Below are 55,312 nucleotides of genomic sequence, written 5' to 3'. Positions count from 1 at the left end.
TCGGCGAGAAAGGCCGGCGGCAGTTGCCAGAACATCGGTAGCGCTGCGCTGGCGCCCATCCCGGTGAGCACCAGCCCGCTGAGTACCAGCGTGGTGTTGCTGGGCAGCAGGCCGGTGAGGGTCAGGCCGGCGGCAGCCATCAACAACGGCACGGCAAGATGCCAGCGCCGCTCGCGGCGGCGATCCGAGGAGCGCCCGAGGCCGATCATGAACACGCAGCCAGCCAGGTAAGGCAGGGCGCTGAGCAGTCCGACGCGACCATCGGATGCGATGCCGGTACCGTGGATCAGGCTGGGCATCCAGAACGCCAGGGTGTTCACCGCGAGCATCACCGCGAAGTAGATGGCCACCAGCAGCCAGACATGGCGATCACGGAAGATGCCGCTGAAGGAGGTGATCTGCTTGCGTTGTTCCTCGCTGTCGAGTTGCTCGCGCAACTCTGCCTTCTGCACCTCGCTCAGCCAGCCCACGCGCTCGAAGCTTTCCGGCAGGCAATGCCAGACCACCATGCCCAGCAGCACGACTGGCAGGCCTTCGATGAGGAACATCCATTGCCAGCCGCGTAATCCGAGGAAGTCATGGAAGCCTTCGAGAATCCCGCCGGACAGCGGTCCTCCGATGACCCCCGCCATGGGCACGGCGATGGCGAACAGGGCGGTGACCTGGGCGCGGCGGTTGGCCGGGAACCAGCGGTTGAGAAACACCAGGATGCCAGGGAAGAAGCCCGCCTCGGCCACCCCCAGCAGCAGGCGCAGGGCGTAGAATCCGGAGGCGCTCTGTACCAGCAGCATGGCGCTGGAGAGCAGGCCCCAGGTCACCATCAGGAAAGCAATCCAGCGGCGTGGGCCGACGCGTTCTAGCATCAGGTTGCTGGGCACGCCGAATAGCGCATAGGCGACGAAGAACAACCCGGCACCGAGGCCGTAGACGGTGTCGCTGAAGTGCAGGTCGGTACTCATCTGCAGCTTGGCGAAACCGATGTTGATGCGGTCCAGATGGGCGAAGACGTAGCACACCAGCAGCAGCGGCATCAGTCGCCAGAGCACTTTCTGGTGAGTGGCAGTGGCGCGGGAGGATGGGGCAGTGGTGGTAACGGGAGTGGCTGTGCTCATGATGTTGTCTTTATTGTGTGAGTGGCCGATAAGGGCAACGAGCGTCAGCTCGTCTGCCCCGAGAGAAAGGCGTGGACGTTGTTCTGCTTGTAGTTGAGCTCGGCGTTCAGCTCGCTCATTTCGAACGACAAGGCCAGTAGCCGACGCTGCTGGAGCGTCGCGAAGTGCGCGGTGATGACCTGAAAGAGCGCCTCCGCGACGTGTCGGCGAGTTTCCAGGTCGCGTCCCGCTCCCACTTTCAGGCTCATGTGAGCGAAGGCGTAGTCCTGTTGGCCGTCGGCCATGCGCCAGGTATCCAGGCGTATGGCGCGGCTGCGGATTCCGCCGAGAGGGAAGATACCGCTCGCACCAAGGGACGCGTGGACCTTCTCGAACAGACTGGGTAGGTTCGCCTCGGCTTCGATGTTGTGCGTGTACTCGACGATGAAGTGCGGCATCCAGAGGGCCCTCAGAGTCGGCTGGCGGAAGGGCCGCCGGCAGGATTGCCGGCTTGTGCGGCGGGAATCGCCGAGCCGTCCTGTGCGGTCACCGGGAGCACCACGTTGATCTGCCCGGTACCGGAGGAGCCGAAGTAGGGCGTCACCACTTCGGCACGGCCGTCGTAGGCCGACCAGCCCAGCGCGCCGAGGAGCATCGCGGTGTCGTGCATGAAGCCTTCGCCATGGCCCTTGGCCGCGTATTCCGGAAGCATGTCGCAGAAGGTTGACCAATCACCCTGCTGCCACATCTCTACCACCCGGTGGTCGAGGGTTTCGAGGAACGGGCTCCAGATCTTGTCGGCGAATTCCGGGGCTTGGCCGTTCTGGGCGAAGCGATGGCTCAGTGAGCCGCTGGCGAGGAAGGCCACTGTGCCGTCGTAGTGCTCCTCGACCGCCTTGCGCATGGCCCAGCCCAGTCGCGCACTGTCGTTGAGGTAGTGCACGGTGCATAGCGCTGAGACCGAGATCACCTTGAAGTGGCGGTCTTGGTTCATATAACGCATCGGCACCAAAGTGCCGTACTCCGGCCCGAGGGTGGTGGCGTCGTGGGCCAGTACGTTGACACCCAGGGCATTGCAGCTCTGCGCGAGGATGCGCCCGAGTTCAGGGTTGCCGGGGAACTCGTACGCCATGTTGGCGATGAAGTGCGGCAGTTCGTTGCTGGTGTAGAGCCCCTGGAAGTGTGGCGCGCAGTTGATGTGGTAACCGGCGTTGACCAGCCAGTGGGTATCGAACACGACGATGGTATCGACACCCAACTCGCGGCAGCGGCGACCGATCTCGTGGAGTCCGTCGATCGCCGGCTGGCGGCTTCCCTGGCGTGGGCCGGGCAGTTCGGAGAGGTATAGCGACGGGACGTGGGTGATCTTGGCAGCCAGCGCGACTGTGCCCATGGTGGTTCTCCTGGTGCGGGGTGCCGCCTGTAGGGCACCCGGATTCTTGTGATTGTTCTCTGCACGCCGGCGATGCTGGCGGCCTTGGGTGGCCGCTCTATCGTCGAGCCGTTTCCTAGACGCCCCAGCGGGGAATGGGATGGCTACCCATGGAAATGCAGACGTTCTTGATCTCGGCGAAGACCTCGAAGCTGTATTGCCCGCCTTCACGGCCAGTGCCCGAACCCTTCACGCCGCCGAATGGCTGGCGCAGGTCGCGGACGTTCTGGCTGTTGATGAACACCATGCCGGCTTCGATGCCGCGTGCCAGGCGATGTGCCTTGCCGATGTCCTGGGTCCAGATGTAGGAGGCCAGGCCGTACTCGGTTTCGTTGGCCAGCTTTAGCGCTTCGGCCTCGTCCTTGAACTTCATCAGGCAGACCACTGGGCCGAAGATTTCTTCCTGCGCGATGCGCATGCGGTTGTCCACGTCGGCGAACACCGTGGGCTGGATGAACTGTCCTCTGGCCAAGTGCGCTGGCAGGTTGGCCGGGCGTTCCAGTCCGCCGGCCAGCAGGCTGGCGCCTTCCTCGATGCCGAGGCGGATGTAGCCGGTGACCTTGTCATAGTGGGCCTGGGTGATCATCGAGCCGACCTGGGTCTTCGGATCCTGCGGGTCGCCGACGATCAGGCGCTTGGCACGGGCGGCGAATTCGGCGACGAACCGGTCGTAGACCGTTTCCTGGATGAAGATGCGGCTGCCGGCAGTACAGCGTTCGCCGTTCAGCGAGAAGATGGTGAACAGCGCGGCGTCAAGGGCCCGGTCGAGGTCGGCATCATCGAAGATCAGCACCGGCGACTTACCGCCCAGTTCCATCGAGTACTTCTTCAGGCCGGCGGTCTGCATGATTTTCTTGCCGGTGGCGGTACCGCCGGTGAAGGAGATGGCCCGTACGTCCGGGTGGCGCACCAGGGCGTCACCCGCGCTGGCGCCGTAACCCTGCACTACGTTGAGCACGCCGGGCGGGATGCCGGCCTCCAGGGCCAGACGGCCCAGTTCGTTGGCGGTCAGGGGCGAGAGCTCGCTCATCTTCAGTACTGCGGTATTACCCAACGCCAGGCACGGCGCGGTCTTCCAGGTGGCGGTCATGAATGGCACGTTCCACGGCGATACCAGGGCGCAGACACCCACCGGCTGGTACAGCGTGTAGTTGAGCATCTGATCGTCCACCGGGTAGCTGTGGCCGTCCATGCGCGTGCAGACCTCGGCGAAGAACTCGAAGTTGTGCGAGGCGCGGGGGATTAGCACGTTTCGGGTCTGGTGGATCGGCAGGCCGGTGTCGAGGGTTTCCAGTTCGGCGAGGTTGGGCACATTCGCTTCGATCAGTTCGCCCAGCTTGCGCATCAGCCTGGCGCGCTCCTTGGTCGGGGTGTTGGCCCATTTCGGGAAGGCTTGCTTGGCCGCTGCCACGGCTTGGGCGATTTCCTCGGCGCCGCCGCTGGCGACTTCGCCTATGGCTTCGCCGGTAGCCGGGTTGTAGTTGGTGAAGGCTTCTTTGCTCTCGACCTCGCGGCCGTTGATCCAGTGCTTGATCATGCGGGTATCTCTGTCTCGATTAGGCGCGGGCGCGGTTCGCGAAGAACTCGGCCTCACTGACGATGTGGTTGACCAGGCGGCCGACGCCTTCTACTTCCACCACCACTTCATCGCCCGGCATCACGTCGGCCAGGCCTTCGGGTGTGCCAGTGGCGATCATGTCGCCCGGCTGCAGGGTCATGAAGCTGGAGAAGTATTCGATCAGGTAGGGGATGTCGAAGATCATGTCGGCGGTGCTGCCTTCCTGCTTCAACTCGCCATTGACCCAGGTACGCAAGGTCAACCGCGAGGGATTGGGCACCTTGTCGGCGCTGATGATCCAGGGACCGACCGGGGTGGTGGCGTCGCGGTTCTTCACCCGCAGGTTGGGTCGGTAGTAGTTCTCCAGGTAGTCACGGATGGCGTAGTCGTTGCAGACGGTGTAGCCGGCCAGGTAGGCGAGGGCGTCCTCACGCTTGACGTTACGCGCCGGCTTGCCGATGACCGCCACCAGTTCGCACTCGTAGTGCATGTAGGCGACGCCATCCGGCCGCCAGGTAACCTGGTTGTGGCCGGTGTAGGTGCCACGCGACTTGATGAACGCCAGCGGCTCGGTGGGTGCCTTGAAGGCCAGCTCGGCGGCATGGTCGGCATAATTCAGGCCAAGGGCGAACATGCTGCCGGTGGCCGGTGGCAGCCACTCCACCTGGTGTTCGCCGAGCAGTTGGCCATCGGCCAGGCGCACGGCGTTGGCAGCTTCCACGGTGACTGCGTGGATGGCGCCCTGATAGCGGATACGTGCGTGTTTCATCTCAGGCTTCCTCCGCCACGATGTGATTGACCAGACGGCCCAGCCCTTCGATTTCCACTACTACCTCGTCACCGGGCTGCACATCGACGCGGCCCTCGGGGGTGCCGGTGAGGAGCACATCGCCGGCGTGAAGCGTCATGAACTCACTGATCTCGGCGATCAGCCGAGGAATGCTGCGCAGCAAATTGGCGGTGCTGTTGTGCTGGCGCTCCTTGCCGTTGACCAGCAGGCGGATCGGCAGGGCATGTGGGTCGGCGATCTCGTCGCGGCCGACCACCTCGCTGCCCAACGGGCAGAAGCCGTCGCGGCATTTGGCTTTGACCGCCGGGCGGTAGTAACTGTCTTCCGGCAGGCTGAACTCGTTGACGATCACATAGCCGGCCACATAGTCCATGGCCTGGTCTTCGCTGACGCGGCTGGCGTCACGAGCGAGCACGACACCCAGCGCTGGGCCCGGTTGCAGACGCTCGACTCCGGCGGGAAAGACCACCGCCTGGCCATCGCCGTTGCGGGTGTTGGGGGTCTTGATGAACAGCACCGGCTTGAGCGGCGGCCGTTGGTAGGGAGCTTGCTGGAACTCTTCCAGCCGGCTGTGCAACAGGCCCTGGTAGTTCAGCGCGACGCCGAACAGGGTGCCGTTGGCGACTTCACTTGCTGCGCGACGCATGGTGTTCGCTCCTGGGTTGCTTGTCGGGGCCGCAGATGTCGCGGTGCGATAGGAATGGCTATTTCGTTAATATGTGAATGTTATAATTAACATGTTAACAATGGTCAAGCCCTGAGCATCGATAGCTGCGTGAAAGGGCGCGGAGGTTTTTGCCGTTGCGAGTTACTGGCGTGACCTCGGGCTTTGCGATCCTTGGGATGGATGACAGCGTTGCGCGGGCTGACACCTTGTTGGTTAAATCCAGCCTTTATCGATTCGAACAGGCGCTATATGCCAAGTCCTCGTCCTTCTCTGACCCTCACGCTGCTTCAGGCCCGCGAAGCGGCCATGGCGTTTTTCCGTCCAATGCTCAATCAGCATGGATTGACGGAGCAGCAGTGGCGGGTGATCCGAATCCTGCGCCAGAACGGCGAGATGGAGAGTTACCAACTGGCCGACCAGGCCTGCATCCTCAAGCCGAGCATGACCGGTATGCTGGTGAGGCTGGAGCGTGACGGAATCGTCAAGCGCTGGAAGTCGCCGCAGGACCAGCGTCGCGTCTACGTCTGCCTGACCGAGCAGGGGCAGCAGGCGTTCGTGGCGATGAGCGAGGGTATGGAAAGCAACTACCAGAAAATCCAAGATCAGTTTGGGGCCGAGAAGCTGCAGCAGCTGTTGGCGCTACTGGATGATCTGAAGAAGATCGAGCCCTGACTGGGTCGCGTCTTACCGGCAGGAAGGTCCGAGATGGCACGACGCCCACCGATTCCCAATATCGATATCGGTCAGGTCTACGACCTGCGTTACGCCGACTCGGAGGTTCATTACGAAGAGTTGGGCAAGCTGGCGGATTTCTTCGGTCGCAACATGCCGGTGCATCGTCACGACCGCTACTTCCAGGTGCACTACGTCAAGAGTGGGGCTGTTCGGGTTTTTCTCGATGAGCAACAGTACCACCAGCAGGGCCCGCTGTTCTTCCTCACGCCGCCGACCGTTGCCCATGCGTTCGTCACCGAGCCTGGCAGTGATGGTCACGTCCTGACCGTGCGCCAGCAATTGATCTGGCCATTGCTCGAACCGGAGCAGGGGCTTGCCAGCGGGCCGCAGATTGCACCGCTTTGCGTTGCTTTCAGCGAATTGGAGGAAAGTTTCCAGGCCGAGGCACGGCGCCTGGATAGCTTGTTCGAATTGCTGCGTGACGAGTTTCGCGCCCAGCGCCCGGGCCGCGATGCCGGGCTGAGCCTGCTGACCCGCCTGATCTTCATCAGCCTGTTGCGTCTGTCGAGCCGCTCGCTACAGGCACAACCGACACGGCGCGACGACTTGCAGTTCTTCCAGCGCTTTAACGTGCTGATCGAGGAGCGCTACGCTGAACACTGCTCGTTGTCCGTCTATGCATCGCAGATCGGCGTCACCGAAGCGCGACTCAACGATATCTGTCGACGGGTGTCAGGGCTTCCGTCCAAGCGTCTGGTTCATGACCGATTGATGCAGGAGGCCAAGCGCCTGCTGTTGTTCACCGGGTTGTCGATCAATGAGATCTGCTACCAGCTCGGCTTCAAGGATCCTGGCTATTTCAGCCGCTTCTTCACCCGCAATGCGGGTCTGGCGCCAGGGGAATATCGCCAGCGTCGCCTCAATGACAAGGAAGACGCTTGGCGCTAGCCGACGCCATGCCGTGGTAGGCAGTGGCCGCCGCCAGAGGGTATCCGCAGATGGTCGGCCAGTTGGGTCAGAACAGTGGGAGTGTGTAGCCGAGGATGATGCGGTTTTCGTCGATATCCGTGCGCAGGCCGTCGCCGGAGCGGAAGGTGGCGTTGCGCAGGCGAACGTTGAAACCCTTCAGATAACCATCCTGGAATGCGTAGGCAAGATCGGTGTCACGCTCCCACTCGCTACCGTCACGCACTGTCGCCGTCTGCACGTTCTTGCCGTAGACGTAACGGGTCATGAAGGTCAGTCCAGGCATGCCTAGCGCCGCGAAATCATAGTCATAGCGTGCCTGCCAGGCGTCAGTGCCGGCCTTGGTGAAGACGTTGATCGTGACCAGGTTCACCGAGTACGGGTCCAGCCCGGGATAGGCGAAGTCGCCATCGCCGGAGAGGTTCTGGTAGCCGACGCCGAACTTGTGCGCCCCGACACCGAGGGTGAGCATGCCGTTGAAAAAGCGGTTGTCGATGCGCCCTCCATCCACCCGGTTTGCGCTGCGGTAGCGGTGGTCGCCAGCCTCTACGGTATCGAAGTAGCGCAGATCGGTTTTCAGGCTGATGCCTTCGCCGAGGCTGGCGTTGTGTACCAGGCCTGCGTAGTTCTGCTGATAGATATCCTCCATCTGCGCGTAGTAGTAGCTCAGACTCAAATTCGGTGTGACGGCATAGGTTCCGCCCAGCAGGTCGAGGTGCGCGCTGTCCACGCCGGTGTAGTTCATCTCCTCGTTGTGCGACGAGTCTCTGCGGTTGATCTTTTCCAGGCGTCCGGCATTGAGTGTCAGTCCTTCTATCTCCTGCGAGGTGAGCAGACCGCCGGCATAGGTGGACGAAAGCAGCCGCGTGTCGTTGTAGGCAGCCACCGGCAATTGTGGCTGCAGCGTGCCGACGCGCAGCACGGTGTTCGAGGCACGCAGCTTGGCGGTCAGCCCCAATTCGCTGTAGGTGTCCTCCGGTTCGCCATGGCTGTCGTAGGGCAGGAGACCGGTGCCGTGTCGATCACGGCTGGAGTCGAGTTTGATCGCCGTTTCCCCGATGGCATCCAGACCGACGCCCACGGTGCCATCGGTGAAGCCGGAGACAAAGCGAGCCGTGAAACCTTGAGCCCATTCCTCTGCCTTGGACTGTGGCGCACCGCTCTGACGGAAGTCACGGTTCATGTACATGTTGCGGGCCTCGATGCTGGCCGTGCTGTCGCTGATCAGATCGGCCTGGGCGCCGGAACTGATGCCCCAGACGGTGGTGAGCAGACAGGGGAGATGAGAGAGGCTGCGGTTTTTCCTGATCATTGTTCTTGTCTCTAGGAAAAGGGAGGTTGGCGCCATGGTCCCTCTGTTGCGGGGATGTGGCGTGCCTAATCTAGGGTCTTGTTAAGATATTAACAATATGCCTGTGTAGCCGTATCTCAGATATCCAGTTCGTATGGAGAATTTTATAATTTCACAAATTATTGATTTTAAATGAAATATTTATTTCATAACCGTCGAGTCGACGATTTGGCTCGTGCGGAATTTTGCACAATTGTGATCACAGTCAATTAACTTATTAACCTGTTCTCTGCCAAGGGGAACGGCCGAAGGCATACCTGTAACGGCGCCATCCCAGGCTCTCCGGCGATTTGTGCAGGTTCCACCAAGCGGAAATTCCATGGCTGGCCAGGTACAGGGCGAAGGGCACCAAGCGAGTGTCGATGCACTGAGGGGTAGGGATGAAAGGAGGTATGAAAAATGAAAATCTGTCGATTCATTTCTATCTTAATGAAATAACGTGAAAATCATTGGGTTAGGGGCTTGTAGCGTGGATTTCGGGTTTTTTGTGCTCCTTGGAATGTTCAATGAAAAGTACAAGAGAGACTGCGTAACTTACATTCAGTCGAGTGTCGATGGGCTTACATAATCCGCCCGTCCCTCTCGTCGAACCCTTCGAGAGCCCGTCCGGAAGCCCTGCGCCTGTGCATGCAGTGCCTCCGCAGACTTCCAATAACAATTCAGGGCCTATCATGAAAAAGCCGAATTCACTGCTTGAAGACCTTCGCTCCATCCTCCCGGACATCGCTGCCAACGCTGAGCGTGGCGAGCGGGAGCGCATGGCGCCGGCCGAGAACATCGCCCTGCTGAAAGGCATCGGCCTGCACCGCGCTTTCCAGCCGAAAGCCTATGGCGGCATGGAAATCTCGCTGCCCGAATTCGCCGAATGCGTGGTGGCGCTGGCAGGCGCCTGTGCCGGCACGGCTTGGGCTTTCAGCCTGCTCTGTACCCATAGCCACCAACTGGCGATGTTCTCAAAACGCCTGCAAGACGACGTCTGGGGCGAAAACCCCGACGCAACTGCCAGTAGCAGCATTGCTCCGTTCGGCAAGGTTCAGGAGGTCGAAGGCGGCATACTGTTCAACGGCGAGATGGGGTGGAGCAGCGGCTGCGATTACGCCGAATGGGCCATCGTCGGTTTCCGTCGACAAAGCAAGGATGGCGGCGAACCGATCTATTGTTTCGCCGTGGTGCCGCGCGCCGACTACGACATCCGCGATGACTGGTTCGTTGCCGGGATGCGCGGTAGCGGTACCAAGACACTGATCATCCAGGATGCCTTCATCCCCAATCATCGCATCGAAGCTGCCAAGGACATGATGGAGGGTCGCTCCGCCGGTTTTGGCCTGTACCCGGACAGCCAGATCTTCTACGCCCCCTATCGTCCGTACTTTGCCAGTGGTTTTGCCGCGATCAGCCTGGGCATCGCCGAGCGTATGCTCGCTGCCTTCACCGAGAAAACCCGCAATCGCGTGCGTGCCTACACGGGGGCCGCCGTTGGCGCTGCAACCCCGGCCTTGATGCGCCTGGCGGAATCCACCCACCAGGTGGCCGCCGCCCGTGCCTTCCTCGAAAAGACTTGGGAGCAGCATGCCGAATACGCGCGTGCGCATCGTTACCCGGAGCGCCGGACGCTGGCGCACTGGCGGACCAACCAAGCCTACGCGGTGAAAATGTGCATCGCTGCAGTGGATCGGCTGTTCGCCGCTGCCGGCGGTACGGCCTGGTTCGACAACAATGAACTGCAGCGTCTGTTCCGCGACTCGCACATGACCGGCGCTCATGCCTACACCGACTATGACGTCTGCGCGCAGATCCTCGGCCGTGAGCTGATGGGGCTGGAGCCCGACCCCAGCATGGTCTGAGTTGCGCACGTCTGCGCGCCACACCTCGGGTTGGCACCACACTCCTTTTTCTTGATTGCCTTTTGCCCGCCGGCCGATCGGTCGGCGCGGAGGATTCGCCATGACTGACAATAATGCAGCGGGGTTTGACTCGCGCGCCTTTCGCCGTGCTCTGGGTAACTTCGCCACAGGAGTTACCGTGATGACTGCCGCTGATGCCGATGCCCGGCGCGTTGGTGTGACCGCCAACAGCTTCAATTCGGTGTCGCTCGACCCGCCGCTGGTGCTCTGGAGTATCGACAAGCGTTCTGGCAGCTATGAGGTTTTCCACTGCGCGACGCACTTCGCGGTGAATATTCTCGCCGCTGATCAGGTGGACCTGTCCAATCAGTTCGCTCGTCCCAGCGCTGACCGGTTCAGCGGTGTGGCCTGGGAGGTGGGGGCGGGTGGTGCGCCGTTGCTAGCCGACTGTGCGGCGCGCTTCCAGTGCGAGAAATATCAGCAGCTCGACGGCGGCGACCACTGGATCCTGATTGGCCGGGTGCTGGCATTCGATGACCTGGGGCGCGCGCCTCTGTTGTATCATCAAGGAGTGTACAGCACCGTGCTGCCGCATCCCCGTTTGCGCAAGGTGGAGGCCGGCGTGCCGCGAACCGCCTTCCAGGGGCGACTCAACCATAATCTCTATTACCTGATGACCCAGGCATTGCGCTGCTACCAGGCCGACTATCAGCCCCGGCAGTTGGCCAGTGGCTTGCGTACCAGCGAGGCGCGGATGTTGATGGTCATGGAGAAGGACGCCAGCCTGGCGGTGTCGGCCTTGCTGCAACTGGTGGCAATGCCCCAGCGCGAGATCGAGGAGGCTCGCGCCAACCTTGAGCGCAAGGGGTTGTTGCGCGGGCATGGGGATGCTTGTGGTTTGACGGTGGCGGGCGTTGAGCAGGCGGAAGCGTTATGGAGTATCGCCGAGGAGCAGCAGGCGAAGATATTCGGGCGTTTCAACCAGCAACAGATCGAGACGTTCAAGGATGTGCTTCGGGCGTTGGCGCAGCCCCTGTAGCAGCTTGCCGTCGCTGGCCGGAGTAGTCGGCCTTGGTGGCGCATCGAGGGTGAGCCCATTCCTTTGTATCCGTGACAGTTAGCGACGCCAGGTAACTGGCGCTCGCCAACGTCAAAGGAGTGCCCGGCGAGCGTGCTTTGAATGGATGTTAACGCGTGACGAGAAGGTGCCTGCCCGCGGAACTGTTTCAGGAGGGGCGAAATGCGGTGAATCGGTGACGATGGAGGTGTGGCGACGGTAAAGCGCCTATGGCAGCCTTGCCGTCTTGTCGTTGGCAATGGGGGCGCCACTTCGTGTCTGGAAATACGCTCCGCCGAGACTGGCTCGGTGGTTTGTTGCTGGCGCTCTTCTTCGGTGCAATACCGTTGTGCGGTGTAGCTGCAGAGTCGGTCCCCGAAAGCGCAATCGTGCTGCCGCTGGGCGAACGCGTGGTCGACGTCACCGGCACGCTCGACCCCTCCGCCAAGGGCCGCCTGATCGACAAGCTCACGGCCCTGGAGGGGCGGCGCGGTGCGCAGATCGCCGTGGTGATGCTGCCCTCGGTCGGCAAGATGGGCATCGAGGCGTTTTCCAACAAACTGTTCAGCCTGTGGAAGCTCGGCCGCAAGGGCATCGACGATGGCGTGCTGGTGGTGGTGGCCAAGGACGACCACCTGATGCGCATCGAGGTGGGCTACGGCCTGGAAGGGACGATTCCCGATGTGCTGGCCGGGCGCATCATCCGCGAGCGCATGGCGCCGGCGTTCCGCGAAGGGGATTACGCCGGCGGTCTCGACGCGGCGGTGGATGCGCTGATCGGGCTGGTCGACGGCGAACCGCTGGCCGCGCCCGCCCCGTTGCGGGTGCCGCTGGAAGCCTGGCTGCTGCTGGTGGCCTTCGTGGCGGGTGGGATTGGCGGTGTATTGCTGGCCGCCCATCGCCTGCGCTGGCGTGGTGCCCTGACGATCGGCGCCGCAATCGTTGCGCTGGTGGCGGTACTCGCCAGCGGCACCGATGCCCTGGTGACCGTGGCGATTTCGCCGCTCTGCTTGCTGATGGGTGGCGCCACCTTCGGCGCGCTGTGGACGGTTCGCGTGATGTTCTACGGGGTGCTCGGGCTGATCGTCTACTGCATCCTGCTCGGCTTCCTGACGCCGCGCTTTGGCGGCGTGCTGTGGATTTATGCGCTGGCCGCGCCGGTGGGCCTGCTGTTCGTGCTTGGCCTCTGGTGGCTGGTTATCTCGATGATGCGCGATACCTGGCGCAAGGGCCGCCGGGGCTTCTATCTGCGCTTGCTGATCCTGGTGGGGCTCTACCTGGTGGTGGCGTTCTTCGCGGGCGCACCGGCCGTGCCGCTGAATTGGCTGGCGGTGCTGCCGTTCATGGCGCTCCCCGGGCTGCTGATATTCGGTTCGGGCAAGGGGGCTGGTGGCTCCGGCTCGGGCAGCGGCTCGTCCCGTGGCGGCTCCAGCGGTGGCGGTTTCTCCGGCGGTGGCGGGTCGAGCGGCGGCGGCGGGGCGTCCGGCAGCTGGTGGCGCAGCGCCCCGCGGCTTTGCGCGTTGAGCGCATTCAACTAGCATCTCGACACCCATTTGCCAGGAGGCACCGAGCACGCCATGGACAGCACCGTTCGCGACCGCCGCATTGCTGCCGCCATTCCCCTTGTCACGCTACCGGTGATCTACGTTTCGCTGTGGTTCATCCCCTTGCTGGTGCTGGGCTATCTGTTGCTGGGGCGCAGGGCTCCGCCGCTGGTCCGCGAAGTGACGCTGCGAGTGCTGGACCTGTACTTGTCCCTGGCGCTGATCTTCGTGGCTGTCGTGCTGTTGATCGGTTCGCTGGGTGTGGTTGCCAACGATGGCGAGATCAAGCTCTGGCCTCAGATCAAGTCCGTGCTGGTGCTTGTGTTCAGTCTGCTGATCACGGGATACGTCCTCGTCAGCTCTGCCTTCAGCGTCGTTCGCGCCTGGCGCGGCCAGTTGCACGATCCGAAGCTGTCCATGGGGATTCTGCAGGCCCTGCGCGGACGGCCGAGGGCGGCTGCCTGATGAGAACCTGGATTCTCGGCTTCCTGTGCCTGTTCCTCCTGTCGGGCGTGCCGCTCACGCAGGCTGTCCAGGCTGATAGGGCTGCGGCCAGCGTAGATGTCGCCGATGCGCTGCAGGAGCAAGCGCCTGCCGCGGTGGCCGTGCCTCGGCTGGCAAGCCCGGTCACCGACCTCACCGGCACGCTGGATAGCGACTGGGTCGCCTCGATGCGTCAGCGCCTGCTGGCGCTGCAGCAGCGCAAGGGCTCGCAGATCGCCATTCTGATGCTACCCAGCACCGGCGAGGACAGCATCGAGCAGTACGCCACCCGCGTCTTCGAGCAATGGCGCCTGGGGCGGCAGGGGGTGGATGATGGCGTGCTGGTGCTGGTGGCCAAGGACGACCGGACTATGCGCATCGAGGTCGGCTATGGGCTGGAAGGCGCGATTCCGGATGTGAGTGCCGCGCGGATCATCCGGGAATACATGGTTCCGTCTTTCCGCGACGGTGACTTCGCCGGCGGCATCCAGCGGGCGGTCGAGGTCCTGGAGCGTCTGATCGATGGCGAGACACTGCCGGAGGAACGCCAGCAGGGCGGCCTGACGCTTGAGGGCTGGCTGCTGCTGATCGGCCTGGGCGCCGGCGCCGTAGCAGGCATTGCCTTGCGCCGGCGCTGGTTCAGCGTTCGCGCCGTGCTGCTTGCGTCCACGTGCCTGGCGCTGCTGCTGGCGTTCAGCTCCGGCCTGGACGCCGCGCCGATGCTGCTCTTCGTCCTGCCGTTCTGCCTGTTCACCGGTGGCGGCATCGGCGCCCTGGCTGCCTCTTCGCGCAAGGCAGCCTGGGTGGTGTGCGGGCTCATCGGTTACCTGGTGGCGCTGATGCTGCTCGCCTCGCATTTCGACGGGGGAGACGTCGCGCTCTACGGCCTGGCGGCTCCCATTGGTGGGACCGTCGCGCTGATCTTCCTGTGCCTGCCGTTCTTCCTCGCCTACGGCACCTGGAAGCGCAGTCGTCTGGAATTCTGCATTCGCCTGGCGCTGGCCGGCGGCATCGCCGGGTTCGTGGTCTATGCGACGGGAGTTCCGCTGTGGCCCTGGGTGCTTCCCGATTCGCTGGCGCTGATTCCGATGCTGTACGTGCCGATGCTGGTCGCTTTCCTGGCCGGCGGCAGCTCCGGTTCCGGGCCCGGCTCGGATTCAAGCTCCGGCGGCAGCAGTTCGTCGTCCAGCGGCGGCAGCAGTTACTCCGGCGGTGGCGGTTCCAGCGGCGGTGGCGGCGCTTCCGGAAGCTGGTGATCCGGCCGCTCTGAGTCGGGCATTTATCGCGGTTCGAAGAAGTTGGAACGCTTCCTGCAAAACCCTGTGCGGACGCCGGTCTCGGCGTCAAAAGTTTGATCCGGTGGCTGCCTCGGCCACCCACGCGCAGGGGAAATTCGGGTGGATCGTACGCAACTGATCGGCACTGTTCGCAGCAACCTGGTAGGGCTCAGCCGAGGCAACCTCGGCGTGCCGCTGCTGCTGCTGGCGATGCTGGCGATGATGACCCTGCCCATCCCGCCGTTCCTGCTGGATGTGCTGTTCACCTTCAACATCGCGCTGTCCATCGTCGTCCTGCTGGTCAGCGTGTATGCCCTGCGCCCGCTGGATTTCGCCGTCTTCCCGACCATCCTGCTGGTCGCCACCCTGCTGCGCCTGGCGCTGAACGTCGCGTCCACCCGCGTCGTGCTGCTGCACGGCCACGACGGTCACGCGGCCGCCGGCAAGGTGATCCAGGCCTTCGGCGAGGTGGTGATCGGCGGCAACTACGTCGTCGGCATCGTGGTCTTCGCGATCCTCATGATCATCAACTTCGTGGTGGTCACCAAGGGCGCCGGGCGTATCTCCGAGGTGAGTGCGCGTTTCACCCTCGACGCCATGCCCGGCAAGCAGATGGCCATCGATGCCGACCTCAATGCCGGCCTGATCGAGCAGGCGGAAGCCAAGAAGCGCCGCGCCGAAGTGGCCCAGGAAGCCGACTTCTACGGCTCCATGGACGGTGCCAGCAAGTTCGTCCGCGGCGACGCCGTCGCCGGCCTGCTGATCCTGTTCATCAACCTCATCGGTGGTGTGGCCATCGGGGTGATCCAGCACTCGATGAGCTTCGGCGATGCCGGCAAGGTCTACGCCCTGCTGACCATCGGTGACGGTCTGGTGGCGCAGTTGCCCTCGCTGCTGCTGTCCACCGCCGCCGCGATCATGGTGACGCGTGTGTCCAGCTCCGAGGACATGGGGGCCCAGGTCAACCGTCAGATGTTCGCCTCGCCCAAGGCGCTGGCCATCTCTGCCGCCATCCTCATCGCCATGGGCCTGGTGCCCGGCATGCCGCACGTTTCCTTCGTCGGCCTGGGTGGCCTGGCTGCCGGCGGCGCCTGGATGATCTGGAGCCGCCAGCGCAAGGCCAGCCAGAAGGCCGAGCAGGAAGCCCAGACCCAGCAGGAACTGCTGCCCGCCCAGCGCGCCGAGCAGACCAAGGAACTGGGCTGGGATGACGTGACTCCGGTGGACATGGTCGGCCTGGAAGTAGGCTACCGCCTGATTCCGCTGGTGGACCGCAACCAGGGCGGCCAGCTGCTGGCGCGGATCAAGGGCGTACGCAAGAAGCTGTCCCAGGACCTGGGCTTCCTGATGCCGTCGGTGCATATCCGCGACAACCTCGACCTGCTGCCCAACGCCTATCGCCTGACGCTGATGGGTGTCAGCGTGGCCGAAGCCGAGATCTATCCGGACCGCGACCTGGCGATCAACCCCGGCCAGGTGTTCGGCACCCTCAACGGCATCGCCGGCAAGGATCCGGCCTTCGGCCTGGAAGCCGTCTGGATCGAGGCCTCGCAGCGCGACCAGGCGCAGTCCCTGGGCTACACCGTGGTGGACGCCAGCACCGTGGTTGCCACTCACCTGAACCAGGTGCTGCACAAGCATGCCCACGAGCTGCTCGGCCACGAGGAAGTCCAGCAACTGATGCAACTGCTGGCCAAGACCTCGCCCAAGCTCGCCGAGGAGCTGGTGCCGGGGCTGATTTCCCTGTCGACCCTGCTCAAGGTGCTTCAGGCACTCCTGCAGGAGCAGGTGCCGGTACGCGATATCCGCACCATCGCCGAGGCCATCGCCAACGTGGCGGCGAAGAGTCAAGATCCCGCCGCGATGGTGGCGGCGGTCCGCGTCGCGCTGTCCCGCGCAATCGTGCAAACCATTGTGGGACTAGAGCCGGAGCTGCCTGTGATCACTCTGGAACCCAGGTTGGAACAGATATTGCTCAATAGTCTTCAGAAGGCCGGACAGGGCTCCGAAGACGGCATGTTGCTGGAACCCGGAATGGCCGAAAAGCTGCAACGCTCGATGGTTGAAGCGGCGCAGCGTCAGGAGATGCTCGGCAAGCCGGCGATTCTGCTGGTGGCAGGTCCCATCCGCGCGATGATGTCGCGATTCGCCCGGATGGCGGTTCCCACCATGAACGTGCTGGCTTACCAGGAAATCCCGGACAACAAACAAGTCACGATTGTCGCCACTGTTGGGCAGAACTGATTGAGGTCCTAGGCCATGCAGGTAAAACGCTTCTTCGCCGCCGATATGCGTCAGGCCATGAAACTGGTCCGTGACGAGCTGGGCCCGGATGCCTCGATCATCGGCAACCGCCGTGTCGCCGGCGGCGTGGAGCTGACCGCCGCGCTGGATTACCAGGCACCGGTGGCCGCCAGCAAGCCGAACCCGGCGCTGGAAGCCGAGCTGCGCAAGACCCAGGCGAAGATCGCCCAGGCCAAGGCGGACCTGTCGGCCCCGGCCCGCGCAACCGATGGCGTGCGCAAGGACCGTCAAATGTACGGCACCGAATCGCCGCGCCGCAGTGCTGCCGAGACCCTGGCCGAAGCCATGGCCGCGCCGGCCGCCCCGACGCCGGCTGCCGCCGGCCAGCAGGCGCTGGAAGCCATGCGCTTCGAGCTCAACGGCCTGCGTGAACTGATTGAAGTGCAACTGGGCTCCATCGCCTGGAACCAGCTGCAGAACCAGCGCCCGAAGCAGGCCAACCTGTGGCGTCGCCTGCAGCGCATGGGCCTGCCGGCCGACCTGTCGCGCAGCCTGCTGGAGCGCGTAGCCTCCATCGCCGATCCGAAGCAGGCCTGGCGCATGCTGCTGGCGCACCTGGCGCGCTCGATCAACACCCCGGAAACCGACCTGCTGGAGCAGGGCGGCGTGATCGCCCTGGTCGGCCCGGCCGGCATGGGCAAGACCACCACCCTGGCCAAGCTGGCTGCCCGCTACGTACTCAAGTACGGCGCGCAGAGCATTGCCCTGGTGTCCATGGACAGCTTCCGCATCGGCGCCCAGGAGCAGATCAAGACCCTGGGCCGTATCCTCAATGTGCCGGTGACCCTGGTCGATCCTGGCCAGTCGCTGATCCAGGCGATGGCGCCGCTGGCGCGCAAGCGTCTGGTGCTGATCGACACCGCCGGCCTGCCGGCCAACGATCCGGCGCTGCGCATGCAGCTCGAAGCGCTGTCGTCGCTGAGCCTGAACGTGAAGAATTACCTCGTGCTGGCCGCGACCAGCCAGAGCCAGGTGCTCAAGTCCGCCTGGCAGAACTATCGTTCCTGTGGGCTGGCCGGGTGCATCCTGACCAAGCTGGACGAAGCGGGAAGCCTCGGCGAAGCTCTGGCTCTGGCTATCAGCCAGCATCTCCCGGTAGCCTATCTGGCTGACGGGCCGAAGATCCCGGATGACCTGCATGTGGCACGCGCGCACCAACTGGTCAGCCGTGCGGTGAGCCTGCAGTCGCCGGAAGAGCCCAGCGAGGACGCCATGGCCGACATGTTCGCCGGCCTTTACCAGCAGCCGGTGCGTCGCGCCAGCTGAGGATTGTGAGCCCCGGGTGGGGCGTGGGGCGGCCGGTTGGGCCGCCCAAGCGATGCGGATGCTCTGCAAGATGATCCGCGAGCACCGGAAGCGGTGGAGCACCGCAGCCGGATTAGCCGAAACGCCAGAAGCGTGACGGTCGAACGACGAGACAAGGTATTGATATGGGCATGCATCCCGTTCAGGTAATCGCAGTCACCGGTGGCAAGGGTGGCGTGGGCAAGACCAACGTGTCGGTGAATCTGTCGCTGGCGCTGGCCGATCTTGGTCGCCGCGTCATGCTGCTGGACGCCGACCTTGGCCTGGCCAACGTCGACGTGCTGCTGGGCCTGTCGCCCAAGCGCACGCTGGCCGACGTGATCGAAGGCGAATGCGACCTGCGCGACGTGATCCTCCAGGGGCCCGGCGGCATCCGCATCGTCCCGGCGGCCTCGGGCACCCAGAGCATGGTGCACCTCACGCCGATGCAGCATGCCGGCCTGATCCAGGCTTTCAGCGACATCAGCGACAACATCGACGTGCTGGTGGTGGACACCGCCGCCGGTATCGGCGACTCGGTGGTGAGCTTCGTTCGCGCGGCCCAGGAAGTACTGCTGGTCGTCTGCGATGAACCCACGTCCATCACCGATGCCTATGCTTTGATCAAGCTGCTCAACCGCGACTACGGCATGACCCGTTTCCGCGTGCTGGCGAACATGGCCCACAGCCCCCAGGAGGGCCGCAACCTGTTCGCCAAGCTGACCAAGGTCACCGACCGTTTCCTCGACGTGGCGCTGCAGTACGTCGGCGCCATCCCCTACGACGAGTCGGTGCGCAAGGCGGTGCAGAAGCAGCGTTCGGTGTATGAGGCGTTCCCGCGCAGCAAGGCTTCCCTGGCCTTCCGGGCGGTGGCGCAGAAGGTCGACAGCTGGCCGCTGCCGGCCAACCCACGAGGGCACCTGGAGTTCTTCGTCGAGCGCCTGGTGCAACATCCCACGGGTTCGGCCGTATGACCGCGGCCTCCGGAGCGCGTATGTACAGCAAGGCACAGGCGCATAACTCCCAGGAACTGCTGATCCAGAAACACGCACCACTGGTGAAGCGCATCGCCTACCACCTGCTGGGCCGTCTGCCGGCCAGCGTGCAGGTGGAGGACCTGATGCAGGCCGGGATGATCGGCCTGCTGGAGGCGGCGAAGAAGTACGACGCGGGCAAGGGCGCGAGCTTCGAGACCTACGCCGGCATCCGTATCCGTGGCGCCATGCTCGACGAGGTGCGCAAGGGCGATTGGGCGCCCCGTTCGGTGCACCGCAACACCCGTATGGTCAGCGACGCCATCCGCGCCGTCGAGGCGCGCACCGGACGTGACGCTAAAGATCAGGAGGTTGCTGCCGAACTCAATATGAGCCTCGAAGATTATTACGGCATCCTCAGCGACACCCAGGGCAGCCGGTTGTACAGCTTCGATGACATGTTGCAGGACGGTGAACAGGGCGGTGGCCTTGCCGAAGACGCTTCGCATCACGACAACGAGCCGTCCCACGGCCTGGAAGACGAACGCTTCCAGGCGGCGCTGGCCGACGCCATCACCAAGCTGCCCGAGCGCGAGCGGCTGGTCCTGGCGCTGTACTACGACGAGGAGCTCAACCTCAAGGAGATCGGCGAAGTACTGGGCGTCAGCGAGTCCCGCGTCAGCCAGCTGCACAGCCAGTGCGCCGCGCGCCTGCGCTCGCGACTGGCGGAGTGGCGCGCGCGCTGAGCATCGGGTAGTTTCGCGGCTGCTTGTTCTGAGCGTAAAGCCTGAAAGGAATTTCCTTAGGCAAGTTATAGGCTTACGAATTTTTGGGTGACGTTCCTTTGACGCATCCACCCCAAAGAGCGCACGGCGCTCAATGAATTGACGGCACGCCCGCCAGGGCGCGTTTGGTATCGATGGAGGCAGGTTTGGACAAGAACATGAAAATTCTCATCGTGGACGACTTTTCCACGATGAGGCGCATCATCAAGAACCTCCTGCGAGACCTGGGGTTCACCAACACCGCAGAAGCCGACGACGGCACCACTGCGCTGCCGATGCTGCACAGCGGCAACTTCGATTTCCTCGTGACCGACTGGAACATGCCCGGCATGACCGGCATCGACCTGCTTCGTGCGGTCCGCGCCGACGAGCGCCTCAAGCACCTGCCGGTGCTGATGGTCACCGCCGAAGCCAAGCGCGACCAGATCATCGAAGCGGCCCAGGCCGGGGTCAACGGCTATGTGGTCAAGCCTTTCACCGCTCAGGTGCTGAAAGAAAAGATCGAGAAGATTTTCGAGCGGGTCGGCAGCTAAGGCCGGCATAGAGGGCGTCATGGATTTCAACGAATCCGCGGGTGACTTCGAGTCGACCCTGAAAAAACACGCGCGCGAATTGGTCGACTGCCTCGAACGCGGCGACGTTCAGACCGCCGTGCAACTGATCTCCGAGCTTAACCAGGCGCGCGACCGAGGCCTCTACCAGGAGGTCGGCAAGCTCACCCGCGAGCTGCACAACGCCATCGTCAACTTCCAGATCGATCCCAACTCCCGGCACGCCGAGGAGATGTCTCAGATCGCCGACGCGACCGACCGCCTGTCCTACGTGGTGACGATGACCGAGAAAGCGGCCAATCGCACCATGGACCTGGTGGAGGAGTGCACTCCGGTGGTCATGCACATCGAGACCCAGGCCAAGGAGCTGCAGGAAGACTGGTCGCGCTTCATGCGCCGCGAGCTGGGCGCCGACGCCTTCCGCGACCTGGCCAAGCGCGTCGAGCAGTTCCTCTACATCAGCGCCCAGGACAGCCGCAAGCTCTCCGCCCACCTGAACGACATCCTGCTGGCGCAGGACTTCCAGGACCTCACCGGGCAGGTGATCAAGCGCGTCACCAAGCTGGTGACCGAGGTCGAGTCGAACCTGGTCAAGCTGGTCTGGATGGCGGGTCAGGTCGATCGCTACGCCGGTATCGAGCATGACCACGACGGCATGCGCGACGCGGTGGAAAAAGAAAGATCGTCCAAGGGTGAAGGTCCGCAGATTGCTGCCGATACAAGAAAGGACGTCGTGTCCGGTCAGGACGATGTCGACGACCTGTTGTCCAGCCTTGGTTTTTAAGCGTCGCCTGACGCTGTAGAGGGAGCACCGAATGAGCTTCGACGCCGATGACGAAATCCTCCAGGACTTCCTGGTGGAGGCCGGCGAGATTCTCGAGCTACTGTCCGAGCAACTGGTCGAGCTGGAAAGCCGCCCGGAAGACATGGACCTGCTCAATGCCATCTTCCGTGGGTTCCACACCGTCAAGGGTGGTGCCGGCTTCCTCCAGCTGAACGCGCTGGTGGAGTGCTGCCACATCGCCGAAAACGTGTTCGACATGCTGCGCAAGGGCGAACGCCGCGTGGATGCCGAGCTGATGGACGTGATGCTGCAGGCGCTGGATACCGTCAACGTCATGTTCCAGCAGGTGCGTGACGCGCAGGAGCCGACTCCGGCGACGCCCGAGCTGCTCGCTGCCCTGTCGCGCCTGGCCGACCCGAACGCCGCCCCGGCCGAAGCTCCTGCTCCGGCCGTGGCCGAGCCAGTGGCGGAAGAAGCTCCAGCCGCCTACGGCGACATCACCGACGCCGAGTTCGAGCAACTGATGGATGCCCTCGAGCCCACCGCTGATGCGCCTGCCGCACCGGTTGGCGCGGGTGGCGACGACATCACCGACGACGAATTCGAAGCACTCCTCGACCAGTTGCACGGCAAGGGCCAGTTCAGTGCTGGCGCCAAGGAAGCCGCCAAGTCCGCCCCGGCTCCGCTGGCCGAGGCTCCGGCCGCCAGTGGCGGTGACGAGATCAGCGACGATGAGTTCGAAGCGCTGCTCGACCAGTTGCACGGCAAAGGCCAGTTCACCGGCGCGAAGGAAGAAGCCGCCGCTCCCGTCGAGGCTGCTGCCGCGACCAGGGCCGAGGAAGCTCCGGCGGCCTCCGGCGACGACAACATCACCGACGACGAATTCGAGAAGCTGCTCGACGAGTTGCACGGCAAGGGCCAGTTCACCGGCGCGAAGGAAGAGCCGGTTGCGGCCGCCAAGCCGGCTGCCCAGCCTGCTGCGCCGGCGCCCAAGCCCGCCGCCGCGCCCGCACCGGCTGCTGCCGCCAAGCCTGCCGCGGCCAAGCCCAGCACGGCCGCCGCCGCAGAGAAGCCGGCCAACGAAGCGGAAACCACCGTGCGCGTGGACACCGCCCGCCTGGACGAGATCATGAACATGGTCGGCGAACTGGTGCTGGTGCGTAACCGCCTGGTGCGCCTGGGCCTGAACAGCGGCGACGAGGCGATGGCCAAGGCCGTCTCCAACCTCGACGTGGTCACCGCCGACCTGCAGTCGTCGGTCATGAAGACCCGCATGCAGCCGATCAAAAAGGTCTTCGGCCGCTTCCCGCGGCAGGTCCGCGACCTGGCGCGCAACCTGAAGAAAGAGATCAACCTCGAGTTGATCGGCGAAGAAACCGACCTGGACAAGAACCTGGTCGAAGCCCTGGCCGACCCGCTGGTGCACCTGGTGCGCAACGCGGTCGACCACGGCATCGAAGGCCCGGACGAGCGCGAAGCCGCCGGCAAGTCGCGCTCGGGCAAGGTGGTGCTGTCCGCCGAGCAGGAAGGCGACCACATCCTGCTGTCGATCTCCGACGACGGCAAAGGCATGGACCCGGACGTGCTGCGCGCCAAGGCGGTGGAGAAGGGCCTGCTGGACAAGGACGCGGCCGATCGCCTGTCCGAGTCCGACTGCTACAACCTGATCTTCGCGCCGGGCTTCTCGACCAAGACCGAGATTTCCGACGTCTCCGGCCGCGGTGTCGGCATGGACGTGGTGAAGACCAAGATTTCCCAGCTCAACGGGATCATCAACATCTACTCGACCAAGGGCCAGGGCTCGAAGATCGTCATCAAGGTCCCGCTGACCCTGGCGATCATGCCGACCCTGATGGTGATGCTGGGCAACCAGGCCTTCGCCTTCCCGCTGGTCAACGTCAACGAGATATTCCACCTCGACCTGTCGAACACCAACGTGGTCGACGGCCAGGAAGTGGTGATCGTGCGCGACAAGGCGCTGCCATTGTTCTACCTCAAGCGCTGGCTGGTGCCGGGCGCGCAGCATGACGAGCCGGGCGAGGGCCACGTGGTGATCCTCTCCGTGGGCACCCAGCGCATCGGCTTCGTGGTCGACCAACTGGTGGGCCAGGAAGAGGTGGTGATCAAGCCGCTGGGCAAGATGCTGCAAGGCACGCCGGGCATGGCCGGAGCGACCATCACCGGGGACGGGCGCATCGCGCTGATCCTCGACGTGCCGAGCATGCTCAAGCGCTACGCCCGTCGTATCTGACCACCGTGCGCGGGCCGCGGGGCCCGCGCCCGTGATGGAAGAAGTTTTTTTCAGGAGTGTCTATGGCTGTCAAAGTCCTGGTGGTGGACGATTCGGGGTTCTTCCGCCGCCGCGTCTCGGAGATTCTTTCGGCTGATCCGCAGATCCAGGTGGTCGGCACGGCGACCAACGGCCGCGAGGCGATCGATCAGGCGCTGGCGCTCAAGCCCGACGTGATCACCATGGACTACGAGATGCCGCTGATGGATGGCATCACCGCCGTACGGACCATCATGCAGCGCTGCCCGACGCCGGTCCTGATGTTCTCCTCGCTGACCCACGAGGGCGCGCGGGTGACCCTGGATGCGCTGGACGCCGGCGCCGTCGATTACCTGCCGAAGAACTTCGAGGACATCTCGCGCAACCCGGACAAGGTCCGCCAGTTGCTGTGCGAGAAGGTCCACACCATCGCCAAGAGCAATCGCCGCTTTGCCGCGTACTCGTCCTATTCCTCCAGCACGCCGACTTCAGCCGCACCGGCGGCCAGCAGCGCCGCGCGCCATGCCGCTCCCGCTTCCTCGGGCAGCAGCCATGCGCCAGCGACTCCGACGCCGACGACTTCCGCCGCCCCAAAGCGTAAGCCCTACCGGCTGGTAGCCATCGGTACGTCCACCGGTGGGCCGGTGGCGCTGCAGCGGGTCCTGACCCAGCTGCCTGCCAACTTCCCCGCGCCGCTGGTGCTGATCCAGCACATGCCGGCGGCCTTCACCAAGGCCTTCGCCGAGCGCCTGGACAAGCTGTGCAAGATCACCGTCAAGGAAGCCGAGGATGGCGACATACTGCGCCCCGGCGTGGCGTTGCTGGCTCCCGGCGGCAAGCAGATGATGGTCGACGCTCGCGGCGCTATCCGCATTCTCCCCGGCGACGAGCGCCTGAACTACAAGCCCTGTGTCGACGTGACCTTCGGTTCCGCGTCCAAGGCCTATGGCGACAAGGTGTTGGCGGTGGTTCTCACCGGCATGGGCGCCGACGGCCGCGAAGGTGCGCGCATGCTCAAGCAGGGCGGCGCCCAGGTCTGGGCGCAGGATGAGGCCAGCTGCGTGATCTACGGCATGCCCATGGCGATCGCCAAGGCCGGCCTGGCCGATGCGGTGTACAGCCTGGACGACATCGGTCGCCACCTGACCGAGGCCTGCGGCTGATGGATGTCCTCAGCCTGGTCGGCCTGATCCTCGCGCTGGTTGCCATCATCGGTGGCAACTTCCTCGAGGGCGGGCACGTCGGTGCCCTGGCCAACGGCCCGGCGGCGCTGATCGTGGTCGGCGGCACCCTGGCCGCCGCGCTGCTGCAGACCCCGGTGGCAGTGCTCAAGCGGGCGCTGACCATGTTGCGCTGGATGGTCCTGCCGCCCAAGGTGGACCTGGTCGGCGGCATCAACCAGGTGGTCGGCTGGAGCATGACGGCGCGCAAGGAAGGCCTGCTGGGCCTGGAAACCGTCGCCGACGCCGAGCGTGACCCCTATGCGCGCAAGGGCTTGCAACTGCTGGTGGACGGCACCGAGCCCGAGGCCATCCGCAGCATCCTCGAAGTCGACCTGTACAACCAGGAAAGCCGCGACCTCGCGGCGGCCAAAGTATTTGAAGCCATGGGCGGCTATTCGCCGACCATCGGCATCATTGGCGCGGTGATGGGCCTGATCCACGTGATGGGCAACCTCGCCGACCCCAGCCAGTTGGGCAACGGCATTGCCGTGGCCTTCGTCGCCACCATCTATGGCGTCGGCCTGGCCAACCTCCTGCTGCTGCCCATCGGCAACAAGCTCAAGAGCATCGTGCTGCGCCAGTCGTGTTACCGCGAAATGTTGATGGAGGGCCTGCTGTCCATCGCCGAAGGCGAGAACCCGCGCTCCATCGAGCTGAAGCTGCAAGGCTTCGTCGGCTGAGGGGGAGGGACAAAGTGGCCTGCTTGACCGATTCGCCAAGCCATCTTCGGCGCCAGAGTCTCCCATACTGCGTTGGCGCTCCTCGCCATAGAGTAACTATGGCTCGTCTCGCCGCCCTGTCTGGAAGCCCCTGGCATCCAACGCTGATCTCGTCAATCGATCGCGCAGGCCACTGACATGCCTCGCCGCAGACGCCACGAGGAACACGAGAATCACGAACGCTGGCTGGTGTCCTATGCGGACTTCATCACCCTGCTGTTCGCCTTCTTCGTTGTGATGTACTCGATCTCCTCGATCAACGAAGGCAAGTACAAGATCCTCTCGGAAACCCTGACCGGCGTGTTCAACCAGCCGGACCGTTCGATCCGCCCGATTCCCGTCGGCGAGGAGCGCCCGCGCACCCAGCAGCCGGACCAGTCGATCACCGAACCGCAGGACGAAGGGCAGGCCCAGGGCAGCCCCGATACCCTGCAGCAGATCAGCGACAGCGTGCGCCAGGCGTTCGGCGACCTGATCTCCAGCGAACAGCTGTCGGTGCGCGGCAACGAGTTCTGGATCGAGATCACCCTCAATTCCAGCCTGCTGTTCCCCAGCGGCGACGCGATCCCCAATGACGCTGCCTTCGCCATCATCGAGAAGGTCGCCAGGATTCTGGCGCCTTACCGCAACCCGGTGCATGTCGAAGGCTTCACCGACAACGTGCCGATCCATAATTCGCAGTACCCGACCAACTGGGAGTTGTCCGCGGCCCGTGCCGCCAGCATCGTCCGCATGCTCGCCCAGGACGGCCTCGACGCCGGTCGGCTGGCGGCGGTGGGCTATGGCGAATTCCAGCCAGTGGCGGACAATGCCACGGCGGATGGTCGCGCACGCAATCGCCGGGTGGTGCTGGTGATCTCCCGCAACCTGGAGGTGCGCCGCAGCATCAGCGGTGTCGGTAGTGGCAAGGCACAGCCCGATCCGGCCTTGCGGCATGCTGGCACGCAACCTGCACCAGTGCTTGCCAGTGAGGCGCCCGCCAGTGGTGCCGTCAATTCTTCGTCATCGGCCACAGGGCAATGAGAACCATGACTACGATCCTGAGCCGATGCTGTGCCACCGGGGAGCGCGCACTATGAAAGTCTGGGCGGTAGCCAACCAGAAAGGTGGCGTCGGCAAGACCACTTCCTCCATCGCCTTGGCGGGCCTGCTGGCGGATGCCGGCAAGCGCGTGCTGATCGTCGATCTGGACCCCCACGGCTCGATGACCAGCTATTTCGGCCATGACCCGGACAGCCTGGAGCACAGCGTTTTCGACCTGTTCCTGCACCAGGGCAACGTGCCCGAGGGACTGCCCGAGTCACTGCTGCTGCCCACCAGCCACGAGAACATCCGTCTGCTGCCATCGAGCACCGCGCTGGCCACCCTGGAGCGCCAATCGCCGGGGCAGAACGGCCTGGGCCTGGTGATCGCCAAGAGCCTGGCGCAACTGTGGAACGAATTCGACTATGCGATCATCGACAGCCCGCCGCTGCTGGGTGTGCTGATGGTCAACGCCATGGCGGCCAGCCAGCACCTGGTGATCCCGGTGCAGACCGAGTTCCTCGCCCTCAAGGGCCTGGAGCGCATGGTCAACACCCTGAAGATGGTCAACCGCTCGCGCAAGCAGGCGCTGCCGTTCACCATCGTGCCGACCCTGTTCGACCGCCGCACCCAGGCGTCCCTGGGCACCCTGCGGGTATTGCGCGATACCTACCCGGACACGCTGTGGCAAGCCTTCATCCCGGTGGACACCAAGCTGCGCGACGCCAGCCGCCTGGGCATGGTGCCGTCGCGCAACGACAGCAACAGCCGGGGCGTGATCGCCTACCGTGCGTTGCTCAAGCATCTGCTGGCCCATGTGCCGGCGAGCCAGGTAGCCTGAGCATGGCTGGCACCCACAGAAGAATCCGACGGATGCGTTCAAGTCCTGCGCATCCGCTGCCGATAGGCTGGACAGTTACCTTGCGCGGTTATCCATCATGAGTCGTTCCGCTACCGCCACTCGCCCCCAGCTCGCGCTGCAGTCCTACCTGGATGCGCTGCTGCAGGAGGCCACTTTCGAAGACTTCGCCGTGGAGCCGCTGGCGCAGCCCGTTGCCGCACCCGTTGCACCGGTTCCGGTCGCCGCGGTGGCATTGGTGGTCAGCGAGCCGGTGGAGCCACTCACCGCCGAACCTCAGGCAGCGGTGATGCAGGCGCCGGAAACCAGCGTCAGCCTCGACGAATTCGAAGCGGCCGTGCTCGAAGAGCAGGTTCGTGATGCGCGCCTGAGCGGCGTCGCCCGCGCGTCAGTTGCTGAACCCAAGGTCATCGAAGCCCTGCTGCCCGAACCGGTCGCCCCGGTCATCGAGGCGCCGATCGCCGACGAGCCGCCGGCGCAGATCGGCCAGGTCATCGACCTGCACCAGCCCGGCAGCGCCGAGATGCCCGCCGCGCCGCTGAAGCTGCTCGACGATGGTCGTCCGGTATGGGCTGCCGAGCCGTTCGAGTGCCTGCTGTTCGACGTCGCCGGCCTGACCCTGGCAGTGCCGCTGGTCTGCCTGGGCTCGATCTATCCGCTGGCGGGGCACGACCTGACCCCGCTGTTCGGCCAGCCGGACTGGTTCCTTGGCATCCTGCCGGGGCAGAACGGCAACCTCAAGGTGCTCGACACCGCGCGCTGGGTGATGCCCGAGCGCTACCGCGACGACTACCGCGAGGGGCTGCAGTACGTGATTTCCGTGCAGGGCTACGAGTGGGGGCTGGCCGTGCACCAGGTCAGCCGCTCGGTTCGCCTCGACCCGTCCGAGGTGAAGTGGCGCAGCCAGCGCCAGCAGCGCCCGTGGCTGGCCGGCACGGTGATCGACCAGATGTGCGCGCTGCTGGATGTCTCGGCCCTGGCCGAACTGATCGCCAGCGGCGCGGCGAAGCACCTGAAGCCCTGAGGCCGGGCGCTACCTTATTGAAAGACAACCATCGCGCCGCAGGCGGCGCGGTACCAGAAGAGGCGAGGGGATATGAAGAAAACGTCAGCGCAAGGTGCCGAAGATCCGATTCTGCAGTGGGTCACCTTCCGCCTGGACAACGAGACCTACGGCATCAACGTGATGCAGGTCCAGGAAGTGCTGCGCTACACCGAGATCGCGCCGGTCCCCGGTGCCCCGAGCTACGTGCTGGGCATCATCAACCTGCGCGGCAACGTGGTCACCGTGATCGACACCCGCCAGCGTTTCGGCCTGGACCCGGCGCCGGTCTCGGACAATACCCGCATCGTCATCATCGAGGCCGACAAGCAGGTCGTGGGCATCCTGGTCGACAGCGTTGCCGAGGTTGTCTATCTGCGCCAGTCCGAGATCGAGACCGCGCCGAACGTCGGTAACGAGGAATCGGCCAAGTTCATCCAGGGCGTCTGCAACAAGAACGGCGAGCTGCTGATCCTGGTCGAGCTGGACAAGATGATGACCGAGGAAGAGTGGTCGGAGCTGGAGAGCATCTGAGGTGCTGATCGCCCTGGTGGTACTCAGTATCGTCTGCGCCGGTTTGGCGCTGGCCTGCGTCTGGCTGTCCGGCCGGCAGCGCGACCAGCAGGCGCAGGCCGCCGAACTGGCCAAGCAGCTGGCAGTGTTCGAGCAGCGCCTGAAAGAGCAGGGCAAGCGCATCGAGTCGTACCAGCAGATCAATATCCGCATGGGCGAAGAGCTGCGCGAGCTGACCAAACAGGTCGCGCCGCTGCCGGAGCGCCTGGTGCGCATCGAGCAGCGCGACCCCACCAGCCTGTCCTTCAGCCAGGCCGCGCGCCTGGTCGGCATGGGCGCCAGCCCCGAAGACCTGACCCAGAGCTGCGGCCTGTCCCAGGCCGAGGCCGAGCTGGTCGCCCGCCTGCATCAGGGCAAGGTGCGCGACTGAGTGCCGGGCATCTAGCCCGAAAATGAATCAGGCCCCGGAAGTGGGGCGTGGTGATTGTCGCCGTACTCAGTGCTTGCGACTGTTCGTGCCGATGTTGAACGTCTGCGCGACGATGCCCATGACGACGATGACTGTTGCCAGCAGCAGGGTGTAGACGACTTCGTAGAAGTAGGTTCCTTCCCAGACCATGATGATGAAGGCGCCGATGATGAATACGATCACGGCATAGGTCAGCCACGGGAACAGCCAGACCTTGAGCTGGATGTCCCGGCCCTCGGCCTCCAGCTTGCGGCGCATGCGCAACTGGGAGAACGCAATGACGAGGTAGACCAACAGGGCGATGGTGCCGGTGGCCTGCATCAGCACGTCATACACGTCCATCCAGTGCATGGCCGACAGGAATATCGCCACCAGGGCGAAGATGCTGGAGATCATCACGCCCACGTAGGGGGTGCCGGTGCTGCGCCCGGTGATCTGCATGATGCGATGGGCATCGCCGCGTCGCGACAGCGAGTAGAGCATGCGCGAGGCCGTGTAGAGCGCCGAGTTGAAGCAGCTGCACACCGAGGTCAGGACGATGAAATTGACGATCAGACCGGTGTGGGGAATACCCAGCATATCCAGGGTGACGCGATACGAACCCCAGGTCGGATCGCCAAGGTGCGGGTTGTTCCAGGGCACCAGGGCCACCACGATGAAGATCGAGCCGATGTAGAACAGGCAGATGCGCCAGACCACCGATCTAGTCGTCTTGATGATTTCCTTGCCGGGATTGGCCGACTCGGCTGCGGCTACGGTGACGATCTCGGCGCCGAGGAATGCGAACATCACGCCTAGCAGGGCTACCACCACGGCCTGCCCGCCATTGGGCATGAAGCCACCGACGGCGGTCAGGTTCGACCATCCGCTGGTGTTCCCCCATGGCCACAGGTGGGCGATCGCCAGGCCGCCGATGCAGATGAATAGGACAATGGCAACGACCTTGATCAGGGCGAACCAGAACTCGAATTCGCCGTAGTTGCGCACGTTCATGAAGTTCACCAGCATCAACGCCAGCGTGACGATCAGGGCGAAGCTCCAGCCCGGAATCATCGGGAACCAGCTGTTGAGGATGGTGCCGGCGACGAAGGCCTCCCAGCCCATCAGGAGAGCCCAGAAGTACCAGTACAGCCAGCCGATTGTGAAACCGGCCCAGCGTCCGATGGCGCGGTCGGCGTAGGTGGAGAACGATCCGGTATCGGGCTGCGAGACGGCCATTTCGCCGAGCATCCGCATGACCAGCACCACCAGAATGCCGCCGCCCAGGTAGGCTAGTACCGCAGCCGGCCCTGCCATGGCGATGGTCTTGCCTGAGCCGACGAAAAGCGCCGCGCCGATCACTCCTGCGATGGACATCATGGTCAGATGGCGGGACTTCAGGCCGCCTTTGAGTTCGGTGCTGGGGGCCCCGCTGGCCAGATCATTCATCTTGCTCAAAATCAGACTTCCCTTGCCGCACGGTGGACGGCATGAACGGATGGAGGTGCTTGCCAATCGAATCACCGAGAACTCGTCCTTCCGGCTCCCCGTCGTCCAATTGACACTGGTGACTGCCGGTTCGGTTCCGGTCACTGCACAGCTTGACGGTTGTGTGTAGCCGAAGAGCACGGCGACTTCATGTGCTTTTGCCCACCTGTCGCCGGGCTGGCTCTCAAAGTTGAACAGGTTCCATATTCCGATCCGGACTGCATGGATGGCGAAAGCTGGGGGGCAGTTCCGTGCCGATGTTGGGCGATAGCGGCGGACTACCATCCATCTGATCAGGATTTTGTGGGATGAAGCTGACGGGTGATTCGGATTTATCTGATAAGAAAGGCGTCAAATCGTCGCTAAATTGGCCTCGTCAAAACTTCTCCCGAGGCCATCGATATGGCGACCATTTCCCGACGTGCCATGGTGCTGTGCTCGCATCCCGGTCGGCTGCTGAACTACAGCGTGCTGCTCAATCGTCTGGAGTTCTATCACCTGAGCCTGTGCCTGAACCTGGATGAAGTACGCAAGGCGCTCGCCACCCGGCAACGCTACAGCCTGTTCATCCATGACGACTTCCGCCCGGGGCCCGGCGAGCTGCTGAGCCTCAAGGCGCTGAGCCAGAGCAATACCTTCCGCCAGTTCCTGCTGGTCGGGCACTACAGTGCCGAGGAAAAGCGCGGGCTGATGCAATGGGCCTGGGCCAACCGCGTACCGCTGCTGGATGTGCTGGACAAGCCGCTGTCGCTGGCGCAGTTGCGCGAAGTGACCAGCGGCATGGTGCTCTATCACAGCGAGGACCGGCAGCCAATCCGTCAATCGGTTCGAGAGTTCTGCGATTTCGCCCCGGCAGGCGATCATCCGCCGGCCCAGCTCGGCTGCGAGTGTCGCAGCTGAGGCTGGTCACTGGCGCCGGGAGTCCGGTCCTTCCAGCAACAGGGGCATCGCGTCCGGCGGCGCCCCTGGCGTGTCGTTCAGCGGGCTCTTGCCCTTGAGATACCAGGCGAAGGCGATGATTTCGGCGATGGTGCGGTAGAGCGCCTCGGGAATCGCGTCGCCCAGCTCCAGGCGCGCCAGCAGGCGCACCAGTTCACCATTCTCGTAGATCGGCACCTCATGGTGGCGGGCGATGGCGAGGATGGTTTCCGCCAGTTCGTCGTCACCCTTGGCGGTGAGGGTCGGCGCGCTCTGCCCGTCATAGTTGAGCGCGATCACCTGGTGTGGGGCTTTCCTGGCCTTCTTCATGCGGTCTCATCCACCCAGCGCTGTTCCACGGCCGTCCGCGCCCCCTGGGGCGGCTTGCCCTGGCGGCAGCTCAGCTCGCCCACGGTCAGGCCGGCGTCGCTCAGGCGTTGGCGCAGAGTGCCCAGTTCGCCATCGATGAGGTTGGCGGTGGTGTCGCGCTCGGCCCACAGCTGGGTGCCGATGCTGCCGTGGGCCAGGGTGGCCTGGACCTGCAGCGGGCCGAGGCTGTCCAGGTCGAATGCCAGGTCGACGCGCCAGAGCATGTCGCGGGTCTGCTGCTCGCGCTCGCTGGCCGGGCTGTCCTTTTCTTCCTGCTGGATACGCACCTGGATCGGCACCATCTGATGTTGATGGCGCAGGGGGATTTCCAGCTGCCAGGTATTCACCACCGTGCCGTCGGGGAGAACGTCGCTTTGCGCCAGGCTGCCCAGCTGGTGTGTCTGCAGGCGCGAAACCGCGGCCGCGGCGAGCTTGAGCAGCGATTCGAGATCACCTTCCTGCTCCAGCTCACTGGCAAGCCGGCTGGGGAGCGGAAAGCTGATCGCTGACGGTGTGCGCCCGCTGGTCTGGCCGATGACACCCAGGGCGTTGCGCACAAAGGCCGGCATGGCCTGCGCCAGATTGCTGGCACCGGCCATGGCGTTGCTCGGCAGATTGTTCAGCACGGCCGCCGCCGTGCCGCCTTGTACGGCAGGCAGCAACTGGGCGATCAGCCGCAGCAGGTTGGCCTTGAGGTCCAGGGGAAGGCTTTCGACACCGCGCAGCATCTGCCCTTCGAGGAACGCGCCGCTCTGCTGGAAGGCCTGGGCCACGCCCTTGGCGTCACTGAGCTGGCGAATGTCCGGCAGTGCGCCGAGCAACTTGTCCACCGACTGACGCAACTCGGGGCTCACGTCCGGGTTGCTGCCGGCGCCCTGCAGCGCCTTGAGCAGCCCGTCCAGGGGGCCCTGGCGGCTCTGCTGGGCGCTGAGTTGCAGGCTCAGGTCGAGCTGTTCCAGGCGGGCATTCATCGGCAGGAACTGCAAGGCCTGCTGGTCCTGCACACGGGCGCTGAGCAGGCTGTTGAGCGGTAGCGGGTTGGGCGATTCGATGCTCAGCTGGCGCCCGGCCAGCGGAGTGTTGAGCAGCGTCACCAGGACCTTGTAAACCACCTGTTCGGCCTTGCCGAGGGCGACCAACTGGCTGGCATCGACCTTGCCCTGGATCAGCGTGCCGACCGGCAATACGTCGAGGTCGAGGCTTCCCAGCGGTGTCTGGCTGGCGCCGCCCAGGCCCAGCGAGCCCAGTCTTGGTTGGGTCAGCAGGGTGGCGGCGAGGCTGGTCTGGTTCAGAGTCGACAGCTGAAGGGTGCTGCCCTTGGGCAGCGCCTGGGAGCTTTCCGCCACCACCAGCGCCTGCTGGCCGCTGGCCATGGTCAGGCGCAGCAGCAACTGGAAACTCACCTGCCCGTCACGTACCGCCAGCACTTCCGCATGGGCCTTTTCCCCCGGCGGCAGCAGATCGCCCAGGCTTTGCGCGAGCTTGAACGTCAGCTCGGCGGCGTTCTGCGTGCTGCGCAGCGACGGCGTAGGCGGTAGCGGACGGGAAGCGCCAATTTCGCTTGGCATCGGGGACCTGTAGGCGGCGTGACGGGATTACGCCCAGTGTATCGGCGGCGATTGCAGGGACTTTAGACCGTCCGGCGGCCGCGGGGCAGGGCGCTTGAGCTGGCAGGGTGCGCTGATTTGACGTTACACCCTGTCGAAAAACCTGACGTCGGGCTTAGGAACGGCTGTGTATAATGCGCCGCCCGAGGCTGCGCTTGGCGGTCCGGACGGTATGGCCGCTTTTTTGCACCACTGACTGTTTTCTGCCCGACGGTTGCCGATGCCCTTGAACCATCCCCTCCTCGAAACCGTGGCGCTCGCCTGCGAGCGGGACTGGCGCATGCTGTTCGAGCGTCTCGATTTGCGACTGGGCGCGGGCGAAATGCTACAGATCGTCGGCCCTAATGGCAGCGGCAAGACCAGCCTGCTGCGCTTGCTCAGCGGGCTGATGCAGCCCACCGCCGGTGAGGTGCTGCTCAACGGCAAGCCGCTTACCGAGCAACGCCACGAACTGGCCCGGCTGCTGTTGTGGATCGGCCACGCCGCCGGCATCAAGGGCCTGCTCACCGCCGAAGAGAATCTCGCCTGGCTCTGCGCCCTGCACCAGCCGGCCAACCGCGAGGCCATCTGGCAAGCGCTGGAAGCGGTCGGCCTGCGCGGTTTCGAGGACGTTCCCTGCCATACCCTGTCCGCCGGCCAGCAGCGCCGCGTGGCCCTGGCGCGTCTGTACCTCGACGCGCCGCCGCTGTGGATCCTCGACGAACCCTTCACGGCCCTGGACAAACAGGGCGTGGCGCAGCTCGAAGAACACCTCGCCGGCCATTGCGAGCGCGGTGGCCTGGTGGTGCTGACCACCCACCACACCCTGGAGCGCATGCCTTCAGGCTATCGCGCCCTCGACCTGGGTCAGCACGCACGGGAGGCGGCGCGATGAGCAACGTCTTCACCCTGCTGCTCGCCCGCGAAGCGCGCCTGCTTTTCCGCCGTCCGGCGGAGCTGGCTAATCCTTTGGTGTTCTTCGCCATCGTCATCGCGCTGTTCCCGCTGGCGGTCGGCCCCGAATCGGAAATGCTCAAGAACCTTTCGCCCGGCCTCGTCTGGGTCGCGGCATTGCTGGCGGTGCTGCTGTCGCTGGACGGCCTGTTCCGCAGCGATTTCGAGGATGGTTCCCTGGAGCAGTGGGTCCTTTCGCCGCACCCCCTGCCACTACTGGTCCTGGCCAAAGTGCTGGCACACTGGCTGGTTTCAGGGCTGGCCCTGGTGCTGTTGTCGCCGCTGTTCGCCCTGATGCTGGGCCTGCCGGCGCGCTGCCTGGCGGACCTGCTGCTGTCGCTGCTGCTGGGTACGCCGGTGCTGAGCCTGCTGGGCGCCGTTGGCGCTGCACTCACCGTCGGGCTCAAGCGTGGCGGCCTGCTGCTGGCCTTGCTGATTCTGCCGCTCTACATTCCGGTGCTGATCCTGGGCAGCGGAGCGCTTCAGGCGTCGCTGCAGGGGCTGCCCACCGCCGGGCACCTGTTGTGGCTGGCCAGCCTGACGGCGTTAGCATTGACGCTGACGCCCTTTGCCATCGCCGCCGGGCTGAAGATCAGCGTCGGCGAGTGAACGAACGATCGCCGGGCTGGGAAGCGGCACCGGCGGCAGACTAGAGCTTTGAAATACAGAGCCTGATGATGAACTGGACTTGGTTTCACAAACTTGGCTCGCCCAAGTGGTTCTACGAGATCAGCGGACGCTGGCTGCCGTGGTTCGCCGTCGCTGCAATCGTGCTGATGGCTGCCGGCACCGTCTGGGGCCTGGCCTTCGCACCGCCGGACTACCAGCAGGGCAACAGCTTCCGGATCATCTATATCCACGTACCGGCGGCGTTCCTCGCCCAGTCCTGCTACGTCATGCTCGCCGTGGCCGGCGCCATCGGCCTGATCTGGAAAATGAAGATCGCCGACGTCGCTGTGCAGTGCGCCGCGCCCATCGGTGCCTGGATGACCTTCGTCGCGCTGGTCACCGGGGCCATCTGGGGCAAGCCGACCTGGGGCGCCTGGTGGGTCTGGGACGCACGCCTGACCTCGATGCTGATCCTGCTGTTCCTGTATTTCGGCATCATCGCCCTGGGCCAGGCCATCACCAACCGCGACAGCGCCGCCAAGGCCTGCGCCGTGCTGGCGATCGTCGGCGTGGTGAACATCCCGATCATCAAGTACTCGGTGGACTGGTGGAACACCCTGCACCAGCCGGCCACCTTCACCCTGACCGAAAAGCCGCCAATGCCGCCGGAGATGTGGATTCCGCTGCTGATGATGGTCGCCGGTTTCTACTGCTTCTTCGCCGTGGTGCTGTTGATGCGCATGCGCCTGGAAGTGCTCAAGCGCGAAGCCCGCGCGAGCTGGGTGAAGGCCGAGGTGGAGCGCGTGCTATGAGTTTCGAGTCTTTCTCCGATTTCCTCGCCATGGGGCACCATGGCCCTTACGTGTGGTCCGCCTACGCCATCTGCGCGGTGGTCCTGGCGATCAACGTCGTCTCGCCCATCGTGGCGCGCCGGCGTTACCTGCAAGAAGAGGCGCGTCGTCTGCGCCGGGAGGCCAGCAAGTGAATCCGGTCCGCAAGAAGCGTCTGTACATCGTTCTCGCCATCGTTGCCGGTGTCGGTGTCGCCGTCAGCCTGGCGCTGTCGGCCCTGCAGGAAAATATCAACCTGTTCTACACCCCGACCCAGATCGCCAACGGCGAAGCGCCGCACGACACGCGTATCCGCGCCGGCGGCATGGTGGAGAAGGGCTCGCTCAAGCGTTCGGCGGATTCGCTGGACGTGGAGTTCGTGGTCACCGACTTCGCCAAGGAAGTCACGGTGAAGTACCGCGGCATCCTTCCTGATCTGTTCCGTGAAGGGCAGGGCATCGTCGCCCTCGGCAAGATCAACGAGGCCGGCGTGCTGACCGCCGATGAAGTGCTGGCCAAGCACGACGAGAAATACATGCCGCCGGAAGTCACCAAGGCACTCAAGGACAGCGGCAAGCTGGAGCACTACGAAGCCAGCCAGAACGGCAATGCCGCGCCGCAACAAGGGAGCAACTGACGATGGTCCCCGAACTCGGCCACCTCTCGCTGATCCTCGCGCTGTGCATGGCGCTGGTGATGTCGTTCTTCCCGCTGATCGGCGCCTGGCGCGGCGATCGCCAGTGGATGAGCCTGGCGCGCCCGGCAGCCTGGGGGCAGTTCGCCTTCCTGCTGTTCTCCTTCGGCTGCCTGACCTGGGCCTTCCTCCACGATGATTTCTCGGTGGCCTACGTCGCCAGCAACTCCAACAGCGCGCTGCCCTGGTACTACAAGTTCAGCGCCGTGTGGGGCGCTCACGAAGGCTCGCTGCTGCTCTGGGCGCTGATCCTCGGCGGCTGGACCTTCGCTGTCTCGGTGTTCTCCCGCCAGTTGCCGGAAGTGATGCTGGCCCGCGTGCTGGCCGTGATGGGCATGATCAGCACCGGTTTCCTGCTGTTCCTGATCATCACCTCCAACCCCTTCAGCCGCCTGCTGCCGCAGGTGCCGGCCGACGGCAACGACCTCAACCCGCTGCTGCAGGATCCGGGCCTGATCATCCACCCGCCGATGCTCTACATGGGCTACGTGGGCTTCTCGGTGGCCTTCGCCTTCGCTATTGCCGCGCTGCTCGGCGGTCGCCTCGACGCCGCCTGGGCGCGCTGGTCGCGGCCCTGGACGCTGGTGGCCTGGACCTTCCTCGGCGTCGGTATCGTGCTGGGCTCCTGGTGGGCCTACTACGAACTGGGTTGGGGCGGCTGGTGGTTCTGGGACCCGGTGGAAAACGCCTCGTTCATGCCCTGGCTGGTGGGCACCGCGCTGATCCACTCGCTGGCGGTGACCGAGAAGCGTGGCGTGTTCAAGAGCTGGACCGTGCTGCTGGCCATCGCGGCCTTCTCGCTGAGCCTGCTGGGCACCTTCCTGGTCCGTTCCGGCGTGCTGACCTCGGTACACGCCTTCGCCTCGGACCCCGAGCGTGGCGTGTTCATCCTCGCCTTCCTGCTGGTGGTGGTCGGTGGCTCGCTGACGCTGTTCGCCCTGCGCGCGCCGGTGGTCAAGAGCCAGGTCGGCTTCGCCCTGTGGTCCCGCGAGACCCTGCTGCTGCTGAACAACCTGATCCTGGTGGTCACCGCCTCGATGATCCTGCTGGGCACCCTCTACCCGCTGGTGCTCGACGCCATCAGCGGCGCCAAGCTGTCGGTCGGCCCGCCGTACTTCAACGCGCTGTTCGTGCCGCTGATCGCCATCCTCATGCTGGCCCTGGCGGTCGGTGTGCTGGTGCGCTGGAAGGACACTCCGACCCGCTGGCTGCGCAACATGCTCACCCCGGTGCTGATCGGCACCGTGGTGCTGGGTGGCCTCGGCAGCTTCCTGTATGGCGAACTGCACTGGGAAGTGCTCGCCGTGTTCATGCTGGCGGCCTGGGTGGTACTGGCCGGTGTGCGCGACTTCTTCGACAAGGTCCGCCACAAGGGCGTGATCGCCGGTGCCGCGGGCCTGAACCGCAGCTACTGGGGCATGCAGCTGGCGCACTTCGGCATTGCCATCTGCGCCATCGGCGTGGTGCTCACCAGCCAGTTCAGCGCCCAGCGCGACCTGCGCATGGCGCCGGGCGAGTCGGTTGAGCTGGCGGGTTACCAGTTCCGCTTCGAAGGCACCCACCATTTCGAAGGTCCGAACTTCACCTCCGACAAGGGCACCATCCGCGTCACCCGCAAGGGCTCGGAAGTGGCCGTGCTGCACCCGGAGAAGCGCCTGTACAGCGTGCAGAACTCGATGATGACCGAGGCCGGCATCCACGGCAGCCTGACCCGCGACCTCTATGTCGCCCTGGGTGAGCCGCTGGATAACGGCGCCTGGGCCGTGCGCGTGCACATCAAGCCCTTCGTGCGCTTCATCTGGCTCGGTGGCCTGCTGATGGCCCTGGGCGGCGTGCTGGCGGCGCTCGACCGTCGCTACCGGCTGAAAGTGAAAACGCGTGTACGCGAGGCCCTGGGCCTCGCCGGACAGGGAGCCTGAGTGTGAAGCGTGCGATCCTGCTGTTGCCCCTGGCGATCTTCCTGGTCGTCGCGGTATTCCTCTTCCGTGGCCTGTGGCTGGACCCCAGCGAGCTGCCCTCGGCGCTGATCGGCAAGCCGTTCCCGGCGTTCTCCCTGCCCAGCGTCACCGAGCCGGGCAAGACCTACACCGAGGCCGATATCAAGGGCAAGCCGGCGCTGGTCAACGTCTGGGGCACCTGGTGCCCGACCTGCCGCTTCGAGCATCCGGTGCTGACCGACCTCGCCGCCAAGGGCGTGGTGATCTACGGCATCAACTACAAGGATGACGGCGCCGCCGCGCAGAAGTGGCTCAAGGAGCTGCACAACCCCTACCTGTTGAACATCGCCGACGCACAGGGCACCCTCGGCCTGGACCTGGGTGTCTACGGCGCGCCGGAGACCTACATCATCGACAAAGACGGCATCATCCGCCACAAGCTGGTTGGTGCCGTCGACGAGAAGGTCTGGCGCGAGCAGTTGGCGCCGATCTACCAGGGGCTGGTCGACGAGGCGCAAGGCAAATGAAGCGACTTATTGCCGCCGCAGCGCTGGGCCTGGCTCTCACCGGTATCGCCCACGCGGCCATCGACACCTACGAGTTCGCCAACGACGCCGAGCGCGAACGTTTCCGCGACCTGACCACCGAGCTGCGTTGCCCCAAGTGCCAGAACCAGGACATCGCCGACTCCAACGCGCCGATCGCCGCCGACCTGCGCAAGCAGATCTACACCCAGATGGCGGCCGGCAAGAGCAATCAGCAGATCGTCGACTACATGGTCGACCGCTACGGCGAGTTCGTGCGCTACAAGCCCGAAGTCAGCGAGCGCACCTGGCTGCTCTGGTTCGGCCCCGCCGCGCTGCTGGGGCTGGGCGTGATCATCATCGGCGCCATCGTCGTGCGCCGCCGTCGCCCGGCCGCTGCCACTTCCACCACGCTGTCCGCCGAGGAGCAGGCGCGTCTCGACCAATTGCTGGATAACCAAGACAAATGATCGATTTCTGGCTCGCTGCCGGCCTGCTGTTGCTGGTAGCCCTGGCATTTCTCCTCGTCCCTCTGCTGCGTGGCCGCAAGGCCCAGGCCGAGGAAGACCGCACCGCCCTCAACGTCGCCCTGTACCAGGAACGTCTGGCAGAGCTGACCGCCCAGCGTGACGCCGGGACCCTCGACGACGCTCAGCTCGAAGCCGGCCGCGCCGAAGCGGCCCGCGAGCTGCTCTCCGATACCGACGGTGCCAGCGAGGACCGTCGCTCGCGCCTGGGCCGTGCGGCGCCGATGATCGTCGCGCTGGTCCTGCCATTCCTCGCCCTGGGCCTGTATCTGCACTGGGGCGCCAGCGACAAGGTCGCCCTGGCCCGCGAATTCGCCACCGCGCCGCATTCCATGGAAGAAATGACCACTCGCCTGGAGCGTGCGGTTCAGGCCCAGCCGGATTCCGCCGAAGGCTGGTACTTCCTCGGCCGCACCTACATGACCCAGAACCGAGCCGGCGACGCTGCCAAGGCTTTCGAGCAGGCCGCGCGCCTCTCCGGGCGCCAGCCGGAAGTGCTCGGCCAGTGGGCCCAGGCGCTGTATTTCGCCGGTGACAAGGCGCTGACCCAGCAGGTCCGCGAGCTGGCCGACGAAGCCCTGAAGAAGGACCCGCAGGAAGTCACCACCCTCGGTCTGCTCGGCATCGCCGCCTTCGAGGACGAGAAGTACGCCGACGCCATCGACTACTGGGGCCGCCTGGTTGCCGTGCTGCCGCAGGACGATCCGTCCCGCAGCGCCATTGCCGGTGGCATCGAGCGCGCCCGCCAGCGCATGGTCGAGAAGGGCGAGACCCCGCCGGAGGCTCCTGCCGCTGCGCAGACTGCCGGGGTGACCCTGAGAGTGAAGGTCGACCTGACCGCTGCCGTGAAGGGCCAGGTCAAGCCGGACGACAGCGTGTTCGTCTTCGCCCGCGCAGTGAGCGGCCCGCCGATGCCGCTGGCGGTGAAGCGCCTGAAGGTCTCCGACCTGCCCAGCGAGGTTTCCCTCAGTGATGCCGACGCGATGATGCCGCAGCTCAAGCTCTCGCAGCACCCGCAGGTGCAGCTCGTCGCGCGGATCTCCCGTGCCGGCAATGCCATCACCGGCGAATGGATCGGACGCAGCGAAGCGTTGTCTACTGCCAACGCGGGCGAGCAGAGCATCACCATCGACAGCCCGGATCAGAAGTAAGACGAACAAGAGAGGGTTGAGCGATGAAGGGCAGAGTGCTGGCGCTGGGCGCCATGCTGGTACTGGGTGGTTGCGTGGTGCAGCCGCAGCAACCTGAGCAGCCGCCACAACAGACGTCTCCGCCTGCGCATCCGACTACCCCGACACCGCCGCCCAAGCAGTCGTCTTCGCCGATCACCCCGCAGCCGAGCTCCGCACCGGCTGCCAAGCGCCCGACCCAGTTCGCCCCGCCGCCCGGTGGCAAGGGGCGCTGGGATGCCAGCCTGGGCGTCTACGTGATCCAGGGCCAGAAGGACCTCTACTACCGCCAGCGTACCTATTACCACTGGGACAACGGCTGGTACTGGGGCGTCGGCCCGCAAGGCCCATGGACCGAAACCGACAGCAGCGGCGTGCCGCCGGGGCTGACGCGCAAGTACGCGCAATAACGCGGACTTTTCGTAGGAGCGAGCGTGCTCGCGAACCGCTTGACGCCGGTGTCGCCGGGAGTCTCGTTCGCGAGCAAGCTCGCTCCTACAGGTTCCACCGAGGCGGCGCTCAATCGAACGTCCCCATCTCCGTCCCCAGCTCTATCACTTCCACCCGGTTGCGCCCACTGGCCTTGGCCTTGTACATCGCCTTGTCCGCTGCTGCGTAAAGTCCCTCGTAGGTGCCGGGAACGCCCGCTTCCAGGCAGGCAATGCCGAAGCTGGCGGTGAGGTAGAGCAGGCCGTCCTTCATCGGCAACGGGGTTTCCTCCAACAGGCGGCGCACCTTTTCGGCGATGGTGCGCGCCTGCGGCTGCGAGGTGTCGGGCAACAGCAGCAGGAACTCCTCGCCACCCAGGCGCGCCACGCTGTCGCCGGTGCGTGTGTAGTTGCGCAGGAGCGTGGCGGTGTGGCGGATGACTTCATCGCCCAGTGGATGGCCATAGCGGTCGTTGATGAACTTGAAATGATCCAGGTCCACCATGAGCAGGCTGATGGGCGCCGGCTGGCGCGCGGCGCGGGACAGTTCCATGCTCACCAACTGGTCGAACTGGCGGCGGTTGAACAACCCGGTCAGCGGGTCGTGGCCGGCGAGGTATTCCAGCTGGCGGTTCTTTTCCTCCAGTTCCAGCCGCTGTTGGCGGAGGAACTCGCGCTGGCGCAGGTTGCGCACATGGCCGTGCCAGAGGATCAGCGAAAGGATCACGCCGATGCCACAGATGGTCAGCCCGCCCATCTGATTGGACAGGCGCAGCTGCGGATCAGCCTGGGTCAGGCCGATCGTCAGTTCGAAGGCGGCGAAGGCGAGAATGTAGAGGGTGACCGCCAGTCGGGGGCGCATCAGCAGGATCAGGGCGGCGGCCACCGAGGCCATCAGGAAGGGCGTGATGCTGCTGGTGACCTGTTGGTCTGCGCCGGTTATGGCGACGCCGAAGCCCAGCAACAAGGCGCTGCCCAGGATGGTCAGCAGTTGCATGTACCACAGCGGCGCGCTGCGCCTGGGGGGTAAGGCGAGCCATGCCAGCAGTCCGAGCAGGGAGAAGAGCACCGCGACCGTGGCATGCACGCGGATGATGTCCATCCTCCAGCCGTCGTGCGCCGCGCTCGCCCCTTGCAGATTGAGCTTGAACACGATGATGTGGATCAGATCGAACAGCACGGCCAGCGGTGCCGACAGATACAGCCGCCTGAGGTTTTCCCGGGCGATCGGCAGCGCCAGCGCGTCGTTGACCGCGATGGCGTGGTGCAGTCGCTGGAGCAACGTCCTGGACACGGGCTCTGGCCTCCTGCGCAAAGTGCCGGGCAGTTGCAGAATAGTCAGCCGCTGCCACGCTGTCGTGGCGATCGAGCCTGACGTGACCTGGCCTCGCATTGAGGGAGTCACAGACCGCTATCGATAAATTTCCGACCCTGGCAACGAATTGGCCTGGAACATTGTCGGATAAGCCCTCTGCGGGCATAGTCCGCAACCCGGTTCGCTCAAGGATATGCGTCATGAATAGAGTGCAAAGACTGCCGACGGAGCAGGGCCTGGATGCTGAGCGCACGCTGCTGGACGCCACCTTTGCCGGCCAGCGTGACAGCGGCCTGCTGTTCTGGCGCCCACTGGAGCAGTCCCTGGTGATGCCGCGCCGGCTGAGCCGACTGGAAGGCTTTTCTGCCGCCGAGGCCGCGTGTGCCGGGCTGGGGTGGCCGATAGCCCTGCGCGACACCGGTGGCGAACCGGTACCGCAGTCCCCTGGCGTGCTCAATGTCGCACTGGTCTATGCGATCCCGCCGGGCGATAACGAGCAGACGCGTATCGAAACCGCCTACCTGCGCCTGTGCCAGCCGCTGTGCGACTGGTTGGCCGCCCTCGGCCTCGATCCGGGCCTGGGGGAAGTGGAGGGTGCCTTCTGCGATGGCCGCTACAACGTCAACCTGGGCGGTCGCAAGCTGGTGGGCACCGCCCAGCGCTGGCGTCGCCGGCCCAGCGACGGGCGTTATGTGGTCCTGGCCCACGGCGCGATCCTGATGGAAAACCAGCGCGAGCCGATGGTCGATGCGGTGAACGCCTTCTACGAGAATTGTGGGCTCGACGCCCGCGTGCGCGCCACCAGCCACGTGGCGTTGGATGAGTTGTACGAACAGCCCTGGGACCAGGTTGACGCCCTGGCCGGGCAGTTCCAGCGGCACTTGCTGGCCGAGGGTGTGGCGCTGGATGTGTGATACGAACGACGTGGGTGGATCTTCGCTTCGCCCCAACCCTTCCAAGGAGTCTTGATACATGGAACATGGGACGAATTACCTGCAATCCACGGTGGTCTTCCTGATCGCCGCGGTGTTCATGGTGCCGTTGGCCAAGCGCCTGCAGCTCGGTGCTGTGCTGGGCTACCTGCTGGCCGGGGTGATCATCGGGCCATACCTGCTGGGCCTGATCGACAACCCGGAAAGCGTCGCCAGTCTTTCCGAGCTTGGCGTGGTGCTGCTGCTCTTCATCATCGGGCTGGAGCTGTCGCCCAAGCGCCTCTGGGTGATGCGCAAGCAGGTATTCGGCGTGGGCCTGGCGCAGGTGCTGCTGACTGCCCTGGCACTGGGCAGCCTCGCCGTGCTGGTGTTCGAGCTGCCGGTGAATACCGCCGTGGTGATCGGTGGCGGCCTGGCGCTGTCGTCCACCGCCTTCGGCCTGCAGATCCTCGCGGAGCGCAAGGAACTCAACAGTCCCTATGGACGCCTGGCGTTCGCCATCCTGTTGTTCCAGGACATCGCCGCGATCCCGCTGATCGCCATGATCCCGCTGCTGGGCGCTCGCGCCGACACCCTCGCGCCCGGTGGCGATGTCGCCCATGTGATCGAAGTGGTGGGCAGCATCGCCGTGGTGGTGATCGGCGGGCGCTTCCTGCTGCGCCCGGTGTTCCGCTCGGTGGCGCGCACCGGCCAGGCGGACCTGTCCACCGCCACTGCCTTGCTGGTGGTGGTCGGTACGGCGTGGTTGATGGAGGAGGCCGGCGTATCCATGGGGCTGGGCGCCTTCCTCGCCGGCCTGCTGCTGGCGGATTCCGAGTACCGCCATGAACTGGAAGCGCAGATTGAGCCCTTCAAGGGCCTGTTGTTGGGGCTGTTCTTCATCAGCGTGGGCATGAGCGCTGACCTCGGCCTGCTCAAGAACGAGCCGTTCCGGGTCATTGGCCTGACCCTGCTGCTGGTGGCGATCAAGCTGCCGCTGCTGTTCGTCATCGGCCGTCTGGCCGGTGGCCTGGACAAGGTATCGGCGCTGCGCCTGGGCGTGCTGCTCGGCGCCGGCGGCGAATTCGCCTTCGTGGTGTTCAAGCTGGCGGCGGCGCAGGGACTGATGGACGCCGACATGCATTCACTGCTGGTGCTGGGTATCACGCTGTCCATGGCGATGACGCCGCTGATGGTGCTGGCCCTTGCACGTAGCATCAAACCCAAGCCCGCGGTACTGCGCGAACCGCCGCCGGAATACCGCCAACTGCCGGACGACGCGCCGCGCGTGGTGATCGCCGGCATGGGCCGGATGGGCCAGGTGGTCGCCCGTATCATGCGCGCCCAGGGCGTGCCCTTCGTCGCGCTGGACACCTCGGTTGATACCATCGAACTGACCCGCAGCTATGGCAATATCCCGATCTTCTACGGCGACCCGCTGCGCCCGGAGATCCTCCGTGCCGCCCAGGTGGAGAAAGCCGAGTTCTTCGTCGTCGCCACCGACGATCCACAGACCAACATCGAGACCGCGCGCCTGGTGCGCAAGCTCTACCCGCACATCAAGGTCATCGGCCGGGCGCGCAACCGCCAGCACGTCTATCACCTGCTGGACGCCGACGCGACGCCGGTGCGCGAAACCTTCCACTCGAGCCTGGAAATGAGCCGCCTGCTGCTCACCGGCCTGGGCCTGAACGAGGAGCAGGTCGGCGCGCGCATCCGCCGTTTCAAGCGCCACGACGAGGCGGTGCTGATGGCCCAGTACCGCGTCTACGACGACGAGAAAGCCGTGGTCCAGACTGCACGCGAGGCACGCAAGGAACTGGAAACCCTGTTCGAGGCTGACCACCTGGAAGACCAGGGTATCGGCCACCACTGACGGGCCATTCCGCGCATCGATAGTGCTGGGGTGGGCTGCCCGCCCCGGCGCATCCTCGGGTCTTCGCAATGGAGGCCCCATCGATGAGCGACTACCGCACCTTTACCCGGGAGGACCGCGACGGCGTAGCCGTGGTGAGCTTCCGTCATCCGCCGATCAACCTGATCGACCGCGCCATGGTCATCGACCTGCTGCATCTGGCCGATGAGCTCGAGCGCAACGCCGATATCCGTGTGGTGTTGTTCCGCAGCAGTAACCCGGACTTCTTCCTTGCCCACTACGATCTCGGCAGCCAACTGGACGCGCCGCCGATGAAGCTGCCCGCCGGCATGGCCAGCCCGCTCAGCGCGCTGCTCAGCCGTTTCAGCCGGTTGCCGCAGGTGACCATTGGTGAACTGCGCGGCCGCGCGCGTGGCGCCGGCAGCGAATTCCTCCTGGCGCTGGATATGCGCTTCGCCTCCCGTGAACGCGCGCTGCTTGGCCAGCCGGAAGTGGCGGTCGGCCTGTTGCCTGGCGCGGGCGGTACGGTTCGCCTGGCACAGATGCTCGGGCGGGGCAGGGCGCTGGAAGTCTGCCTGGGTGGCGAGGACTTCGATGCGGACACGGCAGAGCGCTACGGCTGGATCAACCGGGCACTGGCGGATGCGGAATTGGAAGGATTCTGCGAGGCCCTGGCGCGACGGATCGCGGCCTTCCCGGCGGCAGGCATCGTCCATGTGAAGGCGGTGGTGGATCAGGTGACGGCGGCGGACCAGGCGGCGCTGGTGGATGAATCGCATCGCTTCGTCGGTGACATGTCCGCACCCGCGACGCTGGAGCGGGTGCGCTGGATGATGGACAACGGTGGCCAGCGGGACGGGGAACTCGAACGCGAACTGGGGGCAGCGCTCGGGCGCTACCCGGCCTGAACCGCTGGCGAGGACGGCGTCACGCGGTCTTCGCCAGGATCGGCTCGTTCGCCACGGCGACCAGTATCGGCCGGGCCAATTGATGCTTGACCGCCGGACGCGGCTGGCGGCTGACCGAGGGGCGACGGTCGGGGATGACCACGGCCGAGCCCGGCGAGCGCAGGGTCAGCACGGCAATGACGCTGAGCAGCACCACGGCGGCGAGCACGATGCTGGCCAGGGCGACATACAGCAGCAGCTCCACCAGGGAGCCAACGAGCAGCAGGAAATCGAGAATGACTTGCATGGTGGTGTCCTCTTGACGATCCGTTGGGGGCGTCTCGCGAGTAGCTCGTTCGCCCCTGCGGCCCGACTGCGGGGCCGGCGAATCTCCTGCCAGCGAGTTGATGGGGCAAAGATGCCGCGCACGGACTATCAAGAGAACTGAATGCGCCGACTGGTGACTATCGACGTTATCGATAACGGCTGGAAGCCTCAGTTTAGAGAGGCGCCCAGGTTATTTTCGGGCGCCTGCGACCTTGGTCTCGTAGACGCTCAGAACTTCTCGCCCGGCTGCAGGAAGCGCCATTGGCCAACCGGCAGCTTGCCCATGGCCACGCCGCCCAGGCGCAGGCGGCGGATCGACAGGGCATGCAGACCGACGGCCCGGCACATGGCGCCGATCTGCCCAGGGCGGAACTGCTTGCCGGCGAAGCGCAGGCGGTTTTCGCTCTGCCAGCTGACCTTCAGCGACGGCAGCTCGCGGCCGTCGATGACCAGGCCACGGCACAGGCGCTTCAGGCCATTGTCGGCAATCTGCCCGCTGACCTCGACCACGTACTCGTGTTCGATGTTGTCCGCCTCGTCCACCAGCCGGCGCTGCACGCCGCGGCTCTGGGTGTAGACGAGCAGGCCGCTGGCGTCGGTCTCCAGCACCGTGGTGTTGAACTGGTGGCCGAAGTGCTTGCGCAGCAGGCGCTGCTGCAGGTTGTCCTCGGCCCAGCGCTTGTCCGGCGTCAGCAGTTGCTGGGCGGAGTTGGCGCCGTTGCCGCTGCCCAGGCCGACCGGCTTGTGCACCAGGATGGTCACCGGCGGAATCGGGTCGGCGGAGGCACCCGGCAGCAGTTCGATCCGCTGGGCGTCGACCTTGAATTGCGGTTCTTCCACGCGCTGGCCGTCCACCGTGACCCAGCCGCCCTCGATGTACAGCTCGGCTTCGCGGCGCGAACAGGGCAGCAGCTCGGCGAGGCGCTTGGACAGGCGGATGGCTTCGGACATTTCGGGTAACCAGGCAGGGGAAAGCGATCATTGTAACCGCAAGCCGGCGGAATGATCCGCGCGGCTTCCGGTCACAACTGCAGAGCAAGCAATGAGGAAGCGCGATGCGGATCACCCTGATCGACGGTCTGGGCTGGGACCTGGACGAACACGGCAGCGGCGGCCTGATCAACAAGCGTGGCGAGAAGGTGCACCTGCGCCAGGGCGACATGGACGGCGCGTGCGGACCGTACTGCCTGGTGATGGCGATGCTGGCGCGCAACCAGCTCGGCCGGCGCGCGGCCAAGGGCCTGGCGCCGGTGGATTCGCGCACCCGCTACGGGCGGCTGATGGAGGCGTTGAACGCGCACGAGACCCTGGTGCGCGTTGGCACCACCGGCGCGGATCTGCTGGAGCTGCTCAAGGTCATCAGCGACAAGGAATACCGCGTCGAACGCGGCAACGGTACGCGGATGGTCGAGCTGACCCGGCGGCACCTCGACGAGAACATCCCGGTGGTGCTGGGCTTCCACGGCCGCAAGGACAGCGATATCCGCCACTGGTGCCTGGCGGTGGGGATGAGCGACGACGCCTTCTTCCTTCTCGACCCGGCGCACGACCTGCAGCGCGGGCTGGCCTGGAACGCGGTGCTCACCACCCAGGCCAATGGCTCGCGCTTCGGTTATCGCTACCTCAACGCGAAAGGTACCTGGGCGGTGACGCTCAAGGAAATGGTGGCGCTGCTCTAGGCCTTTGCTGGTGTGGCAGGGTTCAGCGAGTGAAGCGGAACAGGTTGTAGCCACCCAGTTGCTCGGGCACCAGCAGCACGAAACCGTCGTGCGAGTTGCGCACCACGCCGACCACGTCGGTCTCGCGCGCCGCCGCCTGCTCCAGGCCGCTGTAGCCCACCTGCGGGTCGTCGTTCACCGAAGCGCCGCCGACGAATACCAGCCGCTTGTCGTCCAGGCGTTGCAGATAGCCGCTGATGCGCTGCGAACCGCTGGTCTTCTCCAGGTACAGGCCCTTGGGCGTTTGCCGCACCGAGCATTTGAAATTCGGGTAGCCGTACAGTGCTTCCGTTTCGATCTGCACCGAGCGGCATTTCCAGTTCCCGGTCAGGGCCGCGTCGGCCAGTGGTTCGGGATCTTCCAGCACGATGCGGTACAGATTCAGCGCTTCGTTGCGGGTGGTCTCGTCTTCACTCTGCTGGAGCTGGTCGAGCAGGCGCTTGACCTCGCCATCGAGGGTCGTCAGGCGCTGCTGGTCGGCAGCGTTGACCGCGGCGGGCCAGACGGTCGCGGTGTCGTCGGCGAAGGCCAACGGGGAGAGCAGCAGGCCGGCGGTGAGCAGGGCAGCGGTGAGGGAGCAGCGTTTCGACATCTTGTGCATTCCATTGCAGGGGGAAATCCCGCGGCGCGCGCCGCGGGCGAGAGGTTTCAGGGGGCGTCCCGAACTGTTGGCTCGATGGGCGGAGCGACGGGCGCCTCGCGCTCGTGGACCCAGGACATGAACAGCTCGTAGCCCAGCGCCAGTACCACCGGGCCGACGAACAGGCCGATGATGCCATTGCTGAGCATGCCGCCCAGGGCGCCGATCAGGATCACCGGCATCGGCACCTTGCCGCCGCGGCCGAACATCAGCGGCTTGAGGACGTTGTCGGAGAGGCCGCCGGCCATGGTCCAGATCGTGAACAGGATGGCGACCAGCAGCGAATCGTTGGTCATGAATACATAGATGATCGCCGGGATGGTGATCAGCACCACCGGCAACTGGGTGATGCCCAGCAACAGGACGCCCAGGGCCAGCAGGCCGGCGCCGGGGATGCCCATGACGACGAAGCCCAGGCCGAGGATCATGGTCTGGATGAAGGCCACGCCGACCACGCCCTGGGCTACCGCACGGATGGTGCCGGTGCACAGCTCGGCCAGCCCCGGTCCGCGCTCCGGGCCGGAGATACGGATGGCGATATCGCAGGAGGTTCGGCTGCCCAGTTCGCCGTAGGCCATGATCACCCCGGCAATGACGAACGCGGCGAGGAACTGCATCAGGCCCATGCCCGCACCCGCCGCCTGACCCGCCAGGGTCTTGGCGACGCCCTGCAGGTGCGGGGCCATCTGGTGCACCACGCCCATGAAGTCGGTGGCCACGCGTGTCCAGAAGGGATAGATGTACTGCCCAATCACCGGCCAGGTCTGCACCGAGTCGGGTGGCAGAGGTATCTGCAGGGTGCGGTTCTGGATCGCGTGCACCAGGTCGCGCACCGAATCGGCCATCGACATGCCGATCACCACCACCGGCACCAGCAGGATCACCAGGCCGAGGATCACGATCAGCGTCGCCGCGCTGTTGGGCCGTCCGCCCAGCCAGCCGCTGAGCAACTGATGCAACGGGTAGAGGGTGATGGCGAGGATCACCGACCAGAGCATGAGGTCGAGGAAGGGATGGAAGATGCGGAAGCAGAACAGGGCCAGCAACAGGATCAGGCCGGCGCGGATCAGCACATCGAGCAGGTTGCGCGACAGCAGCTTTTCCGGGGAGGGCAGCATGGGGTGCTCCTTGCAGCGGGCGCGACGTGGCCCAGTCCTTAACTATCGGCGGACTCTGCCCGAGTGCAAGGTATTCAGGCAATAAAGGAAGTTCGGTATTGCGGGGAGATCGTGAAAAGCGTGAAAAGCGCGGAGGTGAAGCGGGGGGAGGCGGGCAGCCTGCCGAGGTTCGGCAGGCTTGCCAGCGGGTATTACTTCTTGCCGAGGCTGATGTGGCGGCTCGGTGCGCCGTAGTTCTGACCGGTCACGCCCTTGGCGATCTGCTGGATCTCACCGCCGGAGTTCAGGAAGGCGGCGATCTGGGCTTCCAGGGCTTCGCTGGTCGCGGTAGCGGCGGGAGCCTTGGGGGCGGCTTTCTGGCGGGTGGAGGGCTTGGTAGTCATATCTGCCATACCTGTCTGCGCAAATTGGCCGCCCATTGTACATCAAACGAGCAGGTTTCGGGGCGGTCATGGAACGAACGGTCTCATTCGGCTGCCTGAATCGTCCTTCGCCCGCGGTGTGGCGGCAGTGCTACCCTCTGCGCACTCCGGCCTTTCAGAGCCCGCCATGTCCCTGCTGTCGTCCCGCCAGCGCAATGCCTTGCGCCTGGCTCGCTCGTTCCTCGCTCCCTACCGCTGGCGTGCCCTTGGCGCGTTGCTGGCGCTGCTGTTCACCGCCGCCATCACCCTGTCCCTGGGACAGGGCATCCGCCTGCTGGTGGACCAGGGCTTCATCACCCAGTCCGAACAGCTGCTCACCCGCGCCATCGGTATCTTCTTCGCCCTGGTGCTGTGCCTGGCGGTGGGTACCTTCGTGCGCTTCTACCTGGTGTCGTGGATTGGCGAGCGGTTCGTCGCGGACATCCGCCAGCGCGTGTTCGACCACCTGATCGAACTGCACCCCGGCTTCTACGAGAACAACCGCGCCTCGGAAATCCAGTCGCGGCTGACCGCCGACACGACGCTGCTGCAGTCGGTGATCGGCTCCTCGCTGTCGATGGCGCTGCGTAATGTTCTGATGCTGCTGGGCGGGGTGATCCTGATGTTCTTCACCAACGCCAAGTTGACCAGCATCGTGGTTGCTTCGCTGCCGCTGGTGATTGCGCCGATCCTGCTGTTCGGCCGCCGCGTGCGCAGCCTGTCGCGGCTCAGCCAGGATCGCGTGGCGGATGTCGGCAGCTACGTCGGCGAGTCCCTCGGCCAGATCAAGACGGTACAGGCCTACAACCACCAGGCGCAGGACCGCGCACGCTTCAGGCGCACGGTGGAAGACGCCTTCGACACCGCGCGCAAGCGCATCATGCAGCGCTCCTGGCTGGTCAGCGTGGTGATCCTGCTGGTACTTGGCGCAGTGGGCGTGATGCTCTGGGTCGGCGGCATGGACGTGATCGCCGGGCGCATCAGCCCCGGCGACCTCGCTGCCTTCGTGTTCTACAGCCTGATCGTCGGCATGGCCTTCGGCACGCTGAGCGAGGTGATTGGAGAGCTGCAGCGCGCCGCCGGTGCGGCCGAGCGTATCGCCGAGCTATTGCGGGCGCGCAGTGAAATCCACGCACCGGCCAGCGACTTGCTGCGTTTGCCCGAGCGCATCGTCGGCAGTATCGATCTGCAGGGCGTGCATTTCGCCTATCCGTCGCGCCCGGAGCAATGGGCCATCGATGGCATCGACCTGCACGTGGAGCCGGGCGAAACCCTGGCGCTGGTGGGGCCGTCGGGCGCGGGCAAGTCCACTCTGTTCGACCTGCTCTTGCGCTTCTACGACCCGCAGCAGGGGCGCATCCTGATCGACGGCCAGCCCATCGCCCAACTCGATCCGACGGACCTGCGCCGCAGCTTCGCGCTGGTTTCGCAGAACCCGGCGCTGTTCTTCGGCACGGTGGAGGAGAACATCCGCTACGGCCGCCCCGGCGCCAGCGATGCCGAAGTGGAGGCTGCCGCCCGTGCAGCCCACGCCCACGAATTTATCCTGCGTCTGCCCGAGGGTTATCAGACTCATCTGGGGGAGAGCGGCCAGGGGCTTTCCGGCGGGCAGCGCCAGCGCCTGGCGATTGCCCGCGCGTTGCTGGTGGACGCGCCTATCCTGTTGCTGGACGAAGCCACCAGCGCGCTGGATGCCGAGAGCGAACACCTGATCCAGCAGGCGTTGCCGGGGCTGATGCGTGACCGCACCACGCTGGTGATCGCCCACCGCCTGGCCACGGTGCTCAATGCCGACCGTATCGCGGTGATCGAGCACGGTCGCCTGGTGGCGCTGGGGCGGCACGCCGAGTTGGTTGTAAGCAGCCCCCTGTATGCGCGCCTTGCGGAACTCCAGTTCGGCCAGAAGGAACACAGCCTTTAGGAGCGAACTTGCTCGCGAACTGCTTAACTCCGGAGCTGCTGCACAGCCTGGTTCGCGAGCAAGGGCTGGGCGCCCCCCTCGGTCCTACATGAAGCCGGCGTTCGGCGGCTTGAGGCGCATCCTTGCGCCAATGCGCGTAGAATGCTCGCCCCGTTCACGAGGTAAGCGTCATGGCAGTCATAGGTCGGTTCAATTCGTTGCAGGTGGCCAAGCACACCGATTTCGGTCTCTACCTGGATGGCGAGAGCCACGGCGAAATCCTGCTGCCCAAGCGCTACGTGCCGAAGAACGAACCCACCGAGGTGGGCGACTGGCTGAACGTGTTCATCTACCTGGACAGCGAAGACCGACTGATCGCCACCACCCAGAAGCCCAAGGTGCAGGTCGGCGGTTTTGCCAGCCTCAAGGTGGTGGAGGTCAATCGCATCGGTCTGTTCCTCGACTGGGGGCTGCCCAAGGACCTGCTCCTGCCGCACTCGGAAGAGAAGCGTCCGCTGCAGGTTGGCGATTACTGCGTGGTCTACGTCTACCTCGACGAGCGCAGCCGCCGCATCACCGCCACCGCGCGCCTGGACCGCTACCTGGACAACACCCCGGCGAACTACAAGGCCGGCCAGGAAGTCGACCTGCTGGTCGTCGAGCGCACCGACCTGGGCTACAAGGCGATCATCGAAGGCAAGCACTGGGGGCTGATCCACAAGAACGAAGCGTTCAAGTTCCTGCGTGGCGGCCTGCGTGAGAAGGGCTACATCAAGGAAATGCGCGCCGACGGCAAGATCAGCCTGAGCCTGCAGCCGGCCGGCGCGGGGCTCTCGGATGCCCTGAGCGAGAAGATCCTCCAGGCTCTGCGCGATGCCGGCGGCAAGCTGGCGATCAGCGACAAGAGCCCGCCAGAGCTGATCGCGCAGCAGTTCGGCGTCAGCAAGGGCAACTTCAAGAAGGCCATCGGCGGCCTGTTCAAGCAGGGCCTGATCGTCATCCACGACGATCGCATCGAGCTGGCCTGACGGCTCAGCCGCGCCCGCGGACGATGGACTCGGCCACCGCGCAACGCGGCTCGGCCGGGGCCAGCGAGCCCATGCGCTGCAGGTCGACCGGCGTGCCCGGCTCGGCCTTCAGCTGGCGACGCAGGTCGTCGAACACCCGGTCATGCTCCTTGCGAAAGCGCAGTACCGGCCCGCTGCAGACCCGCAGGCCGTGCCGTCGCAAAATGCGCGTGGCGCTGCCGGCGAAGTTGAAGGCGAGATCGCCGGGGAGTTCGAAGCCGTCATTGAAGGGCTGGCCGTCGATTTCGCCATCCAGCTCGAATTTCACTGTCGCATCACGGCTGGCGGCATTTTCCACGACGTAGCTCATGCGAATACGGTACTGCTGCCGATCGAGGCCGGCGGTGGAGTGGATGGTGACCTGAGCGGGAACGGTCATTTTTTCTCCTGGTAACGCCAGCCCGCGACCGAAGCCGCGGGCGTTCGATATTGGGCTCAGAGGCTCAGCTGTCCGGAATAGAGACCGTAGCCGGCGCCCAGTGTTGCGGCCAGTAGGACGGCAAAGATCAGCCCTTCCGCCTTGCTGAACACGCGTTCGCCGCGCTCGCGCTTGGCCATGATGAACAGCACCACGCCCGGGGTGTAGAGCAGCGCCGAGAGCAGCAGGTGATCCATGCCGCCGGCATACACCAGCCACAGGCTGTAGATGAGGGCGATGGCGCCGATTACCAGGTCCTTGCGGCGCTCGCGCAGCAGACCTTCATAGCTTTCCCCGCGCAGGCACAGCAGTACGGCGTAGCCGGCGGAGAACAGGTAAGGCAGCAGCGCCATGGATGCGGCCAGGTACACCAGGCTGGTGTAGGTGCTGGCGGCGAACAGGGTGACGATCAGGAATACCTGCACCGTGGCGTTGCTCAGCCACAGCGCGTTGACCGGCACGTCCGCTTTGCTCTCCTGGGCGAGGAACCTGGGCATGGTGTGGTCCTGGGCAGCGGCGAACATGATTTCCGCGCTCAGCAGAATCCACGCCAGTAGCGCGCCGAACAGCGAGACGACCAGCCCGGCGATGATCAGCACGGCGCCCCAGTGACCGACCACGTGTTCCAGTACGTAGGCCATGGACGGGGTGGGCAAGCCGGCCAGTTGCGCCTGGTTCATCATGCCCATGGACAGCACGTTCACCAGCACCAGCAGCGCCATCACCGAGACGAAGCCGATCACCGTGGCGGTGCCGACATCCGAGCGCTTCTTCGCGTGGCCTGAGTACAGGTTGGCGCCCTCGATGCCGATGAACACCCAGACGGTGATCAGCATCATGTTGCGTACCTGGCTCATCACGCTGTCGAAATCGACATGACCGTGGCCCCAGAAATCGGCAGTGAACAGGTCCATGTCGAACGCCACCAGGCCGATCAGGATGAACAGGACGATGGGTACGACCTTGGCGACCGTGGTGATCTGGTTGATGAAGGCCGCTTGCTTGATCCCGCGCAGGATCAGGAAGTGCAGGCTCCACAGCAGCAGGGATGAGCAGACGAAGGCAATGGCGGTATTGCCCTCGCCGAACACCGGGAAGAAGTAGCCCAGCGCGCTGAAGATCAGCACGAAGTAGCTGACATTGCCGAGCATGGAACTGAGCCAGTAGCCCCATGCCGAATTGAAGCCG

The 55,312-nt window shown here is 64.9% G+C and carries 56 protein-coding genes (2 of these 56 only partly in view); 38 read left to right on the top strand and 18 right to left on the bottom strand.

Annotation, left to right across the window (positions count from 1 at the left end; genetic code table 11):
• The 6 genes from LDJ84_RS21280 to LDJ84_RS21255 all read right to left on the bottom strand — a co-directional run.
• Positions 1–1,112 carry the 5' portion of an MFS transporter gene (locus LDJ84_RS21280; protein ID WP_065086095.1) on the bottom strand. 196 nt of this gene lie to the left of the window's left edge, so the window shows 1,112 of its 1,308 coding nt (coding positions 1–1,112); its start codon is at positions 1,110–1,112; the stop codon falls past the left edge of the window.
• Positions 1,113–1,156: 44 nt separating this feature from the next.
• Positions 1,157–1,549, bottom strand: coding sequence for a 5-carboxymethyl-2-hydroxymuconate Delta-isomerase (locus LDJ84_RS21275; RefSeq protein WP_065086094.1), 393 nt, complete (start codon positions 1,547–1,549; stop codon positions 1,157–1,159).
• Between the two features lie 11 nt (positions 1,550–1,560).
• The gene (gene hpaD, locus LDJ84_RS21270; protein ID WP_065086093.1) at positions 1,561–2,484 is read right to left on the bottom strand and encodes a 3,4-dihydroxyphenylacetate 2,3-dioxygenase; all 924 of its coding nucleotides are present in this window, start codon (positions 2,482–2,484) and stop codon (positions 1,561–1,563) included.
• A gap of 115 nt (positions 2,485–2,599) precedes the next feature.
• Positions 2,600–4,060: a 5-carboxymethyl-2-hydroxymuconate semialdehyde dehydrogenase gene (hpaE, locus tag LDJ84_RS21265; RefSeq protein ID WP_065086092.1), complete on the bottom strand. Its 1,461-nt coding sequence runs from the start codon at positions 4,058–4,060 to the stop codon at positions 2,600–2,602.
• Positions 4,061–4,079: 19 nt separating this feature from the next.
• Complete coding sequence (locus LDJ84_RS21260) at positions 4,080–4,850, bottom strand: fumarylacetoacetate hydrolase family protein (RefSeq protein WP_065086091.1); 771 nt, start codon at positions 4,848–4,850, stop codon at positions 4,080–4,082.
• Between the two features lies 1 nt (position 4,851).
• Positions 4,852–5,517, bottom strand: a complete 666-nt coding sequence (locus LDJ84_RS21255; protein WP_065086090.1) for a fumarylacetoacetate hydrolase family protein — start codon at positions 5,515–5,517, stop codon at positions 4,852–4,854.
• A 270-nt stretch (positions 5,518–5,787) separates the two neighbouring features.
• Here LDJ84_RS21255 and hpaR point away from each other — a divergent pair, with 270 nt between their 5' ends.
• Both hpaR and hpaA read left to right on the top strand, forming a co-directional pair.
• The gene (gene hpaR, locus LDJ84_RS21250; protein WP_065086089.1) at positions 5,788–6,210 is read left to right on the top strand and encodes a homoprotocatechuate degradation operon regulator HpaR; all 423 of its coding nucleotides are present in this window, start codon (positions 5,788–5,790) and stop codon (positions 6,208–6,210) included.
• Between the two features lie 33 nt (positions 6,211–6,243).
• Positions 6,244–7,161 carry a 4-hydroxyphenylacetate catabolism regulatory protein HpaA gene (hpaA, locus tag LDJ84_RS21245; RefSeq protein WP_065086088.1) on the top strand — a complete coding sequence of 306 codons (918 nt, stop codon included), beginning with the start codon at positions 6,244–6,246 and terminating at the stop codon, positions 7,159–7,161.
• Between the two features lie 67 nt (positions 7,162–7,228).
• On the opposite strand, the gene LDJ84_RS21240 is transcribed toward hpaA, so the two are convergent.
• Entirely contained in the window at positions 7,229–8,491 is a 1,263-nt protein-coding gene (locus LDJ84_RS21240; RefSeq protein WP_083196236.1) for an OprD family porin, read from the bottom strand.
• A 710-nt stretch (positions 8,492–9,201) separates the two neighbouring features.
• On the opposite strand from LDJ84_RS21240, the gene LDJ84_RS21235 reads away from it, so the two are divergent.
• The 19 genes from LDJ84_RS21235 (at position 9,202) to LDJ84_RS21145 (ending at position 29,495) form a co-directional block, all read left to right on the top strand.
• Positions 9,202–10,374, top strand: coding sequence for a p-hydroxyphenylacetate 3-hydroxylase oxygenase component (locus tag LDJ84_RS21235; RefSeq protein WP_065086087.1), 1,173 nt, complete (start codon positions 9,202–9,204; stop codon positions 10,372–10,374).
• A 100-nt stretch (positions 10,375–10,474) separates the two neighbouring features.
• Complete coding sequence (locus tag LDJ84_RS21230; protein ID WP_065086086.1) at positions 10,475–11,413, top strand: p-hydroxyphenylacetate 3-hydroxylase reductase component; 939 nt, start codon at positions 10,475–10,477, stop codon at positions 11,411–11,413.
• A gap of 293 nt (positions 11,414–11,706) precedes the next feature.
• On the top strand, positions 11,707–12,969 hold the full coding sequence (locus LDJ84_RS21225) for a TPM domain-containing protein (protein WP_413247432.1): 1,263 nt from the start codon (positions 11,707–11,709) through the stop codon (positions 12,967–12,969).
• A gap of 39 nt (positions 12,970–13,008) precedes the next feature.
• On the top strand, positions 13,009–13,440 hold the full coding sequence (locus LDJ84_RS21220) for a hypothetical protein (protein ID WP_065086085.1): 432 nt from the start codon (positions 13,009–13,011) through the stop codon (positions 13,438–13,440).
• Entirely contained in the window at positions 13,440–14,714 is a 1,275-nt protein-coding gene (locus tag LDJ84_RS21215; protein WP_065086084.1) for a TPM domain-containing protein, read from the top strand. The genes LDJ84_RS21220 and LDJ84_RS21215 overlap by 1 nt, the downstream gene beginning before the upstream one ends.
• 141 nt (positions 14,715–14,855) lie before the next feature.
• Positions 14,856–16,979, top strand: a complete 2,124-nt coding sequence (gene flhA, locus LDJ84_RS21210) for a flagellar biosynthesis protein FlhA (protein ID WP_084357438.1) — start codon at positions 14,856–14,858, stop codon at positions 16,977–16,979.
• A gap of 15 nt (positions 16,980–16,994) precedes the next feature.
• Positions 16,995–18,305, top strand: a complete 1,311-nt coding sequence (flhF, locus tag LDJ84_RS21205) for a flagellar biosynthesis protein FlhF (protein WP_065086082.1) — start codon at positions 16,995–16,997, stop codon at positions 18,303–18,305.
• A 164-nt stretch (positions 18,306–18,469) separates the two neighbouring features.
• Positions 18,470–19,297, top strand: coding sequence for a flagellar synthesis regulator FleN (gene fleN, locus LDJ84_RS21200; RefSeq protein ID WP_017520297.1), 828 nt, complete (start codon positions 18,470–18,472; stop codon positions 19,295–19,297).
• Positions 19,294–20,043 (top strand): RNA polymerase sigma factor FliA, encoded by a 750-nt coding sequence (gene fliA / locus LDJ84_RS21195; RefSeq protein ID WP_024764971.1) that lies wholly within the window; start codon positions 19,294–19,296, stop codon positions 20,041–20,043. The genes fleN and fliA overlap by 4 nt, the downstream gene beginning before the upstream one ends.
• A 197-nt stretch (positions 20,044–20,240) precedes the next feature.
• Entirely contained in the window at positions 20,241–20,615 is a 375-nt protein-coding gene (locus LDJ84_RS21190) for a chemotaxis response regulator CheY (RefSeq protein ID WP_085988857.1), read from the top strand.
• A 19-nt stretch (positions 20,616–20,634) separates the two neighbouring features.
• Positions 20,635–21,417 (top strand): protein phosphatase CheZ, encoded by a 783-nt coding sequence (locus LDJ84_RS21185; RefSeq protein ID WP_024764972.1) that lies wholly within the window; start codon positions 20,635–20,637, stop codon positions 21,415–21,417.
• Between the two features lie 31 nt (positions 21,418–21,448).
• Positions 21,449–23,668, top strand: a complete 2,220-nt coding sequence (locus tag LDJ84_RS21180) for a chemotaxis protein CheA (protein ID WP_226045377.1) — start codon at positions 21,449–21,451, stop codon at positions 23,666–23,668.
• A 62-nt stretch (positions 23,669–23,730) separates the two neighbouring features.
• Positions 23,731–24,849 (top strand): protein-glutamate methylesterase/protein-glutamine glutaminase, encoded by a 1,119-nt coding sequence (locus LDJ84_RS21175; protein WP_226045376.1) that lies wholly within the window; start codon positions 23,731–23,733, stop codon positions 24,847–24,849.
• Positions 24,849–25,589 carry a flagellar motor protein gene (locus LDJ84_RS21170; protein ID WP_024765933.1) on the top strand — a complete coding sequence of 247 codons (741 nt, stop codon included), beginning with the start codon at positions 24,849–24,851 and terminating at the stop codon, positions 25,587–25,589. Before LDJ84_RS21175 ends, LDJ84_RS21170 begins: the two co-directional genes overlap by 1 nt.
• A gap of 177 nt (positions 25,590–25,766) precedes the next feature.
• Positions 25,767–26,651 (top strand): flagellar motor protein MotD, encoded by an 885-nt coding sequence (gene motD / locus LDJ84_RS21165; RefSeq protein WP_024765934.1) that lies wholly within the window; start codon positions 25,767–25,769, stop codon positions 26,649–26,651.
• Positions 26,652–26,703: 52 nt separating this feature from the next.
• The gene (locus LDJ84_RS21160; RefSeq protein WP_024765935.1) at positions 26,704–27,492 is read left to right on the top strand and encodes a ParA family protein; all 789 of its coding nucleotides are present in this window, start codon (positions 26,704–26,706) and stop codon (positions 27,490–27,492) included.
• A gap of 97 nt (positions 27,493–27,589) precedes the next feature.
• Positions 27,590–28,534: a CheW domain-containing protein gene (locus tag LDJ84_RS21155; RefSeq protein ID WP_024765936.1), complete on the top strand. Its 945-nt coding sequence runs from the start codon at positions 27,590–27,592 to the stop codon at positions 28,532–28,534.
• Between the two features lie 72 nt (positions 28,535–28,606).
• Positions 28,607–29,086 (top strand): chemotaxis protein CheW, encoded by a 480-nt coding sequence (locus LDJ84_RS21150; RefSeq protein ID WP_015476565.1) that lies wholly within the window; start codon positions 28,607–28,609, stop codon positions 29,084–29,086.
• A gap of 1 nt (position 29,087) precedes the next feature.
• A complete protein-coding gene (locus LDJ84_RS21145; protein ID WP_084357436.1) occupies positions 29,088–29,495 on the top strand; it encodes a DUF2802 domain-containing protein in 408 nt (135 codons plus the stop codon).
• Between the two features lie 66 nt (positions 29,496–29,561).
• On the opposite strand, the gene LDJ84_RS21140 is transcribed toward LDJ84_RS21145, so the two are convergent.
• Positions 29,562–30,962, bottom strand: coding sequence for an amino acid permease (locus LDJ84_RS21140; protein WP_051445688.1), 1,401 nt, complete (start codon positions 30,960–30,962; stop codon positions 29,562–29,564).
• Between the two features lie 441 nt (positions 30,963–31,403).
• On the opposite strand from LDJ84_RS21140, the gene LDJ84_RS21135 reads away from it, so the two are divergent.
• On the top strand, positions 31,404–31,901 hold the full coding sequence (locus LDJ84_RS21135) for a hypothetical protein (protein ID WP_024765938.1): 498 nt from the start codon (positions 31,404–31,406) through the stop codon (positions 31,899–31,901).
• 6 nt (positions 31,902–31,907) lie between these two features.
• Here LDJ84_RS21135 and LDJ84_RS21130 read toward each other — a convergent pair whose 3' ends face one another.
• Both LDJ84_RS21130 and LDJ84_RS21125 read right to left on the bottom strand, forming a co-directional pair.
• Entirely contained in the window at positions 31,908–32,249 is a 342-nt protein-coding gene (locus tag LDJ84_RS21130) for an EscU/YscU/HrcU family type III secretion system export apparatus switch protein (protein WP_024765939.1), read from the bottom strand.
• A complete protein-coding gene (locus LDJ84_RS21125; RefSeq protein ID WP_226045375.1) occupies positions 32,246–33,856 on the bottom strand; it encodes a flagellar hook-length control protein FliK in 1,611 nt (536 codons plus the stop codon). The genes LDJ84_RS21130 and LDJ84_RS21125 overlap by 4 nt, the downstream gene beginning before the upstream one ends.
• A 259-nt stretch (positions 33,857–34,115) precedes the next feature.
• Here LDJ84_RS21125 and ccmA point away from each other — a divergent pair, with 259 nt between their 5' ends.
• The 10 genes from ccmA to LDJ84_RS21075 all read left to right on the top strand — a co-directional run bounded on the left by ccmA (position 34,116) and on the right by LDJ84_RS21075 (position 41,528).
• On the top strand, positions 34,116–34,769 hold the full coding sequence (gene ccmA / locus LDJ84_RS21120; RefSeq protein ID WP_226045374.1) for a cytochrome c biogenesis heme-transporting ATPase CcmA: 654 nt from the start codon (positions 34,116–34,118) through the stop codon (positions 34,767–34,769).
• Entirely contained in the window at positions 34,766–35,437 is a 672-nt protein-coding gene (gene ccmB, locus LDJ84_RS21115; RefSeq protein ID WP_037007440.1) for a heme exporter protein CcmB, read from the top strand. Before ccmA ends, ccmB begins: the two co-directional genes overlap by 4 nt.
• 65 nt (positions 35,438–35,502) lie before the next feature.
• Positions 35,503–36,249: a heme ABC transporter permease gene (locus LDJ84_RS21110; RefSeq protein WP_089285719.1), complete on the top strand. Its 747-nt coding sequence runs from the start codon at positions 35,503–35,505 to the stop codon at positions 36,247–36,249.
• Positions 36,246–36,422 (top strand): heme exporter protein CcmD, encoded by a 177-nt coding sequence (gene ccmD, locus LDJ84_RS21105; protein WP_024765945.1) that lies wholly within the window; start codon positions 36,246–36,248, stop codon positions 36,420–36,422. Before LDJ84_RS21110 ends, ccmD begins: the two co-directional genes overlap by 4 nt.
• Positions 36,419–36,904: a cytochrome c maturation protein CcmE gene (ccmE, locus tag LDJ84_RS21100; RefSeq protein WP_024765946.1), complete on the top strand. Its 486-nt coding sequence runs from the start codon at positions 36,419–36,421 to the stop codon at positions 36,902–36,904. Before ccmD ends, ccmE begins: the two co-directional genes overlap by 4 nt.
• A 2-nt stretch (positions 36,905–36,906) precedes the next feature.
• Positions 36,907–38,880: a heme lyase CcmF/NrfE family subunit gene (locus LDJ84_RS21095; protein ID WP_226045373.1), complete on the top strand. Its 1,974-nt coding sequence runs from the start codon at positions 36,907–36,909 to the stop codon at positions 38,878–38,880.
• 2 nt (positions 38,881–38,882) lie between these two features.
• Positions 38,883–39,425 carry a thiol:disulfide interchange protein DsbE gene (gene dsbE, locus LDJ84_RS21090; RefSeq protein ID WP_037013469.1) on the top strand — a complete coding sequence of 181 codons (543 nt, stop codon included), beginning with the start codon at positions 38,883–38,885 and terminating at the stop codon, positions 39,423–39,425.
• Positions 39,422–39,892, top strand: coding sequence for a cytochrome c-type biogenesis protein (locus tag LDJ84_RS21085; protein WP_037013471.1), 471 nt, complete (start codon positions 39,422–39,424; stop codon positions 39,890–39,892). Before dsbE ends, LDJ84_RS21085 begins: the two co-directional genes overlap by 4 nt.
• Positions 39,889–41,100 carry a c-type cytochrome biogenesis protein CcmI gene (gene ccmI, locus LDJ84_RS21080; protein ID WP_084357434.1) on the top strand — a complete coding sequence of 404 codons (1,212 nt, stop codon included), beginning with the start codon at positions 39,889–39,891 and terminating at the stop codon, positions 41,098–41,100. The genes LDJ84_RS21085 and ccmI overlap by 4 nt, the downstream gene beginning before the upstream one ends.
• Before the next feature lie 23 nt (positions 41,101–41,123).
• The gene (locus LDJ84_RS21075) at positions 41,124–41,528 is read left to right on the top strand and encodes a hypothetical protein (protein WP_037013473.1); all 405 of its coding nucleotides are present in this window, start codon (positions 41,124–41,126) and stop codon (positions 41,526–41,528) included.
• Between the two features lie 109 nt (positions 41,529–41,637).
• Here the strand turns inward: LDJ84_RS21075 and LDJ84_RS21070 are convergent, their stop codons facing one another.
• A complete protein-coding gene (locus LDJ84_RS21070) occupies positions 41,638–42,840 on the bottom strand; it encodes a GGDEF domain-containing protein (RefSeq protein WP_065086070.1) in 1,203 nt (400 codons plus the stop codon).
• 221 nt (positions 42,841–43,061) lie between these two features.
• On the opposite strand from LDJ84_RS21070, the gene LDJ84_RS21065 reads away from it, so the two are divergent.
• From LDJ84_RS21065 to LDJ84_RS21055, 3 genes are all read left to right on the top strand, one after another.
• A complete protein-coding gene (locus tag LDJ84_RS21065; RefSeq protein WP_037013476.1) occupies positions 43,062–43,775 on the top strand; it encodes a biotin/lipoate A/B protein ligase family protein in 714 nt (237 codons plus the stop codon).
• 58 nt (positions 43,776–43,833) lie between these two features.
• A complete protein-coding gene (locus LDJ84_RS21060; RefSeq protein WP_037007441.1) occupies positions 43,834–45,648 on the top strand; it encodes a monovalent cation:proton antiporter-2 (CPA2) family protein in 1,815 nt (604 codons plus the stop codon).
• 83 nt (positions 45,649–45,731) lie between these two features.
• Positions 45,732–46,556 (top strand): enoyl-CoA hydratase/isomerase family protein, encoded by an 825-nt coding sequence (locus LDJ84_RS21055; RefSeq protein WP_226045372.1) that lies wholly within the window; start codon positions 45,732–45,734, stop codon positions 46,554–46,556.
• A 19-nt stretch (positions 46,557–46,575) separates the two neighbouring features.
• Here LDJ84_RS21055 and LDJ84_RS21050 read toward each other — a convergent pair whose 3' ends face one another.
• Positions 46,576–46,842 (bottom strand): hypothetical protein, encoded by a 267-nt coding sequence (locus tag LDJ84_RS21050; protein ID WP_024765952.1) that lies wholly within the window; start codon positions 46,840–46,842, stop codon positions 46,576–46,578.
• Positions 46,843–47,090: 248 nt separating this feature from the next.
• Positions 47,091–47,813, bottom strand: coding sequence for an RNA pseudouridine synthase (locus tag LDJ84_RS21045; protein ID WP_024765953.1), 723 nt, complete (start codon positions 47,811–47,813; stop codon positions 47,091–47,093).
• Positions 47,814–47,917: 104 nt separating this feature from the next.
• On the opposite strand from LDJ84_RS21045, the gene LDJ84_RS21040 reads away from it, so the two are divergent.
• A complete protein-coding gene (locus LDJ84_RS21040; protein WP_024765954.1) occupies positions 47,918–48,541 on the top strand; it encodes a hypothetical protein in 624 nt (207 codons plus the stop codon).
• Between the two features lie 22 nt (positions 48,542–48,563).
• On the opposite strand, the gene LDJ84_RS21035 is transcribed toward LDJ84_RS21040, so the two are convergent.
• From LDJ84_RS21035 to LDJ84_RS21025, 3 genes are all read right to left on the bottom strand, one after another.
• Positions 48,564–49,172 (bottom strand): DUF4893 domain-containing protein, encoded by a 609-nt coding sequence (locus LDJ84_RS21035; protein ID WP_065086067.1) that lies wholly within the window; start codon positions 49,170–49,172, stop codon positions 48,564–48,566.
• A 56-nt stretch (positions 49,173–49,228) separates the two neighbouring features.
• Entirely contained in the window at positions 49,229–50,338 is a 1,110-nt protein-coding gene (locus LDJ84_RS21030; protein ID WP_024765956.1) for an AI-2E family transporter, read from the bottom strand.
• A 191-nt stretch (positions 50,339–50,529) separates the two neighbouring features.
• Positions 50,530–50,730: a hypothetical protein gene (locus LDJ84_RS21025; protein WP_024765957.1), complete on the bottom strand. Its 201-nt coding sequence runs from the start codon at positions 50,728–50,730 to the stop codon at positions 50,530–50,532.
• A gap of 157 nt (positions 50,731–50,887) precedes the next feature.
• On the opposite strand from LDJ84_RS21025, the gene LDJ84_RS21020 reads away from it, so the two are divergent.
• A complete protein-coding gene (locus tag LDJ84_RS21020) occupies positions 50,888–52,660 on the top strand; it encodes an ABC transporter transmembrane domain-containing protein (RefSeq protein ID WP_196912116.1) in 1,773 nt (590 codons plus the stop codon).
• 170 nt (positions 52,661–52,830) lie between these two features.
• Positions 52,831–53,667, top strand: coding sequence for a S1 RNA-binding domain-containing protein (locus LDJ84_RS21015; RefSeq protein WP_024765959.1), 837 nt, complete (start codon positions 52,831–52,833; stop codon positions 53,665–53,667).
• Between the two features lie 4 nt (positions 53,668–53,671).
• On the opposite strand, the gene LDJ84_RS21010 is transcribed toward LDJ84_RS21015, so the two are convergent.
• On the bottom strand, positions 53,672–54,085 hold the full coding sequence (locus tag LDJ84_RS21010; RefSeq protein WP_054907314.1) for a DUF5064 family protein: 414 nt from the start codon (positions 54,083–54,085) through the stop codon (positions 53,672–53,674).
• 56 nt (positions 54,086–54,141) lie between these two features.
• On the bottom strand, positions 54,142–55,312 hold the 3' portion of the coding sequence (gene arcD / locus LDJ84_RS21005; protein ID WP_226045371.1) for an arginine-ornithine antiporter. It continues 260 nt past the right edge of the window; 1,171 of the gene's 1,431 nt are visible here — the last part of the coding sequence; its start codon lies off the right edge, out of view; the stop codon is at positions 54,142–54,144.

This window comes from Pseudomonas sp. HS-18, assembly GCF_020401845.1.
GTDB classification, from domain to species: domain Bacteria; phylum Pseudomonadota; class Gammaproteobacteria; order Pseudomonadales; family Pseudomonadaceae; genus Pseudomonas; species Pseudomonas nitroreducens.
The sequence above is the reverse complement of the archived record's forward strand: the minus strand, read 5'-3'. Positions and strand labels throughout refer to the sequence as shown.

Excerpts from the sequence above, each read along its gene's own strand:
- LDJ84_RS21170 (WP_024765933.1), top strand. The coding sequence starts at position 24,849 with ATGGATGTCCTCAGCCTGGTCGGCCTGATCCTCGCGCTGGTTGCCATC.
- fliA (WP_024764971.1), top strand. The coding sequence starts at position 19,294 with ATGACCGCGGCCTCCGGAGCGCGTATGTACAGCAAGGCACAGGCGCAT.
- fleN (WP_017520297.1), top strand. The coding sequence starts at position 18,470 with ATGGGCATGCATCCCGTTCAGGTAATCGCAGTCACCGGTGGCAAGGGT.
- ccmI (WP_084357434.1), top strand. The coding sequence starts at position 39,889 with ATGATCGATTTCTGGCTCGCTGCCGGCCTGCTGTTGCTGGTAGCCCTG.
- LDJ84_RS21130 (WP_024765939.1), bottom strand. The coding sequence starts at position 32,249 with ATGAAGAAGGCCAGGAAAGCCCCACACCAGGTGATCGCGCTCAACTAT.
- LDJ84_RS21045 (WP_024765953.1), bottom strand. The coding sequence starts at position 47,813 with ATGTCCGAAGCCATCCGCCTGTCCAAGCGCCTCGCCGAGCTGCTGCCC.
- flhF (WP_065086082.1), top strand. The coding sequence starts at position 16,995 with ATGCAGGTAAAACGCTTCTTCGCCGCCGATATGCGTCAGGCCATGAAA.
- LDJ84_RS21125 (WP_226045375.1), bottom strand. The coding sequence starts at position 33,856 with ATGCCAAGCGAAATTGGCGCTTCCCGTCCGCTACCGCCTACGCCGTCG.
- LDJ84_RS21175 (WP_226045376.1), top strand. The coding sequence starts at position 23,731 with ATGGCTGTCAAAGTCCTGGTGGTGGACGATTCGGGGTTCTTCCGCCGC.
- LDJ84_RS21230 (WP_065086086.1), top strand. The coding sequence starts at position 10,475 with ATGACTGACAATAATGCAGCGGGGTTTGACTCGCGCGCCTTTCGCCGT.
- LDJ84_RS21040 (WP_024765954.1), top strand. The coding sequence starts at position 47,918 with ATGCGGATCACCCTGATCGACGGTCTGGGCTGGGACCTGGACGAACAC.
- LDJ84_RS21215 (WP_065086084.1), top strand. The coding sequence starts at position 13,440 with ATGAGAACCTGGATTCTCGGCTTCCTGTGCCTGTTCCTCCTGTCGGGC.
- LDJ84_RS21275 (WP_065086094.1), bottom strand. The coding sequence starts at position 1,549 with ATGCCGCACTTCATCGTCGAGTACACGCACAACATCGAAGCCGAGGCG.
- ccmA (WP_226045374.1), top strand. The coding sequence starts at position 34,116 with ATGCCCTTGAACCATCCCCTCCTCGAAACCGTGGCGCTCGCCTGCGAG.
- LDJ84_RS21150 (WP_015476565.1), top strand. The coding sequence starts at position 28,607 with ATGAAGAAAACGTCAGCGCAAGGTGCCGAAGATCCGATTCTGCAGTGG.
- LDJ84_RS21010 (WP_054907314.1), bottom strand. The coding sequence starts at position 54,085 with ATGACCGTTCCCGCTCAGGTCACCATCCACTCCACCGCCGGCCTCGAT.
- LDJ84_RS21020 (WP_196912116.1), top strand. The coding sequence starts at position 50,888 with ATGTCCCTGCTGTCGTCCCGCCAGCGCAATGCCTTGCGCCTGGCTCGC.
- LDJ84_RS21075 (WP_037013473.1), top strand. The coding sequence starts at position 41,124 with ATGAAGGGCAGAGTGCTGGCGCTGGGCGCCATGCTGGTACTGGGTGGT.
- LDJ84_RS21185 (WP_024764972.1), top strand. The coding sequence starts at position 20,635 with ATGGATTTCAACGAATCCGCGGGTGACTTCGAGTCGACCCTGAAAAAA.
- LDJ84_RS21260 (WP_065086091.1), bottom strand. The coding sequence starts at position 4,850 with ATGAAACACGCACGTATCCGCTATCAGGGCGCCATCCACGCAGTCACC.
- LDJ84_RS21050 (WP_024765952.1), bottom strand. The coding sequence starts at position 46,842 with ATGCAAGTCATTCTCGATTTCCTGCTGCTCGTTGGCTCCCTGGTGGAG.
- LDJ84_RS21160 (WP_024765935.1), top strand. The coding sequence starts at position 26,704 with ATGAAAGTCTGGGCGGTAGCCAACCAGAAAGGTGGCGTCGGCAAGACC.
- LDJ84_RS21155 (WP_024765936.1), top strand. The coding sequence starts at position 27,590 with ATGAGTCGTTCCGCTACCGCCACTCGCCCCCAGCTCGCGCTGCAGTCC.
- LDJ84_RS21095 (WP_226045373.1), top strand. The coding sequence starts at position 36,907 with ATGGTCCCCGAACTCGGCCACCTCTCGCTGATCCTCGCGCTGTGCATG.
- LDJ84_RS21220 (WP_065086085.1), top strand. The coding sequence starts at position 13,009 with ATGGACAGCACCGTTCGCGACCGCCGCATTGCTGCCGCCATTCCCCTT.
- ccmD (WP_024765945.1), top strand. The coding sequence starts at position 36,246 with ATGAGTTTCGAGTCTTTCTCCGATTTCCTCGCCATGGGGCACCATGGC.
- LDJ84_RS21055 (WP_226045372.1), top strand. The coding sequence starts at position 45,732 with ATGAGCGACTACCGCACCTTTACCCGGGAGGACCGCGACGGCGTAGCC.
- LDJ84_RS21180 (WP_226045377.1), top strand. The coding sequence starts at position 21,449 with ATGAGCTTCGACGCCGATGACGAAATCCTCCAGGACTTCCTGGTGGAG.
- hpaE (WP_065086092.1), bottom strand. The coding sequence starts at position 4,060 with ATGATCAAGCACTGGATCAACGGCCGCGAGGTCGAGAGCAAAGAAGCC.
- LDJ84_RS21030 (WP_024765956.1), bottom strand. The coding sequence starts at position 50,338 with ATGCTGCCCTCCCCGGAAAAGCTGCTGTCGCGCAACCTGCTCGATGTG.
- LDJ84_RS21085 (WP_037013471.1), top strand. The coding sequence starts at position 39,422 with ATGAAGCGACTTATTGCCGCCGCAGCGCTGGGCCTGGCTCTCACCGGT.
- hpaD (WP_065086093.1), bottom strand. The coding sequence starts at position 2,484 with ATGGGCACAGTCGCGCTGGCTGCCAAGATCACCCACGTCCCGTCGCTA.
- motD (WP_024765934.1), top strand. The coding sequence starts at position 25,767 with ATGCCTCGCCGCAGACGCCACGAGGAACACGAGAATCACGAACGCTGG.
- LDJ84_RS21240 (WP_083196236.1), bottom strand. The coding sequence starts at position 8,491 with ATGATCAGGAAAAACCGCAGCCTCTCTCATCTCCCCTGTCTGCTCACC.
- LDJ84_RS21235 (WP_065086087.1), top strand. The coding sequence starts at position 9,202 with ATGAAAAAGCCGAATTCACTGCTTGAAGACCTTCGCTCCATCCTCCCG.
- LDJ84_RS21015 (WP_024765959.1), top strand. The coding sequence starts at position 52,831 with ATGGCAGTCATAGGTCGGTTCAATTCGTTGCAGGTGGCCAAGCACACC.
- LDJ84_RS21035 (WP_065086067.1), bottom strand. The coding sequence starts at position 49,172 with ATGTCGAAACGCTGCTCCCTCACCGCTGCCCTGCTCACCGCCGGCCTG.
- LDJ84_RS21135 (WP_024765938.1), top strand. The coding sequence starts at position 31,404 with ATGGCGACCATTTCCCGACGTGCCATGGTGCTGTGCTCGCATCCCGGT.
- LDJ84_RS21065 (WP_037013476.1), top strand. The coding sequence starts at position 43,062 with ATGAATAGAGTGCAAAGACTGCCGACGGAGCAGGGCCTGGATGCTGAG.
- ccmB (WP_037007440.1), top strand. The coding sequence starts at position 34,766 with ATGAGCAACGTCTTCACCCTGCTGCTCGCCCGCGAAGCGCGCCTGCTT.
- LDJ84_RS21255 (WP_065086090.1), bottom strand. The coding sequence starts at position 5,517 with ATGCGTCGCGCAGCAAGTGAAGTCGCCAACGGCACCCTGTTCGGCGTC.
- LDJ84_RS21190 (WP_085988857.1), top strand. The coding sequence starts at position 20,241 with ATGAAAATTCTCATCGTGGACGACTTTTCCACGATGAGGCGCATCATC.
- LDJ84_RS21060 (WP_037007441.1), top strand. The coding sequence starts at position 43,834 with ATGGAACATGGGACGAATTACCTGCAATCCACGGTGGTCTTCCTGATC.
- hpaR (WP_065086089.1), top strand. The coding sequence starts at position 5,788 with ATGCCAAGTCCTCGTCCTTCTCTGACCCTCACGCTGCTTCAGGCCCGC.
- LDJ84_RS21140 (WP_051445688.1), bottom strand. The coding sequence starts at position 30,962 with ATGAATGATCTGGCCAGCGGGGCCCCCAGCACCGAACTCAAAGGCGGC.
- LDJ84_RS21110 (WP_089285719.1), top strand. The coding sequence starts at position 35,503 with ATGATGAACTGGACTTGGTTTCACAAACTTGGCTCGCCCAAGTGGTTC.
- hpaA (WP_065086088.1), top strand. The coding sequence starts at position 6,244 with ATGGCACGACGCCCACCGATTCCCAATATCGATATCGGTCAGGTCTAC.
- LDJ84_RS21025 (WP_024765957.1), bottom strand. The coding sequence starts at position 50,730 with ATGGCAGATATGACTACCAAGCCCTCCACCCGCCAGAAAGCCGCCCCC.